Consider the following 57,132-nt stretch of genomic DNA (forward strand, 5'->3'; position numbering starts at 1 on the left):
CGAGACAGAAGTTAACAAGCAATTTGTCGCTAGCTACCGCCAACGCTACGGACATGATGCCCTGCCTAGTGCAGATGCAGAGGCTTCCTACAACACCGTTCACTTACTTGCACTTGCCTTGGCTGGCGCCGATTCCGTTGATATCGACCGGGTGAAAAAAGCGCTGCATGGAACGTCCTTCCAAGCACCTCAGGGAAAGATCTATGTCGATCCTGAGAGCAATCACAGTTATTTGACCGTCCGGTTAGGAATCTCCCGCGAAGATGCGACGTTTAAGGTGATTTCAGAAGCAAGCGCTCCCGTCCGCCCGGATCCTTATCTCGTTTGGGCTGAAGCATGTGGTGAAAGCTCTGCTCAGACGGAAACGCCCATTGCTCAAAACAATATTGGCTTGAGGATCGTGCGATGACGGTTACCACACGACGCAATTTCAGGGGCCATCGTGCATTGATTGTATGTGCCGCCGAAAGAGATCGAGAAGTGCTGACTCAGTTCCTTGTGGAGCTTGGCGTCACTCCAGTCGTTCATGAAAACCAGGATGAGGCTGGGTCAGATAGTTCGTTTGACCTGGTGTTCTTCGACGATGAGTTGGGACGTCAGTTTGGCGATATCACGCACAAGATAGATCGCGTGAAGGGGCCGGCGATTGCACTTATCGGTTCAGATGCCCCGGGCTCGGTTAATTGGTTCATCGAGCGCCGAGTGTCTGGCTATCTCACCAAACCACTACGTAAGGCTGGCATTCTCGCGAGCCTTATTATTGCTTACCAAACGTTTAATCAGTGCTATGAGACAGAGCAAAAACTCCATCGTTTGGAACAGCAGGTTCGAGCGCGCCAAGTCGTATGCACGGCGGCGATCAAGCTCATTGAGGATATGGGGATTTCGGTCAATGACGCCTTTGGCCTGTTGCGTTCGGCGAGCATGAACCGCCGCCTCTCTCTTGAGGATTTCGCGGCAATGATCGTCTCGGGTGAGATCGCGGTGGCGGCACTAAAGGAGGATGCCGACACCATCCATCGTCATAGGGAATCCCGGTTAAACCGATATTCATAGCGGATTCATTGAGGTTAATCGAAGCGGAATATGTAGGACAGGCTTCAAGAGCAAAAGGTCGTCTCTCATTTTATGAAGAGGCGACTAGGGAGTTGTGTTGCTGCAGGACGGCGAAGAAGTAAAAGTAAAACCACATCAGGGGTATACAAATGAAATACTCAACAATTCAGAGAACGGCAACCTTATCAACGTTATTAGCGGGCTCATTAGTGACCAGCGCTTCAGCGAATGATCCTATTCAGATCGGTGTGCTTGAAGATCAGTCCGGCAACTTTGCAGCGGTGACGCAGGCTAAGGTGAATGCCATTGAGTTAGCGGCTGAGGAAATAAATGAGGCTGGCGGTATCGCTGGTCGCGAGGTGGAACTTGTTATTTACGATACTCAGTCTGATGATCGTCGTTACCAGGAGTTGATGCGGCGGGTTCTTCAGCGTGATCAGGTAGATACCGTTTTTGCGGGTTTTGCTTCGTCATCACGAGAAGCGTATCGACCGATTGTTAACCAATTTGATGGGTTGGCGTTTTATAACAATCAGTATGAAGGCGGCGTGTGTGACGCCAACATGATCGTCACTGGCGCAGTCCCTGAACAGCAGTTCTCGACGCTGATTCCCTGGATGATGGAAAAGTACGGCCCTAACGTCTATACGATCGCAGCAGACTATAACTTTGGTCAGATTTCGGCGGAATGGGTGCGGCAGATTGTAGAAGAGGAAGGCGGTGAAATCGTGGGAGAGGAGTTCATTCCTCTGGATGTTTCCCAGTTCTCGCAAACCATCCAAAATATCCAGGGTGAGTCCCCGGACTTCGTCGTCACCCTGCTGGTCGGTTCCAATCAGGCGTCTTATTACGAGCAGGCTGCATCCGCCGATCTGGGGCTTCCTATGGCCTCATCAGTAAACGTTGGGCAGGGCTACGAGCATAAGCGCTTTGCGCCGCCAAGCCTTGAAAACATGTTTGTTACGACGAACTTTATCGAAGAAGTCGATAGTCCTGAAGCGAATGAGTTCGTTGAGAAGTTCTATGAGCGCTTCCCCGATACGCCCTATGTGAATCAAGAAGCAGCGAACTCTTATATCGCGATGTACCTTTATAAGCAGATGGTCGAGCGTGCCGACGGCTCAACCGATAAAGAAGACCTTCGCGACGTCATCGCCGAGGGCGATGTCTGCTTCGACGGCCCTTCGGGCAGGGTGTGTCTCGATCCCAAAAGCCAGCACATGTCTCACAATATCTTTCTGGCGCAAGTGGATGAGAACCACGAGATATCTTTCCCCGAAACTTGGGAAAATATCGAGCCTTACTGGCTGGGTGAAAACGGCTGCGACCTGACCCAGAACGACCCAAGTGCTCAGTACACTCCTTCTAGCCCTCCAAACGAGTAAATATCACGCATCGTACCGGCAGGGTGGTGAGATTCACCCTGCCTGGTCTTTGAGTTTCCATTAAGCAGGAAATCTCGCTGGCGTTTTCTGCCTAGGAGCTGGATATGGAATATATACATTTAGCGTTTACAGCGTTCTATCAGTTTGGGGATGCTTTTGCCTTCTTGGTGCTATCCGCCATGGGGTTGGCGGTGATTTTCGGGATGATGGGGATTATCAACCTAGCACACGGCGAATTTATCATGTGCGGCGCCTACGTAACGGTGGCAACGGCACGCCTAGGGGTCCCACTGCCTATCGCGATGCTATGTGGCAGCCTTGCCGCCGGGATTCTTGGCATTGTGCTTGAACGCACAATTATTCATCGCCTTTATCACCGTCCGTTGGACTCCATTGTTGCCACATGGGGGATTAGCCTAATCCTTACCCAGGGCACGCTGATCGTGCTTGGATCCAGTATGGCGGGTATCAGCACGCCGCTCGGCAGTTTTTCGGTAGGCGGCTACAGCTACTCTACCTATCGAATGGTGCTGCTAGGTGTCGCAGTGCTACTGCTTATTGGCTTGTATGTGCTGTTTCATCATACGACATTCGGTATCCACTCACGGGCAACAATTCAAGCACCGCACATGGCGAAAGCCGCGGGAATCGACACCGGGCGTATGTACTCCCTCACCTTTGGTCTCGGCGCAGCCCTGGCGGGCTTAGCCGGAGCGCTTTATGCCCCCACGATCTCTATTGTCCCGACGCTGGGCGCCAACTTCCTGGTTGAAAGCTTCGTGACGGTGGTTGTTGGTGGGGCTGATGTGTTCTTGGGCACGGCGCCAGCGGCAGCCACGCTCGCGGTTATCAAGGCCTTTTTGACTGGGTGGCAAGGGCAGCTTATGGGCCAAGTGGGGTTATTAATCACAGTAATGGTGGTCATCCGTATTCTCCCACAAGGCCTGTCAGGCTGGTTACTCAAGGGGCGTACATAAATGGCTATGTTACAACGGGAAGGTTTGAAAGCGTCTCGTCAGGACGGTCGAATGCCCGGCTGGTTGCGCCTTATCAATGGCCCGCAAACGCTGGGTCGTGGCCCACTATTTTGGATTGTCTTTGTCTTAACGATTGGGGCGGCAGTTGTATATCCCGCTTTCGCGGATGCCTGGAGTGTAGGTAATACGGCCTATTTCTTTTGTTGGGTGTTTATGGCACTGGGACTGTCGCTCATCTGGGGATACGCTGGGTCGCTCAGTTTCGGTCAGACTGCTTTCTTCGGACTTGCCGGGTACACGTATGGTGTCGTCACTATCAACTTTGGCGCAGCTTACGGTTTGACCATCGTCGGCGTGCTTCTAGGCGTTGGGATGTCCTGCTTGGGAGCGGCTGTACTTGGCTACATCCTTTTTTATGGGCGGATTAGCGGCGTATTCCTCGGCATTGTCACGCTGTCGACCACACTGGTATTTGCCACCTTTATGGCACAGACGGCTGGGTCCCAGTGGGCAATCGGCGACGCCCGGCTGGGTGGCGACAATGGCATGACCGGTATGCCGCCGCTGACAATCCCCTGGGCTGGGGGCGATGTCGCGCTGTATTCGGGCGTGCCACTTTATTACCTCCTTTTGGCCATGCTGGTGGTTTGCTATCTGGGCTTGCGGGTTCTCGTCAATTCGAGATTCGGCAATGTGCTAGTCGCAATTCGTGAGAATCCACACCGCGCTGAAATGCTTGGCTACGACATACGCCGCTATCAGTTAATTGCCTTTGTTATTGGCAGCGGTTTAGCGGGTCTATCAGGTGTGCTCTATACCGCTTGGGGACAGTACATCAGCCCATCCAATATGGATTTAGCGGCCGCTGCATTACCCATTATTTGGGTAGCAGTGGGCGGGCGTAAAGACCTCACCGCAACGCTGGTGGGTACCTTGGTAGTGCTTGCCATCTTCCAGAACCTGACTATTTACGGTAGCTACTACGCCTTTGTCATTATGGGGTTGCTGCTGGTCGTCGTCGTGGTCTTTTTACCGGAAGGGTTGATCCCGGGGCTGGTCAAGTTCTTTGGTCGCCTTCGTAAGCGTAAGGAGGGCATGTCGTGACCATATTGCGAACTGAGAAATTATATAAGCATTTCGACGGCGTAAAAGTTGCTCAGGATGTGAACTTCTCAATGGAGCATGGTGAGATCCGATGCCTGATAGGTCCGAATGGCGCTGGGAAGAGCACGTTTTTCAAGCTTGTACTCGGTGAGCATCAACCAAGCTCAGGTGAAATCTACTTTTCAGATCAAAAAATTACCAAGCTTCGTTCCTTCGAGCGCGTGAAGCAGGGAATTGCCGTCAAGTTCCAGGTGCCGGGTATCTTCTCCGAACTCTCCGTTTGGCAAAACATGCAAATCGCGGTTCAGAACCACCTGCATGGTGATTCCATGACATCGGCTATCGATAAAGCTCTCGCCTTTGTAAGGCTTACCGATAAAGCCGGAGAACTTGCTGGTGAACTCTCTCACGGGGAACAGCAGTGGCTTGAGATCGGTATGGCGGTGAGCACGGAGCCGCGTTTACTACTGCTTGATGAACCGACAGCTGGCATGACCCCAGAAGAAACGGCGCGCACGGGCGAGATGATCCAGGAGCTCAATCGCAAAGGTATGTCGATCTTAGCGGTTGAACACGACATGGAATTTGTGCGCCAGATTGCCCACAAGGTCACTGTACTGAACTTCGGTGAAATCTTTGCGGAAGGCACGATCAACGAGATTGAGGCTAACGAAGAGGTTGCACGTATTTACCTGGGGACAGCCGATGACGACGAATAGTACAAACCTGTTGACCGTGGAGGGCGTCATTTCTGGCTACGGTACCACCTCAGTGCTGCAAGAGGTCAGCTTGAGTGTTGGTCGTGGTGAGGTGGTAGCCGTCATCGGTCGAAATGGCGTCGGCAAGACGACATTAATGAAAACGCTGATTGGTCTTATAAAGAATCGACAAGGCATTATCCGTTTCGATGGTAAGGATATTAGCGCGCTCGAATCTCACGAACGTGCGCGTTTAGGCATTGGTTATATCCCGCAAGGTCGTGAGGTCTTCTCGCGCATGACCGTCTGGGAAAATCTCAAGGTCGGCGAAATGCTCCAACAGCCTGGCGAGGGTGTTGACTATGAGCGGGTGTATGAATTCTTCCCCATCTTGAAAGAGCGGGCTAATCAACGAGCGGGCACCTTCAGCGGCGGGCAGCAGCAACAGCTTGCGATCGGCCGAGCAATGGTGGGTAAGCCGAAGCTTATGTTACTCGACGAACCCTCGGAAGGTATTCAGCCCAACATCGTAAAGGACATTTCACGCAACATTCTTAAGCTCAATCGCGAGCTGGGCGTAACCATTCTCCTCGTAGAGCAGAACCTGGACATGATCATGACCATGGCGCAACGCTGCTACGTCATGGATAAGGGGAAAATTACCCATGAGCTTGCGAAGGAGCAACTCCGTGATCGTGACGCCATGCGTCGAATTCTGGCTGTATAAGCAGAATGAGATCCATCAACACCATTTAACCATGACTCAAACTCCGGTCTGCAGTTGCTGGAGCAATGACTGAAAGCACTTAAAAAGGAGTAGAACAATGAACTGGTTTGATCATTCCATCATGGCGCGTCGCGCTGTTGCCAAAGGTAAGCCGGGTACTACACACCAACTAACTGAGGCGGCTCAAGGTCAGTATCACTATACGCTTGGACCTAACCCCAAGCCCGTTCTGCACATCCAACCGGGCGATATCGTTAGTGCTGAAACCCATGATGCTTTCGAAGGAAAACTTCGCTCGGAAAGCGACAAGCCCAGCGAACTGCTTAATTTGCCTTATCTCAATCCGCAGAACGGACCGATCTACGTAGAGGGGGCGGAGAAGGGCGATTGCCTGGCGGTTTATATCCGAGACATGAAACCTCGTGGCCCCCAGCCCTGCGGTACAACAGCACTGATTACCGAATTTGGTGGACTAGTGGCGACCGGTGATACTGCGCTACTCAACGCACCGCTACCGGAGCGGGTAAAGAAGGTCGAGGTTGACGCGGAAACCGGCGTGAAGTGGAGCGATAAAATAACCCTTCCTTACCAGCCTTTTATTGGCACCATTGGGGTATCACCAGAGATTGAGTCGATTAGCTCGCTGGTTCCCGATTATTACGGCGGCAATATGGACTTACCTGATGTAGCACCGGGTGCGGTGATCTATCTGCCGGTGCATACCAAAGGTGCCTATCTTTATCTAGGTGACTGCCATGCGGCGCAGGGTGATGGTGAGTTGTGCGGCGTGGCGATCGAGCATCCTACCGTGACCACCGTTCAGGTCGACTTGATTAAAGATTGGACGTTCAAATGGCCGCGTTTGGAAAATGAACAGTTCTACATGACCATTGGTTCAGCGCGTCCCATGGAAGATGCCACCCGGATTGCCTACAGAGAGTTGGTACGCTGGCTAGCGGCAGAGTTCGATTTCGATGAAATAGATGCTTACATGCTTCTTACCCAGGCAGGACGAGTGCGGCTGGGTAATATGGTGGATCCAAAATATACATTAGGCGCTTCCATCCTCAAGTCCATCGTTGGGCAAGCACGCTAGCGAGCGGGGAGGACAATATGAAATACCTTGCCGCCACAGTGCAGTTTGAGCCTGAAATGTTTGCTAAAGAGCGAAATATTGATGCTCTAAAGCGGTTAGTGGAAGAGGCGGCTGCGTCTGGTGCGCGGCTAATCATAACGCCGGAGATGGGTCTTACCGGCTATTGCTGGTATGACAGAGAGGAGGTTGCACCCTACGTCGAACAAGTGCCAGGGCCCTCAACCCAAAGCTTCGCCGCTCTGGCGGCGAAGCTTGACTGCTATATCGTTATCGGGCTGCCAGAAGTTGATGCTGGCAATGGGCTTTACTACAACACGGCTGTATTAGTTGGCCCTGAGGGATATTTAGGAAAACATCGTAAAAGCCATCCTTATATCGCCGAGCCAAAGTGGGCGGCTTCAGGCGACACTGGCCATCAAGTGTTCGAGACGTCACTGGGCCGTATCGCGCTGCTCATCTGCATGGACATTCATTTTCTTGAAACTGCACGGTTGGTCGCGCTGCAGGGTGCCGAGGTCATTTGCCATCTGAGTAATTGGCTGGCTGAGCGAGCGCCAGCACCCTATTGGATCAGTCGTGCCAAAGAAAACGGCTGCTATCTTATTGAGAGCAATCGCTGGGGGGTGGAGCGCGGCGTTCAATTCAGTGGCGGTAGCTGCGTGATTGAGCCAGATGGACATATTCAGGCTAGCCGCGATGACGGTGATGGCATCGTGCTTGGTGAGATTGATACTGAACGAGTAACGGGACCGTTGACCAGTGAGCGTCGCCCAGACCTGTATCATGAGCTACTTCATCAAACACACGCTTGGAACCCGCTAGACTTTTTCAGGCTTTATGGCCATCAGCCACTGCCCAATGGAAAAGCAAGCACCATCGCCGTTGCTCAATTTTACCCATCGAATAATCTCGACGGTAACCTTTCCAAATGTACTGATTTGATTGCCCAAGCAGAGGGTGCCGAGCTGATTGTTTTTCCTGAGCTGGCGCTTACTGGGTTAGACACTGGCGGTATCAATCCCATCTCACAGCGTCATAGTGTTTTCGACACACTGCGTGGACTCGCTGAGGAGCGTCAACAGTACTATGTAGTAGGTTTCGCGGAACAGTCGGAGGAACATCTCTATAATGCTGCCGCTCTGGTAGGGGCGCAGGGCGTTATGGCGGTTTATCGTAAGATTCACTTAAACGAGGCAGACCGACAATGGGCGACGCCTGGCGAGCGCTGGGTAAGCTTCGATCTGCCGCTAGGGCGGCTAGGCTTATTGATTGGCCATGATGCTGATTTTCCCGAAGCGGGACGCATCCTGGCGCTGCGGGGATCCGATGTCATCGCTTGTCCTGCTGCCTTGCCAGGGCCATTTCACTGTGCCCATCCTGGTACTGAGATTCGTCAGCCGTCACCTATCCCCACCGGCCCAGACGATCACCATTGGCACCATTATCGTATACGCGGTGGCGAGAACAACTGCTATTTCGCTTTCGCCAACGTGCATATGCCCGATGCTGGATTACCGGGGCTAAGCGGTATATTCGGCCCGGATACGTTTCTTTTTCCTCGCCAAGAAGCATTGTTAACTAGCGCCACTGGCTGCGTTCAGCTTGCTATCGACACGAGCAACCTGGATTCGGCTTACCCAAACAGCGCTGTACGCCGCAAGGACCTAGTGGTGATGCGACTGCCACACCACTATCCGAAACTGTTGGAGCGATAGCTTGTATTTCCCTCGCTAAATGCCTTTTCAGGCAATCGTCCGTGTATAGGAGTAGTTGACTATGAGTGTGAAGCGACCCGGCATTGATACGTTGGCAGCCATTTCCGATTATTACGGCTTTGACCTTTCCTTTGAAGAACTGGGTGAGTTCCAGTCCGCCGTTGCTGGCTCAATGGCCATTTATGATCGCCTGGATGAACTGGCGGATGAATCATTACCAGTAAACTACCCGCGAGCAGACATGGGTTATCGGCCCGTCGGTGACGACAACCCACTCAATGGCTGGGCTTGGAAGTGTTCGGTGCCTGGGGCAGAAGAGGGGCCACTTGCGGGCCGAACGGTAGCGCTAAAGGATAACATCGCTCTGGCAGGCATCCCGATGATGAATGGTTCGCCGATCATGGAAGGTTTTGTGCCCCGGGAGGATGCCACAGTGGTCACCCGGCTTCTCGACGCTGGTGCGCACATCACCGGCAAGACAGCCGTTCCTGCGTTCTGTTTTGACGGTGGAGGCTGTACCGGCTATCCCGAACCCCAGCCGGTTAATCCCCATGACCGTGAGCGTCTAGCTGGCGCTTCTTCCAACGGCAGCGCCGTGGTGGTGACCAACGGTGAAGTAGATATGGCGCTGGGAGGTGATCAGGGCGGCTCTATTCGACTACCCGCCTCATGGAGCGGTTGCTACGGGATCAAAGGAACGCATGGCCTAGTGCCTTATACAGGTATTTTTCCCATTGAGCTTACTCTTGACCACGTAGGCCCGATGGCGCGCACCGCCGAAGATTGCGCCCGTATGTTGGAGGTACTTGCTGGCTCGGATGGGTTAGATCCACGCCAATACGACGTGCGTACCACGAAATACACCGAATCGCTAAGTTAAGATCTCACTGGCATACGCATTGGCATCCTACGTGAAGGGTTTGGCATTGCCGGGGTCAGTGAATCTGACGTGGACGCCGCCGTTAAAGAAGCCATCAGCGTGCTGGAAAAAGTGGGCGCTCGTGCCACGGAGGTATCGGTACCCATGCATAACGACGGGCTTGCGCTGTGGAGTGCGATTGCCTTTGAGGGCGCCACCGAACTTATGGTCAGGGGTGATGGTTATTGAATCGCCCCAGGTTTCGTAGACACCTCTAGGCCTTATACTAAAGGTATCCAGGAGGATCCATGAGCCATCCCCGTTACACTGAAGAATTCAAAATCGAAGCCGTTAAACAGGTGGTAGAGCGTGGCCATCGAGTTGCCGAGGTCGCTGAGCGTTTAGGCGTGTCAGGCCACAGCTTGTACCACTGGATCAAACGCTACGATAAGCCGGTAGAACAACGGCAAGAAGATGATGATCTCCAAGCTGAAAACCGTCGTTTGAAAGCTGAACTAAAACGCGTGTCAGAAGAGCGAGATATATTAAAAAAGGCCAACGCGTACTTCGCCAGGGAGTCCGACTGAGGTACGCGTTTATTCAAAAGCATGCGGGCCAATATCCGGTACGTCGCTTATGCCGCATGATGGCCGTGCACCCTAGCGGCTACTACGCATGGTGCAAAAAAGCACTGTCTAATCGAGACCGGGTTGATCAGCGCCTCTTGGGATTGATCAAGCATGCGTGGCTTGAAAGCGGCGGTGTTTATGGATATCGCAAGGTCTACCAGGATTTGCGTGAGGCTGGCGAAGCCTGCGGTAAGCACCGAGTGGCCCGCCTGATGCGTAGAGAAGGTTTACGCTCTCAGACCGGCTATCGACGACGCCCTGGCTGCTATGGCGGTGGAAAGCCGGCCATCGTATCACCCAACCATTTAGACCGTCAGTTTGAAGTAACAGCGCCCAATGTTGCTTGGGTGACGGATATTACGTACATCCGAACGTACGAAGGCTGGCTTTACTTAGCAGTGGTTATCGACCTGTTTTCTCGTCAAGTGGTTGGCTGGTCGATGAAGTCACGTATGACCACGGAGTTAGTGCTGGATGCTTTATTGTCGGCAGTTTGGCGACGCAAGCCACAAGGAACGGTGATGGTGCATTCGGATCAAGGAAGCCAGTTTAGCAGTGGAGACTGGCAAAGCTTTTTGAAAGCTAATCACCTGGTGGGCAGCATGAGCCGACGTGGTAACTGTCATGACAACGCCGTTGCTGAAAGCTTCTTTCAACTCTTCAAGCGAGAGCGGATCAAGCGACAGATTTATTCGACACGGGAAGCGGCTAGACGCGACGTGTTCAATTACATTGAAATGTTCTACAACCCAAAGCGCCGACACGGCACAAGTGATAACTTGTCACCGGTTGAGTATGAAAGGCGTTACTTTAAGAGCCTAACGGGTGTCTAGAATATCCGGGGCGATTCAGATTGGCTTGAGTTCGATTTGCCAGAAAATTTGCGGTTCGAGTAGCGTGAGCAGGGCGAGCTACTCTTGAAAACCCTACAATCGCTCTACGGTTACATATGGCGGACTTCCAGCTATCAGCACTGAAACCGAGGCTATACAGAACGACATAATAAAAAGAGGTGTGAATGGATTTCGTGAATGCCACTGCGTTGTTATGGCCAGCGGTACTATGGATACCCGCTATTTTTGTTTTTGTCGTCTTGATGAAACTAATGCTGGCTGGCCTGTCATCCAAAAGAACCGGCTCCATTTCTGACAGGAAAACGTCAAGGTCACAAGCGCTCTTGAAAAAAGGCGGAGCCTATCACAAGAAAGGCGCCTTAATGTCGCCCAGTGAGCAGGACGTATACAGGGTGCTGGTCAGTACCTATGGTGCGGAGTGTTACATTTTCGCTCAGGTTCGAGTGGTCGACGTCATAGAGCCCAATTCCAAAAAGTATCGGTCCAAAAGTAGCGCGTACCTGGCCTTATTCAGACAGATCTCTCAATGGCATTTCGACTATGTGATCTGCAGCAAGGAAGATTTCAGCATCCTGTATGTCATGGAGCTGGACGACCCAAGCCATGAACGGCCGGATCGGCAGAGAAGGGATAGAATCCTCGAGTCAGTATGCGCTGACGCGGGCGTCGAATTAAAAAGAATGTGGCTGGATTATCGTTCCCGAAAGATCAAGGTTCACAGCAGCCGCTAGCCCTATTTGATCCGAATGCTGATGTGATTCCTCGCCAACCAGATCATGCACTTCGAGCACCACGATACCGACAGTGCAGCTCATAAACCGCCCGAGCCAGCGCCTCATCCGGCCCGCTGACCGGCACCTTCGGCGCTACTTGCTCGATGGTCAGCGGCGCCACTGGCGGACTTTCGAGTTCCCACTCTTTGTGCCAAGCAGCAAGCTGTTTGGAAGAGCTGGCGTAGACGATGGGGCCAAGGCCGGCCCAGGCGTGGGCGGCGGCGCACATGGGGCAATGCTCGCCGGAGGTGAACACGGTGGCCCCATGTCGTTCGCGCTCGCTCAAGTGCTGCGCGGCCCAGCGGGCCAGTTCGAACTCCGGGTGCTGGGTGGCATCGCCACTGTTGATGCGATTTCGGGCCTCACGCAGTACAACGCCTTGCGCATCGGCGAGCACCGAGCCGAAGGGCTCGTCGCCGGCCTCCAAGGCCTGCTCGGCGAGGGCGACGGCGCGCTGGAGTAGCTGATAACGCTGGGTGGCATTCATGAAAAGCGCTCCTGTTTGAACGGGTCATTAGGCCAAGCGTAGCACCTGAGCATCGGCATGATGGGAAGGTGTCGATTTCGACCCGCGCGCCGGTATATTTCGACTATCTTTCATGTTCCACCGCGAGCCTTGCGGTGGCGGCTCCCCGGGTAGCTGGCCGCATGTGGCCAGGGCGTTCAGGGGCGTGTGGCGAACAGGACGTTTACCCCATCGATCAAAAGGAATCGAATATCTCATGACTCAGACACCTACTCCTGAAACCCTGATCCAGCGTAGCGTCGAGCTGGCGCTGGAGAACGTCGACGCGGGCGGCAAACCCTTTGCCTGCATCGTGGTGGATCGTGAATCCGGCGAGATCGTGCATGAGGCGACCAATCAGGTGTCGCAAAGCGGGGATCTCACCGCGCATGCCGAAATCACCGCCATCCGTGAGCTGGCCGCCAAGGGAAGAACCGACCTGAACGGGTGCGATGTCTACATTACCGCTTACCCGTGCCCGATGTGCCTTGGGGCGCTTTACTATGCGGCGCCGGAGCAGGTGTACTTTGCCGCCACGCGCGAACAGGAAGGCGAGCACTACGAGGATGGCGGCCGCTACATGACGCTCGCAACGTTCTATGACGAGTTCGCCAAACCCATCGCCCAGCAGAATTTGCCTTTTACGCAGATGAAAGTCGAGGATCCTACGGCGCCGTTTCGGCGCTGGACCCATCGCCATCAAAGCTGAGAAATCATGCAGTCGCTAAAAATTCAGTGGCGTGTTCGGCCAAACCTGAGCGGCAGGCGGGCACGTGCTTTAACGCGGGCGTTACGCTGCTGAATGGAGTGCTGGTGCTGGCTGCCGCCGGGCAGGTAAATGATGCGGGGCGGCTGGACGGAGGCGGACTGAATCGAGGCGCGGGCGCTGACCGGCGTTGCCTGAATGATGCTAAGGCCGTTGGGATTGACGGTTTCAGAACGCCCGTTCGCGCAGGGGCTGTCCTGAAAGGTGGTGTGGCCATCCCGCGCGGTGCATTTGAACAGCTCTGCGTGAACGGGTAGGGCAACAAGCGTCAGCGCGGATAGCAAAAGCGTTCTTTTCATTGTACATCGCCGCTAAGCAAACATTGGTCCGGCTAGAGTAGCAATAAAACGCCAAATCGCGCTAGCGACCTCGCTGGCGTATTGCCCACACTCCCAGCGCCAGCAGAAAACAGCCCGCCGCCGGCGCCAGTACGTCGAGTACCGAGTCCAGGTGCCAGCCCGTGACGACGCCTTCAAGCACACCCACCGGCTGGGTCTGGCCCCACTCCCAGCCGCGCGCCACGGCCAGTTTGTATTCGTGCTGAGCAATTTCGCGGCCCAGAAACACCGCCACGGCCAGCGCCCCGGACACCCACAGCGTGACGCGGGGCAGCAGGGCAAGCAGAAGCTGAATGCCAAGGCCGATCAGCACGTGTTCTAGGTGGCTCATGTTCATAAGACAACCGTTAATGGGCAGGCAGGTTCGAAACCTTGAGTGAAACGCGCACGGTGCGACACAGGACACAAGCTTGATGATCGGGTACGCAACTGGATGTGTGTGCTGATCGAGCGCTACCAAGTGTAAAAAAACCGGCTCCTGACGGAGCCGGTGAGCATGGCGGGCTAGAGCATCGAAGAGGTTAAAGCGCTTCGATCTTGGCCTTCTGCTCTTGCAGCAGCGTTTTAGCGGACTGGAACTCGGCGAGCTTGGCGCGCTCTTTGTCGATCACCGCGGCCGGCGCCTTGGCGGTGAAGCCTTCGTTGGAAAGCTTCTTCTCGACGCCGCCGATCAGCTTGTCCTGCTTCTCGATCTCCTTGTTCAGGCGCGCAAGCTCCGCGTCCTTGTCGATCAGGTCCGCCATCGGCACCAGCACTTCCATATCGCCGACCAGCTGGGTGGCGGAAAGCGGCGCCTCGGCGGGGTTGGCAAGCCAGGTGACGCTTTGAAGCTTGGCCAGTTTCGAGAGGAACAGGCGGTTGCTCTCGAGGCGCTCGGCGTCGGTCGGCTGTCCCTTGGTCAGCAGCACGTCCAGCGGCTTGCCCGGGGCGATGTTCATCTCGGCGCGGATGTTGCGCACGGCGATGATCACACCCTTGAGCCACTCGATGTCGCGCCCGGCCTGCTCGTCGATCTTATCTTCATTGGCTTGTGGCCAGGCTTGCGTCATGATCGAGGCGTCACCGCCCGGATGACGGCCGGCCAAAGGCGCCACGCGCTGCCAGATCTCCTCTGAAATATAGGGCATCATCGGGTGCGCCAGGCGCAGGATGGTTTCGAGCACGCGCACCAGGGTACGGCGGGTGCCGCGCTTGGACTCGGCGCTTGCGGCTTCGTCCCACAGCACCGGCTTGGAAAGCTCCAGGTACCAGTCGCAGTACTCGTTCCAGACGAACTCGTAAAGCGCCTGGGAGGCGTGGTCAAAACGGTACTCCTCCATCGCTTTGGTGACCTGGGCCTCGGTTTTCTGCAGCTCGGAGATGATCCAGCGATCGGCGAGCGAGAGCTCCACCGGCTCGTCCGCAGCGCCGCAATCCTCGCCTTCGGCGTTCATCAGCACATAGCGTGAGGCGTTCCACAGCTTGTTGCAGAAGTTGCGGTAGCCGTCCAGCCGGTTCATATCGAACTTGATGTCGCGCCCGGTGGTCGCTTGCGAGAGGAACGTGAAGCGCAGCGCATCGGTGCCGTGGGGCTCGATGCCGTCCTTGAACTCCTCTTTCGTCGCCCTGGCGATCGCCTTGGCTTTCTGCGGCTGCATCATGTTGCCGGTACGCTTTTCCAGCAGCGCGTCCAGGCTGATGCCGTCGATCAGATCGATCGGGTCGAGCACGTTGCCCTTGGACTTCGACATCTTCTGGCCCTGGCCGTCGCGCACCAGGCCATGCACGTAGACGGTCTTGAAGGGCACCTCACCGGTGAACTTGAGCGTCATCATGATCATCCGGGCGACCCAGAAGAAGATGATGTCGAAGCCCGTCACCAGCACGCTGGTGGGGTGGAAGGTCTCGAGCTCCGGGGTCTTCTCCGGCCAGCCCAGCGTGCCAAACGTCCAAAGGCCCGAGCTGAACCAGGTATCCAGCACGTCCTCGTCCTGGGTTAGAGTGACGTCTGCAGTTAGGCCGTGCTTCTCGCGGGCTTCCGCTTCGGAGCGCGCCACGTAAACGTTGCCCTGCTCGTCGTACCAGGCGGGAATGCGGTGGCCCCACCAGAGCTGGCGCGAGATGCACCAGTCCTGCAGATCGCGCATCCAGGCGAAGTACATGTTCTCGTAGTTCTTCGGCACGAACTGGATATCGCCGTTCTCTACCGCCTCGATCGCAGGCTTGGCCAGGCTTTCGACCGCCACGAACCACTGGTCGGTCAGAAGCGGCTCGATGACATCGCCCGAGCGGTCGCCAAAAGGCAGGGTGTTGTTGACGCTTTCCACCTCGACCAGCAGGCCAAGCGCGTCCATGTCGGCGACGATCTGCTTGCGCGCTTCGAAACGATCCAGGCCTGCGTATTTGGTGGGCAGGGTGGCGTCTTCGTCCGGCTGGGGCTGGCCCTTGAGGTCGAAGATCTCGGCGCGCTCGAGGATCGTGGCGTCCTTGGAGAAGACGTTGATCAAAAGATGGTTCTGGCGCTTGCCGACTTCGTAGTCGTTGAAGTCGTGGGCCGGGGTGATCTTGACGCAGCCCGAGCCTTTTTCCATGTCCGCGTGCTCATCGGCGACGATCGGAATGCGCCGGCCGACCAGCGGAAGCTCGATGAACTGGCCGACCAGTGAGGCGTAGCGCGCGTCGTCCGGGTTCACTGCCACGCCGGTATCGCCTAAAAGCGTTTCCGGGCGGGTGGTGGCGACGACGATATGATCCTTGCCGTCGGCGGTTTGCACGCCGTCGGCCAGTGGGTAGCGGAAATGCCAGAAGCTGCCCTGCTGCTCCTTGTTTTCGACTTCCAGGTCGGAAATCGCGGTGTGCAGCGTCGGGTCCCAGTTGACCAGCCGCTTGCCGCGATAAACCAGCTTCTCCTCGTGCAGGCGCACGAAGACTTCCTGCACCGCCTTGTAGAAGCCGTCATCCATGGTGAAGCGCTCGCGCGACCAGTCGACGCTGGCGCCCATGCGGCGCAGCTGACGGGTAATGTGGCCGCCGGATTCCGCCTTCCACTCCCAGATCTTGTCCGTGAACGCCTCGCGTCCGAGATCATGGCGCGTCTTGCCCTCTTCCGCGGCGACCTTACGCTCGACCAGCATCTGGGTCGCGATCCCCGCATGGTCGGTGCCCACCTGCCAGAGCGTATTGTTGCCCTGCATGCGCTTCCAGCGCGTCAGGGTATCCATGATGGTGTCCTGGAACGCGTGGCCCATGTGCAGGCTTCCGGTCACGTTGGGCGGCGGAATCATGATGGAGAAGGGCGCCCCCTGGCCTGACGGCGCGAAGCGGTTGTCCGCCTCCCAGCGCGCGTACCAGCGGGTTTCGATCTGTTCGGGTTGGTAGGTCTTTTCCATGGAGCGACTCACAAACGATGCGTCCCAAAGGGAGCGCATGAAATTCGGATGGGGCGAAAAAATGGCGACAAGTATAGCGCGATCGAGTACCGCGCGTCAGGTGAGCAGCGCATGACCGTGTTGTTACCAGGCGTTGTTTTACATCTCGGGGCCGTTTTTGACCTCGGCAAGCGTTTGCTCGATTCGCTCGATGCTGGGCAGGCCCGTTTGCAGCTCGGTGGGGAGCGATTCCAACAACTTGTATTCGGCAATGCCCATCGGCTGGGATTTATCGCTCAGCGCGTATTCGGCGACGACCTTGTTCTTACTCTTGCACAGCAGCAGGCCGATGGTCGGCGCATCCAGGTCGGTTTTTACCTGGCGGTCGACCGCGGTCAGGTAGAAGCCGAGCTGCCCCAAGTGTTCTGGTTTGAACTTGCCTGTCTTGAGCTCGATGACCACGTAGCAGCGAAGCTTCAAGTGATAGAACAGCAGATCGAGGAAGAACTCTTCTCCGCCAACATCGAGTAGCACCTGGCGACCGACGAAGGCAAAACCCGCGCCCAGCTCCAGCAGGAATTCGGTGACGTGGCGCACCAGCGCCTCTTCGACGTCGCGCTCCTGAGACTCGGCTGACAGACCGAGAAAGTCGAAGCGATACGGGTCTTTCAGCGATTCCCGGGCCAGGTCCGACTGTGGCTTGGGCAGGCTCGCCTCGAAGTTGGTCACCGCCGCTCCCTGGCGTTCCAGCAGGCGGGTTTCGATCTGCATGACCAGTACGTTGCGTGACCAGCCGTGCTGAATCGCCTCGTAGGCGTACCAACATCTGCTTTCCGGGTCGGATAGCTTTTCCAGTAGGGCCAGCTGATGATACCAGGGCAATTGTGCAAGCACCTCTTGCACAAACGCGGGCTCCGGCCAGGCCTCGGCGAAGGCACGCATGTATTTGAGGTTACGAGGTGAGAAACCTTTCATTTCCGGAAAAGCCGCCCGCAAATCGAAAGCCAGCCGCTCGATCACCTTTGCGCCCCAGCCTTGCTCCGCCTGGCGCTCGAGAATGTCGCGGCCGATTTGCCAGTAAAGCTGTATCAGCTCGCGATTGACCGCAAACGTCGCTCGCTGCTGTGACGCATGAATGCGCTGTTTCAGCTCGGCGAGCCAATCGTTGTAGCCATCGGGCGGGGTGATCAGGGAAACGGGCTTATCACTCATGGTGGTTCTCTCCGGTATCAGCCGATCTTGTGCGGCACTACCTCATGGCCAAGCTCCTTGTAGCGCTGCCAGCAGGCGCGTTTGGCGATGAGCACCTGCTGGTGCTGGTTGATGATCTCGGCAACTCTTGTAAAGCGCTCGATGCCCGCGGGGATATCCGGGTGCAGGTTCAAAAGCGCGGTCTCTTCGCGGGGCGAAGGCAGCTCATTGAAGCCGAGCGTGATGGGGACGCTGTCGGCCAGGTCGCTGCCTTCGATCGCGTGGGGCAGGTAGGCGTCATCACGGAAGGTCCACAGCGCCTCGTCGGCCTGTTCGGCAAGCGTTTGACCCTCGCAGTGCAGGTGCAGCCGGTAGCCCTTGCGGTGGATGGTCTCGGCCAGCTTGCAGGCAAAGGCGAGCCGCCCCTCCAGGGTGGTATCCTGAAGTATGTAGAAGTCGATTCGCGCCATGGGGCTTCTGCCTTGCAAGGGTCGTCGGTAGAAGTGAATCGCCGCCGCGCGAGGCGGCGGCGGGAAGGGCTACACCAGTTGGGTCAGCCAGCCGTGCTTGTCGTCGCTGCGGCCATACTGAATGTCCAGCAGCGCCTTGCGGATGCGCATGGCCACTTCACTACCGCCGTCGCCCTGAACGCGAATACGCTCCTGCTCGGTGACCAGCTCGCCCACCGGGGTGATGACCGCGGCGGTGCCGCAGGCGAACACTTCGGAGATCTCGCCGGATTTGGCACCGTCGCGCCACTCGTCGATGCTGATGGGGCGCTCCTCCGGCGTCAGGCCCATGTCTTTAGCAAGCGTGAGGACCGAGTCGCGGGTCACGCCTTCAAGGATGGTGTCGGTCAGGCGCGGGGTGACCAGGCGGCCATCCTTGTAGACGAAGAACAGGTTCATGCCGCCAAGCTCTTCGAGCCACTTGCTCTCGGCGGCGTCCAGAAATGCGACCTGGCCGCAGCCGTGGCTTTCGGCTTCCTTTTGCGCGGCAAGCGAGGCCGCGTAGTTGCCGCCGCACTTGGCAAAGCCGGTGCCGCCGGGGGCGGCGCGCTTGTAGGTAGACGACAGCCAGATCGAGACCGGGTTCACGCCGCCCTTGAAGTAGGAAGCCGCCGGCGAGGCGATGACGTAGTAGTCGACCTCGTGGCTCGGGCGCACGCCGAGAAACGCTTCCGAGGCGATCATGAACGGGCGCAGATAGAGGCTGCACTCGTCGGCGTCGCTTTGCGGCGTCGGCACCCAGGCGCTGTCCTGGGCGAGCAGCGCCTGAATCGAGCCGATGAAGTCCTCATCCGAGAGCTCGGGCAGGGCCAGGCGGCGGGCGCTACGGCGCAGGCGCTCGGCGTTTTTCTCCGGGCGGAAGGTCCAGACCGAGCCATCCGCGTGGCGGTAGGCCTTGATGCCCTCGAAGATTTCCTGGCCGTAGTGCAGCACCGCGGCGGCCGGGTCGAGAGTGAGCGGCCCGTAGGGGCGCACCTGGTGGCCGTGCCAGTCGGCGTCGACGGTCCAGCGGACGTGGGCCATGTGGTCGGTGAAGTGGCGGCCGAACCCCGGGTTTTGAAGAATGCTTTCGCGAATGTTCTCCGCCGTGGGCAGGTTGGACGGCAAAATTTCGAAACGATTGGCTGAACTGGCAGTGGGCACGGCGTGTGGTCTCCGCAAAATACCCCCGCAGGGGCTGACATTAAAAGAGGGAAGGCGCCCGGGCTTGCGGGCGCCTCATGGCATTCAGGTTTAACGGTTGTGGCCTTGAAAGGCAACCGCTAGGCGAGCGAGGCGGGTTATTTCACCCCGATTTCGATCTGGGCATCGGTTTCGCGATCCAGCAGGTACTGGGTCAAAAGCCCAACCGGACGGCCGGTGGCGCCTTTCTGTTTGCCCGAGTGCCAGGCGGTACCGGCGATATCCAGATGCGCCCAGGGGAAGTGCTCGGCAAAGCGGGAGAGAAAGCACGCCGCGGTGATCGTACCCGCCGGGCGCCCGCCGATGTTGGCTAGATCCGCGAAGTTGGAATCGAGCTGCTCCTGGTACTCGTCCCAGAGCGGCAGCTGCCAGGCGCGATCCCAGGCGCCGTCGCCAGCCTCCAGCACGTCGAGAGCCAGATCGTCGTCGTTGGATAAAAGCCCGGTGGCGTGGTGACCAAGGGCAACGATGGCGGCCCCGGTGAGCGTGGCGATATCGATGACGCTGGCAGGCGTGAAGCGCTCGGCGTAGGTGAGCGCGTCGCACAGCACAAGGCGGCCTTCGGCGTCGGTGTTGAGCACTTCCACCGTCAGGCCCTTGAGCGTTTTGACGATGTCGCCGGGCCTGGTCGCCGCGCCGTCGGGCATGTTCTCGGCGGCGGCGACGATGAACACCGCGTTGATCTTCGGCTTGATCTCAAGCACCGCCTTGACGGTGCCGAATACGCCGGCCGCGCCGCCCATGTCGAACTTCATCTCGTCCATGCCCTCGCCGGGCTTGAGCGAAATGCCGCCGGTATCGAAGGTAATGCCCTTGCCGATCAGCACGTGCGGCGCCTCGTCGGCATCTTCCGCGCCCTGGTAGCGCATCACGATCAGCCGCGAGGGCTCCACGCTTCCCCGGCCCACGGAAAGAAGCGCGCCGGCGCCGAGCGCCTCGAGCGCTTCTTCATCCAGAATCTCGACCGACAGTGCGCCTTTGGACGCTTGCCCCAGGGTTTCGGCCTGCTCGGCCAGGTAGCGCGGCGTGCAGACGTTGCCCGGGAGATTGCCCAGCGTGCGCGTGAAGTTGATGCCCTGGCCGATGGCCGTGCCGACTCGCGCGCCGTATTGGGCGCTTTCCACCTCGGCATTGTCGGTGACGATCAGGTGAAGGGCGGTCAGCGTCGCCTTCGGTGCCGGCTGGGATTTGAACTGATCGAAGCGGTAAAGCGCGCGTTCGGCGGCCTCTAGCGTCTTGCGTGCCTTCCAAGCGGTGTCGCGCTCGAGGACCACGTCGGTAAAGGCCACGCTCGCATCGTCGATGGGCAGCTTGACCAGTGCGGTCATGGCGGCGTCGAGGGCCTTGAGAAAGGCCGCTTCCTGGCACTTTTTGCGTGCGCCAAGGCCCACCAGCAGAAGCCGCTCGGCGCCCAGGCCCGGGGCAAAAGGAATCAACTGAACGTTACCCAGAGCCGCATCGAAGTCGCCGCGTTCGAGGAGTTGACCGATCAGCCGCTCGCTCGCGTCGTCGAGTTTCGCCACACACGGCAGTAACTCGCTATCTTTATAGACAGGCAGCACCAGGCAGGCCGTCTCGGCTTTGGCGGGATTGGCCGTTTGAACGGAAAATTCCATGACGTCTCCAACAAGACAAGCATCGAGGGATTCGCGATAATACCGCGATCGTATATCGCTATCGTACGCTGGATTAGTGTACCCAAGCCATGAGCGCATTGCATGGCAACCTTGCAGGACTGGCCGGAGAGCGCGTTGATTTTATTTCGGTACTTGACTCGTGAAGTGTTACTCACCATGTCGGCGGTCGCCGGCATCTTGCTGCTGGTCATCATGGGTAGCCGCTTTATTCGCTACTTCGCCGATGCCGCCGAAGGCGACTTCCCGGTTACCATTCTGGGCAGTTTGATGTTCTATCACCTGCCGGGGTTCATGGAGCTGATTCTGCCGCTGGCGTTCTTTCTCGGCATTCTGCTCGCCTACGGCCAGCTCTACATGAACAGCGAAATTACCGTGATGGTCGCCTGCGGCATGAGCCCCACGCGGCTTTTGCGCGTGACGCTCTTGCCGGCGTCGATCGTGGCCATTCTGGTCGGGCTTTGCAGCCTGTGGCTGACCCCGGCGGGCTCGCTTTTAACCGAGGCGACCATCGAAGAGCAGCAGAGCCGGCTGGACGTCTCGGTACTGGCGCCCGGGCGCTTTCAGTCCTTTGGCAGCGGGCGCACCGCCTATATCAGCGGCTTTAGCGATAACGGCAACCGGATGCAGGAGGTGCTGGTCCACGAGCAGGCCCAGGCCGAGGAGGGCACGCACAGCTACGTGACTCGGGCGCGCTCGGGATATCAGGAAACCAGCGTCGACACCGGCAGCCGCTTTCTGGTGCTGGAAGAGGGCGAGCGCTACGGCGTCACCCCCGGCTCGCGCGCAGCGGAGCGGCTGGTGTTCGATCGCTATACGCTGCGTCTGGGCCTGAGCCGCGATCGTCAGGAGCTCGACTCGCTGGAGTTCGCCACTACGCCGGAACTTTGGCGCGACCCTGACCCCCGCGCCCAAGCGCAGTTTCAGTGGCGGGCCGGGCTTCCGCTGATGGTGTTCGTGCTGGCGCTTCTGGCCCAGCCGCTTTCTCAGGTCAATCCACGCCAGGGGCGCTTTGCCAAGCTCCTTCCGGCGGTCTTTTTATACGTCGCCTATTTGAGCCTGCTGCTGGCCGCAGTAGACGCGATCGGAAGTCAAACGCTTGCCGCCGCGATCGGCGTGTGGCCCATTCACGGGCTGTTCTTGCTTCTGGGGGGCCTTTTGATCTGGCGCTCGCAACGTAAAGGAATGCGCTAATGTTCGGTGCCTTGAACCCTTTCGATCGACTGGATCGCTACATTGCCCGTAACGTGTTGGGCGCCATCATCATCGTGCAGTTCGTATTGTTGGGCCTCGATATCACGATCGCCTACATTGGTGATCTCGGTGACACCCAAGGCAACTATTCGGCGCTGGACGTCCTGGTCTATCTGGGCATGCGCCTGCCCTGGCGGTTTTATCAGTACGCGCCGGTGGCGGTGCTCATCGGCGCGCTGATTGGCCTGGGCACCATGGCCTCGAGCAACGAGCTGACCGTGATGCGCGCCGCCGGGCGTTCGCTGGGGCGCATTTTATGGGGCGTGATGAAGCCGGTGCTGGTAGTGGTCGCGGTGGTGCTTCTGGTGGCCGAGTTCGTCAGCCCCCGCACCGAACAGTTCGCCGAGGCTTGGCGACTGGAGCAGCGCCAGGGTGAGGGCACAATGCTGCAAAGCCGCAGCGGTTGGCAGTTCGAAGGCGACAGTGTCTACCGCTTTGGCGCGATTCGCGCAGACGACGTGGTGCTCGATTTGACCCGCTACCGCTTCGAGGATCGCCGCCTCGTCGAGGCCACCCGCGCCGCTCGCGCCAGCTGGGAGCAAGGGGCCTGGCAGCTCGAAGGCGTCAACACCACGCGTATTTTCGAGGACCGCACCGAATCCGAGTATGTTGATCAGATGCCGTGGGAGACGGATCTGACCCCGACCCAGCTCGAACGCCTTTTGCGCGACATCGAAAGCCAGGCGCCCAGCGAGCTGTGGGCCTACGCCAACTTCCTGCAAAGCCAGGGCCAGAGCGCCGAGCAGCCGCTGCTCTACTTCTGGCAGAAGGTACTGATGCCGCTCACCATGGGGTCACTGGTACTGATCGCCGCGTCCTTCGTGTTCGGCCCGCTGCGCACCGTCGCCGCCGGCACGCGGGTGTTCTACGGGGTCGTCACGGGGCTGGTGTTCAAGTACGTGCAGGATCTACTGGCGCCGGCCTCGAGCATTTTCGGCTTCTCGCCGGTGTGGGCGGTGCTGGTCCCGACGCTTGCCTGCGCCGTGGTTGGACTCTTCTTTCTACGCCGCAACGGCTAGCGCTCGAAAATCTGCACAGGCCGGGCCGTTTTGGAAGCGGTTCGGCTTTTTTTTTGCAATTTTTTTCTCCTGCCGGGGGGCTAACTTCCTGTATTGACGGTACTAAAAATGGCCCGGTTAAAAACCGCTACTAAAGAGCACTGGTTGGCACTTGATAACTCGTATGCGAATCATTTACATTCACTCCATGCTTTTATCGAGGTGATGCCATGTACGTATGTGTGTGCAAGGGAGTGACCGACCACCAGATTCGCCGGGAAGTCAGCGACGGGGCGCGCAGCTGGCGCGACGTGCGTGAGGCCACCGGTTGCGCGACCCAGTGCGGCAAGTGCGCCTGTCTTGGAAAATCGATTACCCGCGAAGCGCTTCAAATCGAGCGCGAACAGGCCGATATGGGTCTTGCTTACGCCGTATGACGCGAATCACTATTGTTTGATTTGCTTTTAGCAAACGTTTGATTTACTTGAATTTTTAAAGGCCTCGTCTATACTCTCACTCAACTGGGAGTACGCCCTTCGTGTCGCTGCTCCTTTACCAACGTAACTGCTTGATTGATCGAAAAACCTTTGACGACAAAAAAGCGGTTCAGCTAAATAAAGGTGATACATGAAAGGCGATCCCAAGGTCATCCAGCATCTCAATATCGCGCTCGGCAACGAACTGGTGGCGATCAATCAGTACTTCCTGCATGCCAAAATGTACAAGGACTGGGGCCTCAAGGCGCTGGCCAAGTGGGAGTACGATGAGTCCATCGAAGAGATGCAGCACGCCGACAAGATCATCGAGCGCATTCTGTTTTTGGAAGGCATCCCGAATCTGCAGGACCTGGGCAAGCTGCACATCGGTGAAAACGTCAAGGAAATGCTCGAGTGCGATCTCAAGATCGAACACGACGGCCGCAACGATTACATCGAAGCGATCACTTACTGCGAAAGCGTGAAGGACTACGTGACCCGCGATATGCTGCGCGACCTGCTGGCCGATGAAGAAGAGCACATCGACCACATCGAAACCGAGCTCAGCCTGATCGACAAGGTCGGCATCCAGAACTACATCCAGCGTCAGATGCACGTGGCCGGCGACCAGTCCTACGAGTAAGTCGCGGCCGCCGCTAAACATAAAAACCCCGAACCTGGTTCGGGGTTTTTTTGTGGCATCCTTTTTACTTGGATGAATCGACCTGTTCGATCTGAGCACCGGAGTTGGGCTTGGCGCCGCCAAGCGATGGCTCCTGACCCAGCGGCTCGGGTGTATTCTTGATGGAGTACTGGCTTCGGCCATCAAGCGATGGACCTTCGCCCCAGCGGCCCTTGGGTGCGTCCTTATCCAGCAGGGTGTTCAGGTAGTAGTAGGAGTGTTCGGTCGCTTCATGCTCTTCCGGCGTCGAGTTTGGAATCGGCAATTGCGCTTGCATGCCGCCAAGCTCCTCGATCACCGCCAGCCACTGCTGCTGGTGGTAAGTATCTCGAGCAATCAGAAACGACAGGAAGTCCTTCATGCCGTGGTCGTCGGTCCAGTTGTAAAGGCGTGTGGCGAGCACACGACCACCGGATTCGGCGGCGACGTTGGCCATCATGTCCGCGCCGATATTGCCGGTAGCGTAGACGTGGCTCATGTCGAAAGGCACACCGTTGGCATTGACCGGCATGGCGGAAAGCCCGGACGAAAGCAGATGGCGTGGGTTGGCGCCGCCCAGAATGGCGTTCATGACCGGGTCCTTGGCGGTTTCTTCCTGATAGGAAACCGGGGCGCCTTCCAGATTGAGCGCAACCGCATGACCCAGCATCTCGATGTGTGAAAGCTCTTCGGTGGCGGTGGACATCAACATGTCCCGAATGCGGTCATCACCGCGGGCGCCCATGGCCTGGAAAAAGTACTGCATGGCCACGCGAATCTCGCCTTCAATACCGCCGATCGCCTGTTGAAGCAGCATCGCGAACTGGGGGTTAGGTTTATCAACCTTGACCGGGTATTGCAGCTTAGAGGAATGATGAAACATGTTACTCTCCTTAGTAGTTTGCCAAGGGGGTCCTTGGTGATTACTCCTGATAAGTTGTTCAATAAAAACAAAATTTGATTTTTTATTAAAAACCCATGATTTGGAGTAACTGGCTTTGGCGTTTCGTCAGAATGAATACTTGTTACCTTTAATAACTTAGCATATAAATAAATATATAAGATAAATAAGCTGTTTTATTGGGTTAAAGTTTTTTATTCGATTTAAAATCAGTGGCTTATAAATATTTACTTTTTGATGTCTCTATGATTCATGCACATCTTCAAGTGTTCTTTTTTATTTATTTTATTAGTGATAAGTTTCAACGATGTAACGAAGAAAGTTAAGCAACGTTAATAGTTATCTATTAAATATATTGATTTAAGTTAAGTAAAGGCGAGGCTGGAGGGAAGTAAGCTGCGGGCCTGGAAAGAGAAGAGAAAGCTCTTCGAAAGACCCCTGAAAATAAAACCCGCCCGACGGAATCATCCGTCAGGCGGGTTCGGGTTCGTGTAAAGGTTAGCGGTTTTGCGCGGCGAAGGCGTCAGATCCCTCGAATGCGGCTACCGGCTCATCCACGGTGAACGTGGCGCGGCTCAGGCGGCGTACGCGCTTCATGAACAGCGCGATGCATACCAGCGTGCCGAGCGCGGCCACGACGTAGCTGATCTGCAGCGGCAGGCCAAAACCGATCGGCGCGAAGGCCAGGTACGTAAAGGTTGCCATGGTCATGAACACGGCAGGAATCGCCGTAATCAGGTAGGGCTTGCGCGACAGCACCAGGTACATGGTGCCCACCCATAGCGCGATGACCGCGGTAGTCTGGTTCGCCCAGGAGAAGTAGCGCCACAGCAGGGTGAAGTCCATGTGGGTCAGCGCATAGGAAATGACGAACAGCGGCAGGGCGATCATCAAACGCTTGGCGATCGGCTTTTGTCCGATCTTCAGATAGTCCGCGATGATCATGCGCGCGCTGCGAAACGCGGTGTCGCCGGAGGTGATCGGCAGTACGATGACGCCCAGGATGGCGAGCGTGCCGCCCACTGCACCCAGCATGACGGTAGAGACTTCGCTTACGACCGCGGCGGGACCGCCGGCGGCCAGCACGTCGGACAGCGACTGATCGCCGTAAAACAGGCTCATGGCGGCGGCAGCCCAGATCATGGCGATCACGCCTTCGGTGATCATCATGCCGTAGAAGATGCGACGGCCGCTGATTTCGTTCTCTGTGGTGCGCGAGATGATCGGCGTTTGGGTGGCGTGAAAGCCGGAGAGCGCGCCGCAGGAGATCGTCAGAAACAGCAGCGGGAAGATCGGCGCGCCGTCAGGGTGCATGTTCTGGAATGAAAGCTCGGGAATCGGCGCGCCGGTGACGACCAGGCCGATGCCGATACCGGCGGCGCTAAAGAGCAGCAGCGCGCCGAAGTAGGGGTAGATACGCCCGATCACCTTGTCGATCGGTAGCAGCGTGGCGATCAGGTAGTAGGCGAAGATCGCCATTGTAATACCGACCAGCGACAGTGAGGTCATGTTCGCCAGAAGCGTGGCCGGCGAGGTCACGAACACCGTGCCCACCAGCAGCAGCAGCAGCAGGGCAAAGCCGTTGACCACGTGCTTCATCGCCTTGCCAAGGAACTTGCCCGCCAGCTGCGGCAGGTGCGCGCCGTGGTTACGAATCGAGATCATGCCGGTCAGGTAGTCGTGTACGGCGCCGGCGAAGATGCAGCCGATCACGATCCAGACGAACGCCACGGGGCCGTACAAGGCGCCCAGAATCGGGCCGAAGATCGGGCCCACCCCGGCGATATTGAGTAGCTGAATGAGCGAGTTGCGCGTGGGGTTCATCGGCACGTAGTCGATGTTGTCGCGCATGCTAAAGGCCGGTGTCGGACGCTTTCGGTCGGCGACGAACACTCGATCCACGAACTTGCCGTAGGTGAAATACCCGACTATTAGCAGCAGTATCGAGGCGATGAAAGTGATCATTGGGGGTACCCGGTGGTGGTCGGTGGCGAGGGGTAGATCGCGCGGGCGCTCGACCCGCGTGTCCAAACCCGCTGAATGTATCTGGTCGTGCGTGGATACGCTCTACGACTTTAGTTTCCCTTCGGACAGATTGACCCTTTGAGTGCCCACAAAAAAACGGGCAGCCGTTGGGCTGCCCGTTTGTCATGCGCGCCAGGCGCGGGTCGCTTTCGATCAAAAAGCGGCTGGGGTGACGCCACACAGCATGCGCGCGCCGCCGCCGCCCAGATGCGGCTCGTCCTCATAGGTGTCGCCGCCTTCATGGATGATCAGCGCGCGGTCGGTCATGTCGTCCATGCTCAGGCGCGGCGCAAGTACCGGCAGATTGGCTTCGCCATCCTCGTTCACCGTGAGCACCGGCAAATCGCCCAGGTGGCCGTCACCATAGGGGCCCTGGTGGGTGTCGGTGCCTTCCGGGTCGTAGTGGCCGCCGGCGCTCTGGGCCGCGGTCATCTCGCCATCGTCATTTTCGGCGGGTTCGCAGCTTGGGTTCTGGTGCAGGTGGAAGCCGTACACGCCGGGCTCGAGCCCGGTAAGGGAGGGCGTGAGCATGACGCCGCCGAATTCGGAGCTTTCGATGGTCACCGTACCCGTGGCGTCCTGAACGCCTTCAGCGGTGACGTCGTGCATGTTCACTTCCAGCGTACCGCCTGAGTTACTGTCGGTGTCCGTATCGTTGGTCTGGGCCTGGACGGTCGTTGCCAGCAAAAGCGCGGCGGCGATACCGGTCAAGGGGGTCACTAAACGCATGTCGTCTCTCCTTTCCTGTTCCGTGGAAGCCCCGAAACGGGGTATATGAAAGGTAGCTTCTCAAGCGCGCGGACGCCAACGACGAGCACTAGTGACAACCGCCGGTGAAGCCGCGACAATGGCGCCACTTTTTTCGCGGGGAAGGCCATGGCGGCGCTACGCATTCTTTATCAGGACGCGCATCTGGTGGCGGTGCACAAGCCCGCCGGGCTTTTGGTGCACCGCTCCAAGCTCGCCCGGGGCGAAACCACCTTCCTGCTACAGACGCTGCGCGACCAGCTGGGCCAGCGGGTTTACCCGGTTCACCGGCTGGACCGGCCGACATCCGGTGTGATGGTCATGGCGCTCTCTTCCGACGCCGCCAGCAAGCTAAGCCTGGCGTTCAACGAGCGCGAGGTCGAAAAGCGCTATCTGGCGGTCGTGCGCGGCAAGGCGCCCTTCGAGGAGACGCTCGACTACCCGCTGCGCGAAGAGGACGGCAGCCGCCCCAAGGCCGAAATGCCCGCGCTCAAGGCGCGCACCGACATCCAGCGTCTCGACAGTGTGGAGCTTCCGGTGCAGGTGGACCGCTACCCGGTGGCGCGGTACTCGCTGGTGCAGGCCAGGCCGCACACTGGGCGGCGCCACCAGATTCGCCGGCACCTGTCGCGCCGGGGCTATCCCATCATTGGCGATGCCAAGCACGGCAAGAGCGTACACAACCGTTTTTTCGCCGATGAGCTCGGCGCGCCGGGGCTGTTGCTCGCCGCCACCCAGCTCTGTTTCGATCATCCTTGCCAGCCGCTGCGGCTGTGCATCGACTGCGCGCTGGAGCCGGCGATGGCGGCGCTGTTCGAGCGCCTTGGCTGGGCGGGGCACCTGCCGCGGGACCGCGTGCGCACCGCCCCCGCCACGCCCATCGCCGATACTCCGCCCTGACCCGTTCATTACAGAGAGCCCTGCATGTCCATTGACGCCTCCATCGCCCCTGCTTCGGACGACGCTTCTGACTACGATTTCCGTTTTGGCGGCATTCGCCGCCTTTACGGTCAGCGCGCGGCCGATGCCTTTCGCCGCGCCCACGTGGTCGTGGTGGGCGTTGGTGGGGTAGGCAGCTGGGCGGCGGAGGCGCTGGCGCGCTCCGGTATCGGCACGCTCACGCTGATCGATCTCGACGATGTGTGCGTTTCCAACGTCAATCGCCAGCTGCACGCCCTCGATGGCACCATCGGCCGGCCCAAGGTCGAGGTGCTGGCCGAGCGCTGTCGCTTGATCAACCCCAATATCGAGATTATCGCCGATACCGCGTTTGTGACGCCGACGAACCTGGCTGAACGCATTCCCGAGCGTGCCGATTACGTGGTGGATGCGATCGACAGCGTGATCGCCAAGGCCGCGCTGATTGCCTGGTGCAAGCGGCGAAAGCTTCCGATCATCGTCACCGGAGCGGCCGGCGGGCAGACCGACCCCACCCGTATTCAGGTCGCCGATCTCACCCGCACCGAACACGATCCGCTGCTCGCCAGGGTGCGCGCGCGCCTGCGCCGGGATTTCGGCTTCTCACGTAACCCCAAGCGGCGCTTCTCGGTGGCCTGCGTCTACTCTGACGAGCAGCTCGTCTACCCGGGCGCTGACGGCGAAGTCTGCCTGCAAAAGCCCGGCAGCGGCGACGCCACCCGACTGGATTGCGCCTCGGGATTTGGCGCCGCCACCTTCGTCACCGGCACCTTCGGCTTCGTGGCCGCCTCGAAAGTGCTCGAACGGCTGGCCAAAAACGCCCGTCTCGACGTCAACACACCACCCGGAGAGAACGCCCCATGAACTCGCCCGCTCCCGGCATCTACCGCCACTATAAAGGCGCACTTTACGAAGTACTCGGCACCGCGCAGCACAGCGAAACCGAGGAGCCGCTGGTGGTCTACCGGGCGCTTTACGGCGAGTACGGCCTGTGGGTGCGCCCACTCGAGATGTTTATCGAAACCGTTGAGGTGCAAGGCCAACAGCAGCCGCGCTTCGCGCTCGAAAAGGCGTTTTGATCCCCACGCGCTTGGCCACCATCCTTTGCCTAACAGGAGCCCGCATGAACACGTTCCAGCATTCACCCGCCGCTTTTGAGGGCCAGCCGGAGGTGGCGGGCTTTTACGACCCGCGCACCGGTAGCGTTCAATACATCGTCAGCGACCCGGCCACGAAGGCCTGCGCGATCATCGACCCGGTGCTGGATTTCGACGAGAAATCCGGCGCTACCGCCACCCACCATGCCGATGAGCTGCTCGATTACGTGGCCAAACATGCGCTTCACGTCGAGTGGATTCTGGATACCCACCCTCACGCGGATCACTTCTCCGCGGCGCAGTATCTGAAGGGAAAGACCGGCGCGCCGACCGCGATCGGCGAGCACGTCACGAAAGTGCAGGCGCTGTGGAAGAAGATCTATCACTGGCCGGAGATGCCCGCAGACGGGCGTCAGTGGGACCGGCTCTTTGCCGACGGCGATACGTTTCAAATCGGTGAGCTAACGGCGCGGGTCATGCACTCGCCGGGCCATACGCTGGCCTCGATCACCTACGTGGTGGGCGACGCGGCGTTCGTTCACGACACGCTTTTTCAGCCGGATTTCGGTACCGCCCGGGCGGATTTTCCCGGCGGCGACGCCCGCGCGCTGTGGTACTCCATTCAACAGATTCTGAGTCTGCCCGACGAGACTCGGCTGTTCACCGGTCACGACTATTGCCCGGGCGGCCGCGCCCCGGCCTGGCAAAGCAGCGTGGCCGAGCAGCGCGAGCATAACCCTCATTTGGCGGGTCAAGGCGAGGCGCAGTACGTCGCGTTTCGCCAACAGCGTGACAGCGAACTGCCCATGCCCAGGCTGATTCTCCACGCACTCCAGGTCAATACCTTGGGCGGGCGCCTGCCCGAGCCGGAAGCCAACGGCAAGCGCTATCTGAAAATTCCGCTCGACGCGCTGGGTGAGGGGAGCTGGAGCTAGCGCTTGCTCGACCTGCTACTGCGCGTGCAGCGTGATACGCGTAAGCTCCGACGGCTTGCCCAAACGTAGGGCGAAACCGGGCCAGAGCGCGGTGCCGCTGTTGAGGTAGAGCGTCATGCCGTCGAGTTCGTATTTGCCTGACACAAAGCCTTCATTGGCACGCGCCACGAGCCGGTCGAACCCCACCATCATGCCGCCGTGGGTGTGGCCGGAAAGCTGCAGATCGACGCCCCGGGCAGCCGTATTGCGCGCGTTGCGCGGCTGGTGGTCGAGCAGGATGACCGGGGCGCCTGCCGGCGCGCCTTCGAGCGCTTGGGTCACGTCCGGCCCCGTATAGCCGTGCCCGGCGGCAGACGCATCGTTGACCCCGGCCAGTACCAGCGCGGCGTCGCCGCGTTCGATCACCGTGTGTTCGTTGGCGAGTGCTTGCATACCGAGCGTCTGGTAGTGCGCCATCCACTCGTTGGCGCCAAAGTAGTACTCGTGATTGCCGGAACTGACGAATACGCCGTCGAGGGCTGAAAGCGAGGCAAGCGGGGCGACGTCGTCACGGCGCGCTTGCAAGGTGCCGTCGATCAGGTCGCCGGTGATCAGGATGACGTCCGCCCCGAGCGCGTTGGTTTTCTCGACCACGTCCTCCACCCAGCCCACCTGGAACAGCCGGCTGATGTGCAGGTCGGTCAGATGCACGATCTCATAGCCCTCGAACGCCTCTGGCAGCCCGTCGATGGCGATATCGACCTCCTTGAGCGGTGGCACCCGCGCCGCCTGGCTCACGGCGAAGGCGGCCACCCCCAGCGCCATCAGGCTGAGCGCGTAACGAAGCGCGCCGGGGATACCGAGACGGCGCCGTTTGATCAGCGCCAGCACCAGGGTGACCACATCGACCGCGAGCTGCATCAGTGCCAGAAAGAGCATCGCCCCAAACAGCGTATTGACGAGCAGCACCACCGCGCGCGGCACCTCCGGCGAGAACATGCTGCCAAAGGCGAGCTGGGTTAGAAGGTGATGTTGTGAGACGAGCAGCAACAGCGCCGAGAGCGTTATTTTGCTCCAGCGCGGCCACGGGAGCGGCGCCAGTACCCGGAGAATCACGATCAGGCAGGGCAGTGAAATCAGCAGATGAAACATGAGTGATTCTCGTGGTGGCGCGTTAGGGCGTGCCAGCAAACCACGAAATCAGCGCCTTGGCAAAAGCCTCGATGCCTGCCGCATCAACGCCCGCTATCAGGCCTCGTGTTCGGTGGCCTGTAAAAGCGCCGCCGCGCTTTGCCCGGCGACGGCGCCCAGCACGACGGCGCTCAATAGACCATTGCCCGAGAGATAGCCGCTATCGCCGGCGCCGGAAACGCCCCGCGCTGCGCCGCCGCCGGCGAACAGGTTGGGCAGCATCCGGCCTTGGGTATCCAGCACTCGTGCCTGGGTATTCACTTCGAGTCCGCCCTGGGTATGAAACAGCGCACCGGTCACGCGGACGGCGTAGTAAGGCGGTGACAGCAGGTTGGCGGGCTCGAAAACGCGGCCGAACGTGTCCGGTGTCTGCGTTCGGGCGTGGCGATGCATGTCGTCGACGGCCGTCTCCAGCGCGGCGAGCGGCAGGTCGAGGCAATTGGCCATGGCATCTAGCGTGTCGAAAGCGCGTATCGCGCCGGCCTCGAAGGCGTTACGGTAATCCTCGAATTCAAGCGCGTTTTCATGAATACGGCCGTCGAAAATATTCCAGGCAACGCCCTCGGGCTGGGCGAGGACGTTGGCGGCCTGCTCGGAGTAGCCGCCGTGTTCGTTGGAGAAGCGCTCACCCAGCACGTTGACCTGCATGCCGCCCTGCATCATCAGTGCCCAGCTGATCAAAATCTGGTGCGGGGTGGCAAGCGAACCGTGGCCCTGGCAGGCGGCGAGATCCTTCGTGCTTGCGCCCATCGCCTCGCCCCAGAGCAGCGCATCGCCCTGGTTGCCCTCGTGGCCGTAGTAGAGCGCCTCCTTGAGCGACGGGATATGGCGCTTGACCAACTCGGCATTGCCGCCGTAGCCGTTGCAGGCCAGGATCAGGGCATCGCAGCCGATACGCTCACGACTGCCGTCCGGGCGTGTGATCGTTACGCCGCGCACCCGTTGGGCCTCGTCCACGTGCAGGTCCTCGACCCGCGCTTGGGTGAGCATATCCACGCCGGCACGCTCGGCGGCGTTCAAAAGTGCGCCCATCAGCTCCTCGCCGGTGCGCCGAGGCGTGGCGTGCATACGCAGTCGCCGGTGGCCGGGGTAGAGAAAGCCTTCGACCAGCTCAAAAGGCACGCCGTGATCGTCGGCCAGCCACTCCACGGTCGGCCCCGATTGCTCGGCCAGCCGCTCGACGATCGCTTGATCGGCCTCGAAGCCGTTCTTGCGCTGAATGTCCTCGGCCATGAGGCTTGGGGAGTCCTCGACTTCCAGCGCCTTTTGAAAGCGCGTGCCAGCGGCGGGGATGAAGCCTTGTGACATCGCGGTGCTGCCACGAGGCAGCGCATCGCGCTCCAGCACCGCAAGCTCGATGCCCGCCTCACGCGCCTTGAGCGCCGCCACCAGCCCACAGGCGCCGGCACCGATGATCAAAAGCGGCAGGTGGGCATCGAATTCAGTGGTGTGGGTGTAGGGAACGATCGCCATTACGCCTGCTCCGCGTGAGTGAAGGCATCCAGAATCTCGCCCGCTGGCGCCTGCCACACCTCAGCGTGTCCGCTGATATGCGCAAGCACTTCTTCCAGGCAGGCGATGCGGTGGGGCTGGCCGACAAGCCAGGGGTGAAGGTTCAGGGCGAACAGGCGCCCGCCAGCGGTGCGCGACTCCTCCAGCAGAAAATCGAACGCATCCTTCACCTGCGCGACCCATGAGTCTTCCGAGTGGAGGTTCTGGCTCATGACGAACTGGTCCTCGATCTCGGTGGAAAGCCCCATCATGGTGAGCGGGCCCGAGGCGGTCTTCCAGGCGTAGGGCAGCTCATCGTTGACCCAGTCGGCGCAGTACTCGATGCCGTTTTCGGTCAAAAGATCCGGTGTGTTGAAGCTCTGGTGCTTCGCCGGGCTGAGCCAGCCGCGAATGCGTTGGCCGGTCACGCGGCGCAGGGTGTCCACCGAGCGCTTGACCAGCTCGGCCTCTTCCTCGACGGGCTGGCCACCGTAGTGCAGGTGATCCATGTTCCAGCCGTGGGCGATGAACTCGCCGCCGTGCTCTTGAAGGCGCTTGACCAGATAAGGCGTTTGCTCGGCGAGCTGGGCGTTGATCGCGTAGGTCGGCGTGATGGCGTATCGCTTCAAGGCCTCGAGCACCCGATAGATGCCCACCCGGTTGCCGTAATCGCGCAGCGAGAAGTGGCGCAGGTCCGGGTAGGGCATGGTCATGCCGTTGGGCACCTTGAACGGCTCGCCGCGCTGGTTGAGCGGGTAGAACTGCAGCGAAATATTGATCCATACCGCCAGCGTCTTGCCGCCGGGCCAGGTAATCGGGGGGCGTTCCCCGAGCATCGACCAGTCATAGCGGTCGTGGTCGTAGCCATGGCGGCGCAGCGGGTAGTCCAGGTAGTCGTCGTTGAGTGCCATGGTATCAACCCTCCCTTGGTGCGGTAGCGGCCTGCGCCTGAATACTGTCAAGCGCGGCATCGTAAGACTGCGCCCGGTAGTGCTCGGCGATTTCCCGGCCGGTGGTGACCCAGACGTCGGAGTGGCCGGTAATGTACTCCAGCGCCTCCTCGAAGGCCTTGATGCGGTGAGGGCAGCTCACCTGGTAGTTGTGGGTGGGAATGCACATCACCGTGCCGGACTCGGCGCCTTCCTGGTACAGGCGGTCGAAGTGACGCTTGAGCATGGTGGCGTACTGGCGCGGTTCGACCTTGTTCACGGCGTAAACGATGGTGTCGTTCATTTCCATGGAGTAGGGCACAGAAATGAAGCGCTTGCCGGAGCGCACGTTGACCGGCGTGGGCTGGTCGTCGTGGAAGAGATCGCAGGTATAGAGCCCGCCGCGCTCACCGAAGAGCTCCTCGCCCACTTCGGCGAACAGATCCAGCGTGCGCTCGGAGTGGGAAAGCGCCGGCGCCAGATACCCCGCGCAGGCTTGGCCGGTGTGGCGATGGATGGTCTCCATGCTGTCGCGGATCATGGCGCGCTCCTGGGCCTCGCTCAGACCGTAGGTGTAGCGCGTGTTGTAGATGCCGTGGCTGAAGAACTCCCAATCGCGCTCCTTGCACATCTGGATGATTTCCGGATGGTGCTCGCAAAGCGCCGTCGACAGCGAAACGGAGCCGCGAATGCCGTACTTGTCCAGAAGCGCCATCTGGCGCTGGTGGCCTACCCGGTTGCCGTAATCGCGAATGCTGAAGCCCGGAACCGCCGGGTGCGGGTGCGGCCAGGGCTTGCGGCTGGGGTTCTGGGGCGGGTCGAGCTCGTAATACTCGATATTGGGCGCGACCCAGAAGGCGACCTTCGCACCACCCGGCCACTCGATTTTCGGACGCTGGTCATAGGCCCAGTAGTCGTATACGCCAAGGGATTCCTTCATGGTTTGCTCCTCAGCCCTCGAGCCATGCCAGCACGTCGGCCACCGGCATGACGTCCGCGTATTTCAGGTGCAGGTCGGTCAGGTTGGCGTAGTGGTAGCTCTCGTGCTTGTCGGCCACGCACTCCATCGGCACGATGGTGCGATAGCCGCGGGATAGGCTCTCCACGGCGGTGGCGCGAATGCAGCCCGAGGTCGAGCCGCCGGTGATGATCACGGTATCCACCTGATGCCACACTAAAAGCGACTGCAGCGGGGTCTCGAAAAACGCCGACGGCATGCGCTTGGTGTAGATCACGTCACGCTCGTGGTCGATCTCGGCGCGCTCGTCGAATTCGGCGCGCTCAGAGCCGTACTTGATGTTCTGCAGCGAATCCGGGGTGTCGGTGCGCGTGCCCCACACGCCGGCATCCTCGGCGGAGTCGAGAAAGGCCACGTGGGTCCAGACCACCGGCCAGCCTTTCGCGCGAAAACCGCGGGCCAGTTGATTGGTGTACTCGAGCTGTTTCGGGTCGGTTTCGTAAGCGGTCTTGAAAAGATCCGTGCGGGTGTAGGCCTTTTGCGGGTCGACGTTGACGAGTACCGCTTTCTTGCCAAAGCCAAAAGGCACCCGCTGCGGGTTAGCCATGACGTCATGAAAAATCTCTTTGGCCGTCTTGTCCGTCGTCTGCATTGCTGTCTCCTGACATGGTTATTTTTAAAGCGTCGTTCTTGAAAAAGTCTTTCTTCTAGGCATTGTTTTTCGAAGGGGGCCGTGTCCAACTCTGTCTTGACTGACGCGGGCGCCCGGGGCCTGCCATTAGCGCTCTTCGTAACGCTCACCCAGTTCGAGCATTTTCTGAGTGCCCAGGTAGTCGTTGAGTTCTTTGAAATCGAGCATCTGATCGCGGAAAGCGTCGGTGGTGCCGTCTTCTCTGAGCGTGGCGAAGAAGCGGCTGGCCATGTGGGTGATCGCCCGCACCAGCGCGCCGGGGAAGATCACCAGCGAGAAGCCGAGCGCTTCCAGCGCCTGGGCGTTTTGCAGCGGCGTGTCGCCACCTTCGACCATGTTGGCCATGATCGGCACCTTGCCCTTGAACCGGGTCATGATCTTGTCGATATCCTCGTCGGTGCGGATGCCTTCGATGAACAGCATGTCCACGCCGGCTTCAAAATAGGACTGGGCGCGCTCGATAGCGCTGTCGGTACCTTCCACACCCAGCGCATCGGTACGCCCGATGATCAGCGTGTCCTCACTCTCCCGAGCATCCAGTGCCGCATGCAATTTACCGACCATTTCGCCCCTGGAGACCAGGGTCTTGCCCTTCAGGTGACCGCAGCGCTTGGGATAGGTCTGATCCTCGAGCTGAATGGCGTTGGCGCCGGCGCGCTCCAGAAGGCGCACGCTGCGCATTACGTTCATGGCGTTACCAAAGCCCGTATCGCAATCCACGATCACGGAAAGGTTCGTGCGCTCGCGAATGTGCGACATCGCGGTGCAGATTTCGGTAATGCTCAAAAGCCCGATATCCGGCCGCCCCAGCTGGGTATAGGCGAGACTGGCGCCGGAGAGATAGACCGTATCAAAGCCAGCCTGCTCGGCAAGCGAGGCGCCGAGTGCATCGAATACGCCGGGGGCGACCACGATGGAAGGATCCTGCAACAGGCGTGTGAGACTCGGTGGGGAAGTGGTTTTTTGTGTCATAAGGCTCTCTTCAGAGGGGGGAGTGCCCGGCAGGGGCAAGGTGGGGGCGCACAAGCGCCAGATCGTTCCAGACCTGCTGACGGATGATCAGGCCATCTTTCAGCTCGAAGCGGTCGATAAAGCGCACGCCCGTGGACGTCGTGTCATCCAGCCAGGTCACGTCGAGCACGCCGTGGCAGATGACGATGGACTCAAGCGGCGTGACGCAGTGATCCACGCCGTGAAGGGTCTTGCTCACGTGTCGGTAACGACTGCCTGCCCAGGCGATGACCTCCTCGAGGCTTGCCATCGTAGGCGCCCCGGGAAACTCCAGCGCAACGCGCTCGGCCAGAAACCGTTTGGCTTTCGCCAGGTCTCGCGCTTGCATGGCGGCGAGAAACGCGCGCACCTGCGTTTTATCGCTGCCACGCCGCTCGCTTGCGTTACTCTCCATGGCTGGCCTCTTGGCTGAGTTGCCGCTTTCTGCTTCGAAATGCTCGCGATGTGTGTTACTCAGTGCGTGGCAGAGCTGTGTCCTCGGCCGAACGTTTTGGTCACGGGTATACGAATCGATGAGTCGTTTAAATGTATTAAATTTGATACATTTTTATGTCTACAAAGCGGTGCGCGTCAAGTGCGCTGGAAAATTTTTTGACGACGTAGGGGAACAAGGATGAGCGAGGCACATACCTCGGCCGTGGGAGGGACGAAGTCGCATCGCATCTATCTGCTGCTCAAGGATGCCATTCTCAGCGGCCGTCTTCCCTCGGGCGGAAAGCTTCCGGGCGAGAACAGGCTGGCCGAGCAGCACGGCGTATCGCGAGTGACCGTGCGCCGCGCCATCAAGGCGCTGCAGGCGAGCGGCCTGGTCGAGCGCAAGGCCGGGGTGGGCACGGTGGTGCTCAAGCAGCCGCTGGAGGCCACGGTGATGACGGCGAACGTCTCGAATCTGATGCCCAACATGGTGAAGATGAGCCAGGCCTCCCAGGTGCGGCTGCTGGAGTTCGGCTATGCGCCGCCGCCGGAGACGATCGCCGAGCGGCTGGGCATGGCTCCGAACACCAAGGCACAGCGCTCGGTACGCGTGCGCATGGTGGACGGCAATCCGTTCTCCTACCTGATCACCCACGTGCCCGAGAAGATCGCCCTGCACTACAGCGAGGCGGACCTGGCCGATACACCGCTGTTCGTTTTGCTCGAGCGCAGCGGCGTCAACGTGGATCACGCCTCTCAATCCATTTCTGCAACGCTTGCAAGCCACGATCTTGCCCAGGCGCTGGAGGTATCGGTCGGCTCGCCACTGATTTCGCTGACGCGCGTGGTGTTCGATGAAAAAGGGCGGGGTGTCGAACATCTGGAGGCTTTCTATCGCCCCGACCGCTACCGTTTCCAGATCGATCTCGAGCGCAATGGCGACGACAGCTCACGCTATTGGGAACCCCGGGTGGGCGGTATGCCTACCGACTCGACGGTATGAAAAACTTTACGAACGCGTTTTGCATGTATTATTTTTAATACCAATTATAAATTCTAAAAAATACATTTGACCTGTGCTTAAGATTTGCGCTAGTTGTAGAAAACTAATTGTAGAAAAACTAACTGTAGAAAAACTAACTGAAGAAAAAGCTGTAGAGAAAAGCTGGCAGCCATATCCCCGTCGGCCAGAGCCAGGCTGAAAGCTGCCCAGGGCGTGATGACCGCCCCCACTAATAAAACGGTGCCACGCAGTGGCACAGGCCGAGACAGCGAACATCATGAGCACTCCCCAGACGCTATTCGACAAGGTGTGGTCCGCCCATGAGGTGTACCGCAGCGACAGTGGTCAAAGCCTTTTGTGGATCGACCGCCACTTCGTCCATGAAGGCTCCTTTCATGCCTTCAACAAGCTGGAAGAACGCCATCTGCCGGTCGCCAGGCCCGCCCTGACCTTTGGCATTGCCGATCACTACGCGCCGACGCTATCGCGCACTCTCGATGAAGTGAATGATCCCAGGATTCGGTCCATGATCGAACAGCTCACCGACAACACCGCCAAACACGATGTCACGCTTTTCGGGCTCGATGACCCACGCCAGGGCATCGTCCACGTCATGGGTCCAGAGCAGGGGCTGACCCAGCCCGGGCTTGTCATGGTTTGCGGCGATAGCCATACGGCGACCCACGGGGCGTTTGGCAGCATCGCCTTTGGCATTGGCGCCTCCGAAGTTGCGCATGTGCTGGCCACCCAAACGCTTTGGCAGACCAAACCCAAGGTAATGCGCATCACTTTGAAAGGGCAGCTCTCGCCCGGGGTAACGGCCAAGGATATCGCGCTGACCTGGATTTCACGATTGGGCGCCGACGGCGCACGCGGCTTTGCCATCGAGTATGCCGGCGAGGCGATCCGTTCACTTTCGATGGAGGCGCGTCTGACGCTTTGCAATCTGTCCATCGAGGGCGGCGGCCGGTGCGGCATGATCGCTCCGGATCAGACCACCTTCGACTATTTGAAAGGCCGGCCCTACAGTCCGAAAGGCGAGCTTTTTGACCGCGCCTGCGCGTACTGGTCCACGCTTTACAGCGATGCCGACGCCGTTTTCGATCAGGACGTTGCTATCGATGCCGCGGAGATTGCGCCTACCGTCACCTGGGGCGTCTCGCCGGAAGAGGCGCTACCCATCGATCACCGCCTGCCTTCGTTGGACGGCGACCAGGAGAGCGCCAGGGCGCGCCAGATTCGCGATAGTCTCGACTACATGGGGCTTTCGCCGGGCCAGAAACTCACCGATATCGCCATCGATCGGGTGTTCATCGGCTCCTGCACCAATGCCCGCATCGAAGACCTGCGCGCCGCCGCGGCCGTGCTGAACGGGCGTAAAAGCCGCGTGCCCGGTGTCGTGTCACCCGGGTCCACCCAGGTCAAGGCCCAGGCCGAAGAGGAGGGGCTCGATCGTATCTTCATCGACGCGGGGCTCGAGTGGCGCCATTCGGGCTGTTCGATGTGTGTGGGTATGAACGGCGACACGGTCCCCAGCGGTGAGCGCTGCGCCTCGACCACCAATCGTAACTTCAAGGGGCGCCAGGGCCCGGGGGCGCGTACCCATTTAATGTCCCCTGCCATGGTCGCCGCCGCCGCCCTCGAAGGGCGGCTGACCGATATCCGCACGCTGGCGCCAGGCGCCCACACCGACGGGGTGCCCTCATGAAACCCATCGAGATTTTAACCACGACGGGCATCGGCTTGCCCCACGCCAACGTGGACACCGACCAACTGATTCCCGCGCGTTTCATGAAAGAGCCGCGCAGCGTCGGCTACGGGCAGTTTCTTCTGTTCGACGTGCGCCGCGACGCCCACGGCGCACCCTCACCTGACTACCCCCTCAACCAGCCGGGTGCTGACGAGGCCGAAGTGCTGGTGAGCCGGCGCAACTTCGGGGCCGGTTCTTCGCGGGAGGCGGCGGTCTATGCGCTGGTCGACGGCGGTTTTCGCTGTGTGATCGCACCGAGTTTCGGCGATATCTTCGCCTCCAACGCGGTCAATAACGGCCTGCTGCCCGCGGTGGTCAGTGAGGAAGACGCCGAGCGTCTACTCAAGGCGCTTGGCGAGGTGGCGCCGGTCGAGGTGGATCTACGCGAGCAGCGCATTCGCGTTGGCGAGCTCGAGGTGGCCTTTACGATCAACGCGGTCTGGCGCACCAAGCTGCTCAACGGCTGGGACGATATCGACATGACCCGTCAACATGAAGGCGATATCGACACATTCGCCGCCACCTACGCCAAGCGATTTCCCTGGGCGCAGCCCTACCCGGGGGGCGCGCCTTTAATCGGTAAAGGGTAGCGGTGATTACAAGGGCGCTTTGCGACTCACCCTGATCGGGAAAGCGCCAAGCCCCCACGATTATTCAGTACCGGCATGTACGCTAACAGCCATTCCAATAAACAAACGTACCGGCAATCGACAGTCGTACCAATGATAATATCTACAGGAGACTCCCCATGAAAAAAGCCCCCTTGACGCTCGCCATAATGACCGCGCTCGCCTCCGTTCCGGCCTTCGCCGTCGATCAAATCAACGCCGTTCACGCCTTCCCGCCATCGTTGATCTACACCCAGAGCTTTCTGGAGTTCGTCGATAAAGTGAACGAACGCGGCGAAGGGGTCGTGCAGATCAATGTACGAGGCGGCCCCGAGGTCATTGGTCTCTCCGAGCAGCCGGAGGCGGTGCGCAACGGCGTGGTGGACATGGCCTATACCGCGGCGAGTTTCTACGCCGGTACCGTGCCCGAGCGCGATGCCATGGTTGCCTCGAATACCAACGCCATTTACGCCCGCGAAAACGGCGGGATCGATCTGCTCAACGAGATCCATCAGGAGAAGATGGGCACCTACTATCTGGGCTGGTTCGACAGCGGCGTGAGCTACAACCTCTACACCATCGACGAGCCGGGCCTCGATGAAAACGGTGACCTGGATATTTCGGGGCTTCGGCTTCGCAGCAACCCCGTGTATGACGCCTTCTTCCAGGATTATCTCGGCGCGCAGCCGATCAGCCTGCCCACCACCGATGTCTATTCAGCGCTCGAGCGCAGCGTCGTGAACGCCACGGGCTGGACGCAGATCGGCCTTAAAGATCTCAACTGGGACAAATTCCTGAACTACCGGATCGACCCGGCATTTTTCTCTACCGACATGGGTGTGATCGTCAATCTGAACAAGTGGAATCAGCTAAGCCCCGAGTCTCAGCAGATTCTTCAGGAAGTGGCGATCGAGCACGAGCGTGACAGCGCCGAGCAGTTGGCCGAGCGTGCCGTCGAGCAGCAGGCCGAGCTCGAAGAGGACGGGATGAACGTCGTCACGTTGGAAGGCGAGGCGGCCCAGCGTTACGCCGATGCCGCCCGCGAAGCGACCTGGGCGCGCATGAAAGGCCAGATGGAACGTCACCCGATGGGCCTTGAGCATTACGATGAGCTGATCGAGAAGTTCAACGATCTATAACGTCGCCGGCCCTTACCGTACTCAAGACGCCGGCTCTTGCCCCGGCGTCTTTCTGCAGGACGCCAACTGCTTCGGGGTTTCTATGCGCTATGCACAACGCGGCTATTTGCTGCTGCTCAACGGCATGGCACTGCTTGCCGCCATCATGCTGGTATGGCTGATGGTGGCGGTGGTGCTGTCGGTCGTGATTCGTAACCTGGGGTTACAGCCCTCGGCGTGGTTCTTTCTTTCCACCGAGTACGCCATGTTCTACCTGACGCTTTTGGGCGCGCCCTGGCTTGTGCGTCAGAAAGGGCACGTGCATATCGAGCTGCTCACATCGGTACTGCCGCTGCCCGTGCTCAATATTCTCAGCCGAGCGGTTGCGCTGGTCTGCGTGCTGGTGAGTGGGGTGCTCGCCTGGAAGGGGCTGGATCTATTTTTGCTCAATATCGAACGCAGCGACTATGACGTGCGCGCGTTTTTCGTACCCAAGTGGATACTCACCATCGTCTTTCCGGTCAGCTTTACCCTGATGGCGGTCGAGTTTGGCCGCTTCGTCATCGGCCCGGAGATTCTTCACAGCGGCGAAGCGGGGATCAAGGAATGATGGAATGGTATTTTGCGCTGGCGTTTCTACTCTCGCTGATTCTTTTCTTCATGGCGGTAGGCACGCCCATCGCGCTGGCATTTTTAGCCGCCAACGTCATCGGGGCCTGGCATTTCATGGGGGGGCAGGCGGGCATCGTACAGATGCTCAACAACGGTTTCGGGGCACTTTCGAGCTTTAACCTCGTACCGATTCCGCTGTTTCTCTTGATGGGCGAGCTGTTCTTTCGCACCGGGCTCGGTATGAAGATGTTCAACGCCGTGGATCGGCTAATGGGCAAAGTGCCCGGTCGGCTCTCCTACGTCACCGTGGTGGGCGGTACCGCCTTTTCCACGCTCAGCGGCTCCTCCATGGGGTCGACAGCGCTGATGGGCTCGCTTTTGGTGCCGGAAATGGAGCGCCGGGGCTACAAGAAGAAGATGGCGATCGGCCCCATTCTGGGTACCGGAGGCCTTGCGATCATCATTCCGCCCTCGGCGCTGGCGGTGCTTTTGGCAACGCTTGCCAAGATCGACATCGGCGCGCTGCTGGTCGCTGGCATTTTGCCGGGGCTGACGCTGGCCGGCTTTTACATGGCGACCATCTTCATCCAGACCCGGCGCGACCCGGAGGCGGCACCGGCCTACGAGCTCGAGCCGGTACCGCTAGGTGCCAAGCTAAAACTCATCGTGACCGACATTCTGCCCATGCTCAGCGTGATGGTGATCATCGTGGCGCTCATGCTGATCGGTTTCGCTACGCCCTCGGAGGCGGCGGCCTTCGGTGCGCTCGGGGTCATCATTCTGGGCTTTATCTTTCGCTGCATGACCTGGGCGGCGTTCACTCAGTCGGTGATCGGGGCGCTCAAGGTCACGCTGATGGCGTATCTGATCGTGTTCGGCTCGGCGACCTTCAGCCAGCTCCTGGGCTTCTCCGGCGCCTCCGGCGGACTGATTCAGTGGGCCACCAGCTTCGATCTATCGCCCATCCTGATGCTGATGGCAATGTTCGCCGTGCTCCTGGTGCTCGGCACCTTCATGGAGCAGATTTCGATCATGATGCTGACCGTGCCGATCTTCTTCCCGCTGGCCCAGGCGCTCGGGTTCGATTTGATCTGGTTCGGCGTGGTCGTGCTGCTAGCGCTGGAAATCAGCTTCTCAACGCCGCCGCTGGGGCTTTTGCTCTTCGTCATGAAGGGGGTCGCACCGCCGGGAACCACCATGCGGGAAATCTACTCCGCCGCCATTCCCTATATTCTCTGCTCGATGCTGCTGGTCGCGCTGCTGGTCATCTTCCCGAGCCTGGCCACCTGGTTGCCACGAATGCTGTGAGCGAAGCGAAATCCAAAAGAGAGGCGCCAGCCTCTCTTTTTTCATGGTGACGTCTTGATGGGTAAAGGTATTACGATGTTTCTTTCGCTATTCGCTCCTGCCAGCGATCCCAGGGCGGTACGTCGCCCAGTTCTTCGAACAGGTGCTCCAGAAAGGCACTGACCTTGGGCGCGGTCAGGCGTCGCTGGCCGTACAGGACGTGGATGTCGCGCCGGGCGGGGGCCACTTCGCCACGCCAGGATTTGAGTACGGGAATCAGCGCCTGGCGGGCGAGCTCGTCGGCAATTAGCCAGGTGGGAAACATCACCAGCCCCTGGCCCATCAATGCCGCCTGCAGCAGACTCTCGGCGCTGTTGCTGTAAAGCGAGCCTTCTACCTTGCAGATTAGGGGGCTACTGGCGCCTGGCTGGTCAAAGTACCAGCGCTGGCGTCCCATTTCGCCCTGGTAGAGCAGGCAGTCGTGCTGGCAAAGCGCCTCCGGGGTCTGCGGCGTTCCGTAACGCTCAAGGTAGGCAGGGGAGGCCGCCACCACGTAGTTCATGGGCGCCAGGCGCCTTGCCACCAGCGTGGTGTCCGAAAGCTCGCCGACCCGAAAGGTGATATCGATACTCTCTTTGACCGGGTCGGTAAGCTGGTCGGTCAGTACCAGCTCCGCCTTGATAGCGGGGTAGTGACGCTGAAAACGGTGGAGGATGGGTACGATCTGGCGCTGACCGAAGGATACCGGCGCGTTGATACGTAAAAGTCCCGACGGCTCGCTGCCCGACGCCTGAAGCGCTTCGGTCGCCAGGTCGAGCTGGTTGAGAATCTCACGAATATCCCGGTAATAGCGCTCGCCGGCCTCGGTCAGGGTCACCGCGCGCGTGTGACGGTAAAGAAGCTGCTGGCCCAGCGACTCCTCAAGCGCCGTGATCTGACGAGAAATGGACGAAACCGCCCGGTGAAAGTGGTGCGCGGTTACCGTGAAGCTGCCGGTCGCAGCAACACGTTCGAATACACGTAGAGCGTTGAGATCCATCGTATTGCACCTGATGCAATAAAGATTTGCGGTTTTTCCAATTGTAGCAACTGACGTCTCTTACCAGAATGAACGTCATCGCTCGCCGTGAAAAGGTCACAAGGCCTTGAGAAAAGTGGGCAGTCACGTTCATCGAAGGAGTCATCATGCGTAAAGGCAACGCGCTCGTGGTAGGCGCTACCGGCATTACCGGCGGCAATCTGGCAAGCTATCTCAACGCCAGCGGCTGGACCGTTTACGGGCTGTCGCGTCGTGCGACCGAGCAAAGCGGCGTCATTCCCGTCACCGCGGATCTGCTCGATCGCAAGGCGACCGAAAAGGCGCTGGCCGAGCTGCCCATCACCCACGTGTTTTACTGCACCTGGATCAAGCGGGACAGCGAAAAGGAGAACGTCAAGGCCAACGGCGCCATGATGCAGAATCTGCTCGACGCCTTGCAGGACAAGAACATTCAGCACGTCTCGCTGGTCACCGGCACCAAGCAGTACCTGGGCTCTTTCGAGAGCTATGGCAGCGGTAAGGTGGAGACGCCGTTTCGCGAGTCTGCGCCCCGGGTGCCCGGTGATAACTTCTACTACGCCCTGGAGGACACCCTGTTCGCTGCCGCCGAGCGCGACGGGTTCAGCTGGAACGTGCACCGTCCGCACACGGTGATTGGCTACGCGGTGGGTAATGCCATGAACATGGGCACGACGCTGGCCGTCTACGCCTCGATCTGCAAGGAAACCGGCCAGCCGTTCACTTTCCCTGGTTCGCAAATTCAGTGGAACGCGCTGACCGATTTGACCGACGCGCTGGTACTGGCCCGCCAGATGGAGTGGGCGGCCACGACACCGGGCGCGCACAACGAGGCGTTCAACACCGTCAACGGCGACATCTTTCGCTGGCGCCGCATGTGGCAGGAAATCGGCGAGTTCTTCGAACTGGAGGTGGCCGAATGCCCCGAAGCGCCCAAACCGCTGGAAGAGCAGATGAAAGATAGCGCCGGTGTCTGGCAACAGATCGCCGAGAAGCACGACTTGGCCGAGCCGGATGTCGACAAGCTCGCCTCTTGGTGGCACTCCGATGCCGACCTTGGCCGCGAGCAGGAGTGCGTCAACGACGTAACCAAGATGCGCGATTTCGGCTTCGACCACTTCCGCGAGACCCGCGCCGCGTTTTTCGATCTGTTTACTCGCTTGCGTGCTGAGCGTCTCATTCCTTAAGACGTGTTTAGTGAATAAAAAAGGGGGCCTAATGGCCCCCTTTTTTAATGCGTTCATCTCCGCTTTAAGCAAGGACGAATATTGTCGGCGCTGTGCAACGAACATTACACATCGACCAGCTTACTGCCTGATCGAAAGATTACTGCCACATGGTGTCGTATTGCTGCCAATAGCGATCCAGGTCGCGCTCCTGAGTGATGGTGTAAAGATCGTACCGGCGGCTCAAACGTGCGCCGCCATCGCGGGTGAGCGGTTGCCACCTAAGCGTCGTGCTATTGCGGCTGGAGAAGGTGAAAAACGCGTCCAGTGGAATGGTGAGGTAGAGGCCCTTGTCGAAACTGCCCTCGCCAAAATCATCGCCGGCATCGGTCAGGGTGCCCCAAGCGCCCACTCGGACGCCCGAGTCGAACTCGCGGGAAAGATCGAGCGTGGCGCCTATATCACCGGCCAGATAACGGCCAACGCTTAGTTTGGCCAGCACGTCTTCCACGCCGGTTTCCACATAGGCGTTAATGTGGCCTGTCCAAACGCTGTAGTCACGCATGTCGAATCGCTGGTCGAAGTCGCGTTGGCGCACCCAGTTGATGTCCGCGCCGAGCGCCCAGGGAGCGTCAAACTCGCGGTACAGCCACTCGGCACCGACGCCGGCGTACATCATTTCCAGTATGCCGCCATAGCCCATGGCGTATACGTTATCGCTCACCTTGGCCGTGCGCGTGTACTGCAGGTTCTCGATACCGAAGGGCGACTCCGACAGGTAATCCCCTACAAACGTACGCACTCTGGGCAGTCGAGAGTTGGCAATATATTCGTAGTTGCCCAGGTTATCCGCCACTGTCCAGGCCATACTGCCGGAGAACCAGCCATTGGGGTCGGTTTGATACTCGGCGCTGAGCTGGGCTTTGAGGCGGTAAAGATAACCGTCCGGGCCGCCGAAGTTTTGATCGAGCCGGGGCCCCAACTGCCAGTTGAAACGTTGGGCGGGCGCCTGATGCAGGGTCTCACCGGTGCCGTCTTCCAATCGGGCATGGGTATAAATACCGTATCGATAGGCGTACTCATGATCGGCCGAGGTCGCCGCCTCTACGAACTGCTCACGGTCATGAACGCTTTCGCGCAGCGGCAAGCCCCGCTCCTCCCAGTCAAAGCGGAACGTTTCGATCTCCTCATCGGCCTGGGCGTTCAGGATGCGGTTCGCACGCCCCTCGCTTTGGGCCAAAGAGCGAAAGCGCCCGGGCCTGGCGGTAACGGTCAGGCTATCGCCCTGTCGGGAGATGCGCTCCACCTGCATGCCGGCATTTTCGTTTAGTCGTTGGCTGGCCGCCGCCCAGCTTGCTTGCGGCGCGGCGTCCAGAGGCTGCAACGGCGGATCGTTTTTTAACTGATCAAGCCCGTTAAGATCGAGGTTGAACGTGATGCCCGCCATGGCCGTATTGCCGCGCTGCCACCCGGTATGCAGCTCCACGTTATCGCTAATGGCCAAGCGCGCCCCAACGTTGAAGCGACTATCCTGAACCTGATCATTGTCCTGGGGCTCATTGGAGTAATCGTTTCCTTCGTACTCGAGCTGAAGGATCAAGGGGTCCCAGGGCGTCTGATACTCCACTCCGCCGAAAACTGCCGCGGACCCTGCAAAGTACTGGCCGAAATTGAGCTCGCCGCCGCCTGAGCCGCTGTTGGCCGAACGGTTATCGAAGCGGTCCGCCAGCCATCCAAAGGGAGAATCGATATCGCTTGCGGTCCCCAGGTAGCCCCAGCCTAGCCCTGCGGTGAAATCGAAATTCCCCCAGCGTTTACTGGCGACCACATATTCGGCGCCAAACAGCGTGGTACCGCCTATATCGCGTGCGCCCACGGCCAGCTGTGGCCAGTAGCGGGTTTCTTCCAATAGTCTCAGTTTGGCATCGAAACCCTTATCCAGGTTGCGGTCATACAGCGGGCCTGGCCGATTCTCGACGGAGACGTAGCGAAAACCGCCTTCGAACCAGCGAGTGGGTTGAAGAAACACGTTATAGCGTCGATAGGGGGCGGTGCGGCTAGCGCTCACCGACATTTCACCCAGCGGGTTCATGCGCGCGGTGGGCGTTTGCATGATGCCCACACCGCCGAAATCGCTTTGACCATGGCCCAACTGGCCGGCCAGGCCATCGGCGGCGGCCACGTTGGGCAAAATGAAGGCGGACAGCGTTACGCATACCCATGCCATGGGCCTTGAGGTACATGGGTAACAGCGAAAGGGGCGAGCAGCCAGTAAGTGAATTAAGGAGCGTGCCATTGAGTACATTGATCGCCAGGGAGTTGAGCGGCCAACACGCCTGGCAGCCGCTGATTGATGATATCCGGTTCTTCCGTCGTGCCGGGAAAGGGAAGCGCACCCATCAGCCCTTGCCGACTGGGCAGCGCGATGAGTAAGCGGCTGCCGGGGGCAAGAGGTGTTGTCTCGTGGTTCCAGGCCGCAACGCCTCGTCGTAACACATTCCCTTGGGGCGTTATCAGAGACGCATGGTCAATGTTGTTGAACGTTTGTTCTGGCAACGCTTTTTTTACATCGTCGATCGTCATGTTAGGGCGCCAGGCGGTTCGACTAACCCCCTGAAGGCCCCAGACTTCTACCCAGTCAGGAGTATCGCAAACGCCCCAATAGGCCACGTTTTCCAGCAGCGGTGCCTCGCGTAGGTTGGTGCCCAATGCCAATAAATCCAGCCGCTGCGGGCTGCGCATCGCGCCATTTTCCAAACTGCGTAGTGCTTCCTGCCACTTCAAAAGCGCCTGAGCGTAAATCGTATTGCCTGTCACTTGGGCACTTATGACTAACGTGCCCAGCTCTTCGATCAAGTAGCGCCGCTGTTGTGGGTAGCGCTGCTGGTCGGGGAGCAGGAGAGCATAGGCATGGCTCCAACTGATGGGCGTCGCCTGTTGAGACAGTGTTTCCAGCCAGGCATCGGCCAACGTGCGCTCGCCCGCTTCGGTGGCGTGGCTCACACCCGCCATGCCTGACACCAGAGCGCCCATCAGTAGCGTCCTGATAACCAGGCGTTTAGCGTAAACAAAGTGCGCTCGAGTAGTGGCGCGGTCGATCATGATTCTCATGGTTCTCGCTTAAAGCAGCACGGGCAACTGGACGGGGCGGGGCGATTACTACCAGCGCCGTAGTGGCGGCTTAGCTGTCCCACCAGGGGCGAGCCACTTGCCATTTGATATCAGGGCCACCGGGCCAGGCTATTTCATCCACTTCCCACAGCCGTTGTGTGACGGGGTCTTTCCACCACTGAGCCCTGGTCGTTTGGCCGTTATCCCAGGTGTACGTGATGTCGCAAGGCTGAAGCAGCAGCTCGGTCAACAATAGCGCACGTGTTCGAGGTGCTTTACACGTCATATGCCCCTCAGCGCGATGAGCATGGCTGAGCCCATCGGTATCGACCCAATGGCGTTCTATCCAGAAGCGGGGTTGCGAACGCTGCCAGGGCAGTTCACTGGCCGCTGCCAGGGCGTCAGCAGCGGCTGAGTGGTCGAAGTAATAACGCGTGCTCAGTAAGTCTCCCTCTAGCGTGGACGCTGCATATAAACCACCGCTTTCCAGGCTCAAAAAGCCTCTTTGGGAGGGCCAGTGCGTTTGTGTGCCGGTTTGAGCGCCCAATACCAGCAGGCCGCGCTGAGTAGAGCTATCGAGCGCTAAAGAGGCAAACGGGATGCTGTCTGCCTGAGTAGCCGTTGCCAAGCCCTTGCTCGGATCCAGTGCCACGATGGCTTGGCCTATCGGAGAGCTTTCGAGCACGCTACAGCCTGCCATCGCTAATAAACTGATGGCGCCCGTCACCGTCTTGAGCGCTTGCAAACGGCTTTTTCTTTCGCCATTGACAACATGAGTGAAAAACAGGGAAGCAGGACGCATAAAAGCCGCTAAAAAGCGGCTTTTGTACATCTCGATGTCGCGATCAGCCTGGCGCGATTTTATGTGTTTCAAGCGTAGCCTCAACGCGTTCCGGTCGTACCCGTTGTACCGCTGGTGCCGCTCGTACCGCTGGCGCCGGATGACTCCGCGGCGATACCGGCAGCCACCTGGGATGGCGTGCTGGTGGTCAAGGTGGTCGCGCTAGTGCTTAACGCGCCAGATAAACCGCCCGGGGCGGCACCTCCTGCCGTGACGCCTGCGCTAGCCGGCATGGTGGTTGTGCCTTGACCTGCAGCGCTCGGGCTGGAGGAAATATTCATGGGAGCAGAGCCACCAGGCTCGACACCGCTCTCGATCGACGCCGCGCTATCAGACGTTGTTTGTGCCGAGGCTAGCGAAGCGATGCATACGCTTCCTGTGACCAATAAAATCAATGCTTTTCTTAACATTGCTCGATCTCCAGATAAAGTGAGTAGCTGCCATTTTGGCCTATAAGCATGCAGGTGTTGTGTTACTCATGCCAGCATCGCAAGCCTGATCCAGTCATGAGAAGCGGCGGCCACCGATTTGGGCTGAATGGTAACCTGTAAATATCCTGGAGAATAGATCAGAATTAACATTCAAGTCTTTTATTGATAAGCCTAAATAATGATTCATTTGTTTAAAAAAATGGGTCTTACCCGTTGGCTATTTCAATATGCTTGTTTTTGAATAAATGAATTTTTTATAGGCTGTACTTGAGTAAAATAATTTATGAGTTTTTAAATCAATGCGCAATGCGATTATTAATTGTTTAAAGTCGCGGTTGTATAGTTATTTTTAAATTAAAACAATGATTTATTTACTGATGGCGAGAGGTTGTCGTCAAAACCTATTTTGGGGCCGTCTTCAGATTAATCAAAAGGCTCCCATAAAACGTTTTCCATGCGTCATGCGTTATTAGGAGTGGCGTCATCGTGCCGGCTAGTCCTGCTGGTTTCATACGCAGGCCTATCGCACGCTTAAAGATATTGCGACTGGTTTAGCACAGCAGATTTAGGTAGCATTGCCGCTCATTTAATAGCGTGTTTCAAAGTATTCAAGGTATCTGCTGGCGCCAGCCGTGCAGGTGGATTTTTTTACATCGAGTAAAACGGATGTTTCAGCCTTATCTCGCCTCTCGCCCTTTGCGGCGGCTATCTCTTGCGGCAGCTTACCTGAGCGCTTTTGCCGGTGTGCTGACGCTTTCCGGTTGTGCACTGGCGCCGGGCGGGCACCTTGACGCAAATACGCAAGCCGCGCCCATCGATAACCTGATCGACGTTCAACCCATTACGCCGGGGCTTTTGGCGACCATGCCGCACGCAGGTAATCGCGCCACGCCCATGTCAGGCGAGCTTCGCCAGGCAATCGATGAATGGGAGTACCGTATCGGCGCCGGCGATGTGCTGAGTATCGTCGTATACGATCATCCTGAATTGACCATTCCCGCCGGCAGCGAACGCGGGGCGGAAGAGGGCGGTAATCGAGTGCGCAGCGACGGCACTATTTTTTACCCCTTTGCCGGTCGTGTTCAGGTCGCCGGATTGACCCTGGAAGAGGTGCGCGAACTGCTGACTCAACGCCTGAGCGGCGTTATTCAAACGCCTCAGGTGGACGTCAGCGTCGCTGCTTTTCGCTCGCAGAAGGTTCAAGTAAGCGGTGCCGTTGCAAGCCCAGGTAGCGTGCCCGTCACGACCGTGCCGCTCACCGTGATCGATGCCGTGAGCCAGACAGGGGGCGCTACCGAAGACGCCAACTGGCACGAGGTGTATCTGACTCGAAACGGCGTGGAGCAGCGTCTTTCTCTTTTCAGCCTGCTGCGTGAAGGTGATCAAACCCAAAACCGATTGCTGCGAGATGGCGACGTACTGCACATACCCAGCGCTGAGAGCCAAGCGGTTTCCGTCATGGGACAGGTGAATTCGCCTGGCAATGTTCGCTTGGGTAACGAGCGTTTATCCCTTTCTGATGTGCTAGCGCAAGCGGGCGGCGTCAATGAAGTCACCGCTGAACCCTCGGGCATCTTTGTCATTCGCGGTAATGAGCTGAACAGTGACCGTTTGGCGACCGTTTATCAGCTGGATATAAGCAACGCTGCTGCTTTCGTACTGGGAAGCAGGTTTGCGATGCAGCCCAATGATGTGGTGTACGTGACCACCGCACCGATTGCCCGCTGGAACCGTGTGATCAGTCAACTCCTGCCGTCCGTTCGCTTGCCGGGCTACGCCGCAGGCAGTATTTCTGACTCACGTAATCTGCAATAAACCCCTGATATAACGTCGCGATAACGACTCGGAGCAGGAAAGCCCCGCCATGTTTCAGCGCATTCTAGTGGTATGTGTCGGCAACATATGCCGCAGCCCCGTGGCGGAGGCCATGCTGCGCCAGCGCCTGCCGGGTAGGCAGTTTTCTTCTGCCGGTTTGGGCGCGCTGGTAGGCAGTCAAATCGATGCCCACGCTCGCGTTCTTGCCGAGAGGGACGGGCTCGAGGTTGATAACCACCAGGCTCGCCAGCTAACCCGTGAGATGCTCGATCGCGCCGACCTGATACTAGTCATGAGTGACCAGCAGCGTCTGGCTGTCGCAGAGCTTTCCCCAGCCGCGCTTGGCAAAACGATGCGGCTAGGACAGTGGCTTGAAAATGGTCGGGGCAAGGATATCCCTGACCCGTATCGAAAAAGTGCGGAAACATTTCAGCACGTTCATCAGCTAATGGATCAGGCCGTACAAGCCTGGGCCTTGAAGCTGGCGTAACGCCGCCCCTGAATAGCCAAAATGGATGTAGCCAAAGCATGAGTGATGTGACGGCCCAGCGCCCTGTTGGAAACGATAGTGATGAAATCGATTTAGGCCGCCTATTCGGTCTGCTGCTGGACAAAAAGTGGTGGATCGTGGGAATCACCGGGATATTTGCCGCTATTGGCGTTCTCGTGGCCTTGAGCGCAACGCCTGTTTACCAAGGGGATGCGCTGGTACAAGTCGAAAAGCGATCGTCGATCAACCCGCTGGAGGGGTTGGGCGACATGCTGGGGCCGGAGAGTGAGTCCTCGACGTCTGCCGAAGTGCAGATTTTGCAGTCGCGCATGGTGCTAGGCCAAGTGGTCGATCGCATCTCGCTCGATACCGTGGTAACACCTAATACGCTCCCCCTTATTGGCGGCTTTATTCAGCGCCGCGGTATCAATCGGCCTGACTTTATGCAGGGGCACGCAAGTGTATGGGGTAACGAGAGTATCGATGTCGGCCGACTCGAAGTGGACGATGCCTACCGTGGTATGCCCTTCACCCTGAAAGTAGAAAACGAGTCTGCCAGCGAGTACTCGTTATGGTTAAGCGGCGAGCGTTTGGGTAATGGCCGGGTAGGCGAATTTAGCAGCTTCCTTGAGGGCGGCGTACAGGTGAGCGTGGTAGAGCTCTCTGCTGCTCCGGGCGCTGAATTCATCTTGACCAAAGTGGTTCGCTCCAATGCTATTAACCACTTGAGAGGTAATCTGAGCGTAAGCGAGCAGGGTGGCGGTGGACGTGGCGGCAGTACCGGCATCTTCAAACTCACTTTGAAGGGTGAAAATAGGCAGGCTATTCGCCGCTCTCTTAATGCAGTTATAGAAACGTTTTTGACCCAAAACGTCGAGCGGCAATCCGCCGAGGCCGAACAGCGCTTGGCGTTTTTGGAAGAGCAGTCGCCGGAGCTGCGCGAGCAGCTCAACTCCGCTGAAAACCGTCTCAACGAATACCGGGTCAACGCCGAAAGCGTTGATCTTAACAGCGAGTCTCAGGCAGCGATCAACCGCTACATCGCGTTGGAGCAAAACCTCAACGAACTGGAGCTTCAGGAGGCGGAGCTGTCTCAGCGCTTCACTCCAAACCACCCGAGTTACCAAGCGCTTTTACGCCAAAAGCGACGCCTACAAAACGATTTGGATCAGTTGGACGAGCAGGTCAGCCAGCTTCCTGAAACCCAGCAGGAGATCGTTCGGCTAACGCGTGAAGTGGAAGTGACGCAAGCCATTTACGTTAACGTGTTGAACAAAACCCAGGAACTACAGATGACCCGCGCCGGGACCGTGGGCAACGTGCGTATCATCGATGACGCCCTCGTAGGCGGTGGCCCTATTGCGCCGAGAAAATCGCTCATCGTAATGGTCGCGACACTGCTTGGGGGAATGTTGGCCGTTGGGGGAGTGCTGGCGCTGGGACTCCTTCGCCGGGGAATAGAATCCGCCGAGCAGATCGAGCAAAGCGGATTGCCGGTATATGCAACGATCCCGCTATCGGAAGCGCAGCAGAAACTGGTACGTAAAGTAAAAGGTAAAAAAGATAAACGAAGCCATCAGGTCATCAGCGGCATTTTGGCCAAGCACGACCCTACCGATCTTTCCATAGAGGCGCTGCGCGGTCTTCGTACTAGCCTGCATTTCGCGATGATGGAAGCCAAAAATTCATGTTTGATGATCACCGGTTCGAGCCCCGGTATCGGTAAGAGTTTTATAGCGGTGAACCTGGCCGCCGTGTGCGCTCAGGCAGGGCAAAAGGTCCTCGTAATTGATGCGGACATGCGCAAGGGCCACATTCATCATGCATTTGGTGGGCAAAGCGCCGAAGGCCTTTCTGACGTACTTTCTGGTCGCAGTGGCTGGCAAACACAGGTGCGTGCAAGCCAGGTAGAGGGTCTGAGCTATATGTCTCGAGGCATCGCGCCGCCTAATCCCTCCGAGCTATTGATGAGCCAGCATTTCGCTCAGCTACTTAGTGAAGCCGAGCGGCAGTTTGATCTGGTGATCGTGGATACTCCGCCAGTACTGGCAGTGACCGACCCTGCCGTGGTGGGTAGTCATTGTGGTACGACCTTGTTATTGGCACGTTTTGAAATCAATACGTTGAAAGAGCTACAACACGCAGCTCGTCGACTGGAAGCGGCAGGCGTGGTGGTGAAAGGCGCCATTTTGAATGCCATGGAGAAAAAGGCGGCCAACAGTTACGGCTATGGCTACTACCAGTACAGCTATAAATCAGTCAACGAGTAAACCTGCGCTCGAACGGCCTGACTAGTTTGAAGGCTCGAGTCAGGCCGTTCGGGTATCAATAATGCGCCTGGTTATCGCGCTGAGAGCCATAACGAATACCGCGCCTTTAATGGGCCCGCGGTGGGAAAGCGTAGCCAGGCACAGGGTACGGTTGGAGACGCGGGGTTACATACGGGTGATTTTTGCGCAGTAGCCTATCAGGAATGTGTTTTTTTCAAGACGTTGAACAAGGCTACGAGATAGTAGGTCGCTCTCCCATCAACCGGGTGTGGAAGTTTCATGAGTATTATCGATGGTATGGCGCTATTAATTGATGAATAGTCTAGCTCTGGGCAAGCTGCGCGTACGCGCGAGTAAATTCAGCAAAAGTAGTTTCGTGCGCAACGTTGTTGCCGTGGCAACGGGCATCGCAGCGGCTCAGGCCATTTCGCTTGCTTTTATGCCGTTTCTTACTCGGCTGTACGGCCCCGAGGCGTTTGGTGCGCTCGCCGCATTCACGGCAGTGATCAATATCATTTCACCCATTGCCACGCTTGGCTATGCCAATGCGATCGTGATGCCGCAAACCGAGGAGGGGGCTACGGCGGTCGCTCGGCTGTCACTCGTTTGTGCTTCTATCATGGCCCCGGTCGCGCTTGTGATCGTTTTGCTTTTTCGCGCACCGATTGCCCACTCGCTGGGGCTGGAAGCAGCACCGTACTTGTTGTATCTGATACCCGTGGCTTTACTGTTAAGTGCACTATTATCAGTGGCGAACCAGTCCGCGATTCGAGAGGGGCTTTTCAAGCAAAAGGCGCGCTCCTACGTAGCCAGTACGTTTTTAATGAATCTGGGGAAATTGGCCGGTGGTCTTTTAGCCCCTCACGGCTTGCTGCTGATTATTATCATGATAGGGGGCAAGGCGCTTAACTTCACCATGTTGCTTTCCCGCGTCCCCAAAAAAGGCGCTTTCGAGGTGCGCCGCTGGTTCGGACGTGCAGGTATTCGCAAGGCCGCGATCGAACAGCGTGATTTTGTGCTCTATCGCATGCCGCAAAGCATGATTAATGCAGCGTCTCTCGGACTTCCGGTGCTCGTCCTGACTTCCTTGTTCAGCGCTTCCATTGCCGGGCAATACTCCATCACCACATTGGTTCTCGGCGCGCCGATCATGCTGCTTGGGCAATCCGTGCTGGAGGTTTTTTTCCCCCGCGTCACAGAAGCCGTTCGTCGAAATCCCGCGAACGCGTTGCCGTTGATACAGCGTGCCACGCTTGGGATGGCGTGCATCGGGATTGTTCCCTTTGGTGTCATCGCTTTATGGGGGGACATCTTGCTTCCCTGGTTCTTTGGCGATGAATGGCTGCGTGCTGGTGAATACTCGCGTTGGGTTGCCTTATGGATGGCTAGCGTTTTAGCGACCCGACCCGCGGTCTCTTCAATGCCGGTATTGCGCATGCAGGGAACACTTCTCATTTATGAAGTCGCTATTACTGCTGCTCGGGTACTGTCGCTTTTCATTGGCGCCAATCTCGGGAACGACCTCGTCGCAGTAGCGGTTTTTGCGCTCGTT

Annotated in this window: 55 protein-coding genes (2 of these 55 only partly in view); 33 read left to right on the plus strand and 22 right to left on the minus strand. The window is 58.6% G+C overall.

What is annotated here, in order from left to right; translation table 11 throughout:
• The 13 genes from RN346_RS02915 to RN346_RS02975 all read left to right on the plus strand — a co-directional run.
• Positions 1–409, plus strand: the 3' end of a protein-coding gene (locus RN346_RS02915) for a transporter substrate-binding domain-containing protein (RefSeq protein WP_311962058.1). Its footprint begins 770 nt before the window's first position; the window shows 409 of its 1,179 coding nt (coding positions 771–1,179); the start codon falls outside the window, past its left edge; its stop codon occupies positions 407–409.
• On the plus strand, positions 406–1,056 hold the full coding sequence (locus RN346_RS02920; RefSeq protein ID WP_311962059.1) for an ANTAR domain-containing protein: 651 nt from the start codon (positions 406–408) through the stop codon (positions 1,054–1,056). Before RN346_RS02915 ends, RN346_RS02920 begins: the two co-directional genes overlap by 4 nt.
• Positions 1,057–1,205: 149 nt before the next feature.
• A complete protein-coding gene (locus RN346_RS02925; protein ID WP_311962060.1) occupies positions 1,206–2,441 on the plus strand; it encodes an urea ABC transporter substrate-binding protein in 1,236 nt (411 codons plus the stop codon).
• A gap of 104 nt (positions 2,442–2,545) precedes the next feature.
• On the plus strand, positions 2,546–3,418 hold the full coding sequence (locus RN346_RS02930) for an ABC transporter permease subunit (protein ID WP_180091737.1): 873 nt from the start codon (positions 2,546–2,548) through the stop codon (positions 3,416–3,418).
• The gene (locus RN346_RS02935; protein ID WP_311962061.1) at positions 3,419–4,522 is read left to right on the plus strand and encodes an ABC transporter permease subunit; all 1,104 of its coding nucleotides are present in this window, start codon (positions 3,419–3,421) and stop codon (positions 4,520–4,522) included.
• Positions 4,519–5,241: an ABC transporter ATP-binding protein gene (locus RN346_RS02940; protein ID WP_180091736.1), complete on the plus strand. Its 723-nt coding sequence runs from the start codon at positions 4,519–4,521 to the stop codon at positions 5,239–5,241. The genes RN346_RS02935 and RN346_RS02940 overlap by 4 nt, the downstream gene beginning before the upstream one ends.
• A complete protein-coding gene (urtE, locus tag RN346_RS02945) occupies positions 5,228–5,947 on the plus strand; it encodes an urea ABC transporter ATP-binding subunit UrtE (RefSeq protein ID WP_311962062.1) in 720 nt (239 codons plus the stop codon). The genes RN346_RS02940 and urtE overlap by 14 nt, the downstream gene beginning before the upstream one ends.
• 97 nt (positions 5,948–6,044) lie before the next feature.
• A complete protein-coding gene (locus RN346_RS02950) occupies positions 6,045–7,043 on the plus strand; it encodes an acetamidase/formamidase family protein (protein WP_180091734.1) in 999 nt (332 codons plus the stop codon).
• 17 nt (positions 7,044–7,060) lie between these two features.
• Positions 7,061–8,758: a nitrilase-related carbon-nitrogen hydrolase gene (locus tag RN346_RS02955; RefSeq protein WP_311962063.1), complete on the plus strand. Its 1,698-nt coding sequence runs from the start codon at positions 7,061–7,063 to the stop codon at positions 8,756–8,758.
• A 61-nt stretch (positions 8,759–8,819) separates the two neighbouring features.
• Positions 8,820–9,638 carry an amidase family protein gene (locus RN346_RS02960; protein WP_311962064.1) on the plus strand — a complete coding sequence of 273 codons (819 nt, stop codon included), beginning with the start codon at positions 8,820–8,822 and terminating at the stop codon, positions 9,636–9,638.
• A gap of 69 nt (positions 9,639–9,707) precedes the next feature.
• Positions 9,708–9,866, plus strand: coding sequence for a hypothetical protein (locus RN346_RS02965; protein ID WP_311962065.1), 159 nt, complete (start codon positions 9,708–9,710; stop codon positions 9,864–9,866).
• 59 nt (positions 9,867–9,925) lie between these two features.
• Positions 9,926–11,079, plus strand: a protein-coding gene (locus tag RN346_RS02970) for an IS3 family transposase (RefSeq protein WP_311962066.1) whose coding sequence is annotated in 2 segments (ribosomal slippage) — positions 9,926–10,169 and positions 10,169–11,079 — 1,155 coding nt in all. Because the reading frame shifts where the segments join, the coding sequence is not laid out codon by codon here.
• A gap of 185 nt (positions 11,080–11,264) precedes the next feature.
• The gene (locus RN346_RS02975) at positions 11,265–11,831 is read left to right on the plus strand and encodes a DUF2726 domain-containing protein (RefSeq protein ID WP_311962067.1); all 567 of its coding nucleotides are present in this window, start codon (positions 11,265–11,267) and stop codon (positions 11,829–11,831) included.
• 43 nt (positions 11,832–11,874) lie between these two features.
• Here the strand turns inward: RN346_RS02975 and RN346_RS02980 are convergent, their stop codons facing one another.
• A complete protein-coding gene (locus RN346_RS02980) occupies positions 11,875–12,360 on the minus strand; it encodes a nucleoside deaminase (protein ID WP_311962068.1) in 486 nt (161 codons plus the stop codon).
• A gap of 235 nt (positions 12,361–12,595) precedes the next feature.
• On the opposite strand from RN346_RS02980, the gene RN346_RS02985 reads away from it, so the two are divergent.
• Positions 12,596–13,087, plus strand: a complete 492-nt coding sequence (locus tag RN346_RS02985; RefSeq protein ID WP_311960139.1) for a nucleoside deaminase — start codon at positions 12,596–12,598, stop codon at positions 13,085–13,087.
• Positions 13,088–13,110: 23 nt separating this feature from the next.
• Here RN346_RS02985 and RN346_RS02990 read toward each other — a convergent pair whose 3' ends face one another.
• The 7 genes from RN346_RS02990 to RN346_RS03020 all read right to left on the minus strand — a co-directional run bounded on the left by RN346_RS02990 (position 13,111) and on the right by RN346_RS03020 (position 21,327).
• Complete coding sequence (locus tag RN346_RS02990; protein WP_311960140.1) at positions 13,111–13,443, minus strand: DUF4124 domain-containing protein; 333 nt, start codon at positions 13,441–13,443, stop codon at positions 13,111–13,113.
• A 61-nt stretch (positions 13,444–13,504) separates the two neighbouring features.
• A complete protein-coding gene (locus RN346_RS02995) occupies positions 13,505–13,813 on the minus strand; it encodes a hypothetical protein (protein WP_311960141.1) in 309 nt (102 codons plus the stop codon).
• 190 nt (positions 13,814–14,003) lie between these two features.
• On the minus strand, positions 14,004–16,850 hold the full coding sequence (locus RN346_RS03000) for a valine--tRNA ligase (protein WP_311962069.1): 2,847 nt from the start codon (positions 16,848–16,850) through the stop codon (positions 14,004–14,006).
• A 138-nt stretch (positions 16,851–16,988) separates the two neighbouring features.
• On the minus strand, positions 16,989–18,041 hold the full coding sequence (locus tag RN346_RS03005) for a PDDEXK nuclease domain-containing protein (RefSeq protein ID WP_311962070.1): 1,053 nt from the start codon (positions 18,039–18,041) through the stop codon (positions 16,989–16,991).
• A gap of 17 nt (positions 18,042–18,058) precedes the next feature.
• The gene (locus RN346_RS03010; protein WP_311962071.1) at positions 18,059–18,490 is read right to left on the minus strand and encodes a DNA polymerase III subunit chi; all 432 of its coding nucleotides are present in this window, start codon (positions 18,488–18,490) and stop codon (positions 18,059–18,061) included.
• Positions 18,491–18,559: 69 nt separating this feature from the next.
• Entirely contained in the window at positions 18,560–19,672 is a 1,113-nt protein-coding gene (locus tag RN346_RS03015) for a branched-chain amino acid aminotransferase (RefSeq protein WP_263585051.1), read from the minus strand.
• Positions 19,673–19,809: 137 nt separating this feature from the next.
• On the minus strand, positions 19,810–21,327 hold the full coding sequence (locus RN346_RS03020; RefSeq protein WP_311962072.1) for a leucyl aminopeptidase: 1,518 nt from the start codon (positions 21,325–21,327) through the stop codon (positions 19,810–19,812).
• A gap of 135 nt (positions 21,328–21,462) precedes the next feature.
• On the opposite strand from RN346_RS03020, the gene lptF reads away from it, so the two are divergent.
• The 4 genes from lptF (at position 21,463) to bfr (ending at position 24,716) form a co-directional block, all read left to right on the plus strand.
• Positions 21,463–22,539: an LPS export ABC transporter permease LptF gene (lptF, locus tag RN346_RS03025; protein ID WP_263587346.1), complete on the plus strand. Its 1,077-nt coding sequence runs from the start codon at positions 21,463–21,465 to the stop codon at positions 22,537–22,539.
• Positions 22,539–23,618, plus strand: a complete 1,080-nt coding sequence (gene lptG / locus RN346_RS03030; RefSeq protein WP_311962073.1) for an LPS export ABC transporter permease LptG — start codon at positions 22,539–22,541, stop codon at positions 23,616–23,618. Before lptF ends, lptG begins: the two co-directional genes overlap by 1 nt.
• Positions 23,619–23,827: 209 nt before the next feature.
• Complete coding sequence (locus tag RN346_RS03035; protein ID WP_263585048.1) at positions 23,828–24,034, plus strand: (2Fe-2S)-binding protein; 207 nt, start codon at positions 23,828–23,830, stop codon at positions 24,032–24,034.
• Positions 24,035–24,224: 190 nt separating this feature from the next.
• Positions 24,225–24,716 carry a bacterioferritin gene (gene bfr, locus RN346_RS03040; protein WP_263585047.1) on the plus strand — a complete coding sequence of 164 codons (492 nt, stop codon included), beginning with the start codon at positions 24,225–24,227 and terminating at the stop codon, positions 24,714–24,716.
• A 64-nt stretch (positions 24,717–24,780) separates the two neighbouring features.
• Here bfr and RN346_RS03045 read toward each other — a convergent pair whose 3' ends face one another.
• The 3 genes from RN346_RS03045 to RN346_RS03055 form a co-directional block, all read right to left on the minus strand.
• Positions 24,781–25,617 carry a manganese catalase family protein gene (locus RN346_RS03045; protein WP_263585046.1) on the minus strand — a complete coding sequence of 279 codons (837 nt, stop codon included), beginning with the start codon at positions 25,615–25,617 and terminating at the stop codon, positions 24,781–24,783.
• 516 nt (positions 25,618–26,133) lie between these two features.
• Positions 26,134–27,600, minus strand: a complete 1,467-nt coding sequence (locus RN346_RS03050) for a carbon starvation protein A (protein ID WP_263585045.1) — start codon at positions 27,598–27,600, stop codon at positions 26,134–26,136.
• A gap of 213 nt (positions 27,601–27,813) precedes the next feature.
• Positions 27,814–28,389: a superoxide dismutase family protein gene (locus RN346_RS03055; protein WP_311962074.1), complete on the minus strand. Its 576-nt coding sequence runs from the start codon at positions 28,387–28,389 to the stop codon at positions 27,814–27,816.
• Positions 28,390–28,536: 147 nt separating this feature from the next.
• On the opposite strand from RN346_RS03055, the gene RN346_RS03060 reads away from it, so the two are divergent.
• Genes RN346_RS03060 through RN346_RS03075 form a run of 4 tightly spaced genes read left to right on the plus strand, consistent with a single transcriptional unit; the run spans position 28,537 to position 31,357 of the window.
• Positions 28,537–29,307 carry a pseudouridine synthase gene (locus RN346_RS03060; RefSeq protein WP_311962076.1) on the plus strand — a complete coding sequence of 257 codons (771 nt, stop codon included), beginning with the start codon at positions 28,537–28,539 and terminating at the stop codon, positions 29,305–29,307.
• Positions 29,308–29,331: 24 nt separating this feature from the next.
• Positions 29,332–30,189, plus strand: a complete 858-nt coding sequence (gene tcdA, locus RN346_RS03065; RefSeq protein ID WP_263585042.1) for a tRNA cyclic N6-threonylcarbamoyladenosine(37) synthase TcdA — start codon at positions 29,332–29,334, stop codon at positions 30,187–30,189.
• Positions 30,186–30,404, plus strand: a complete 219-nt coding sequence (locus tag RN346_RS03070) for a DUF1653 domain-containing protein (RefSeq protein WP_263585041.1) — start codon at positions 30,186–30,188, stop codon at positions 30,402–30,404. The genes tcdA and RN346_RS03070 overlap by 4 nt, the downstream gene beginning before the upstream one ends.
• A 44-nt stretch (positions 30,405–30,448) precedes the next feature.
• On the plus strand, positions 30,449–31,357 hold the full coding sequence (locus RN346_RS03075) for an MBL fold metallo-hydrolase (RefSeq protein WP_311962077.1): 909 nt from the start codon (positions 30,449–30,451) through the stop codon (positions 31,355–31,357).
• 15 nt (positions 31,358–31,372) lie between these two features.
• Here the strand turns inward: RN346_RS03075 and RN346_RS03080 are convergent, their stop codons facing one another.
• From RN346_RS03080 to RN346_RS03110, 7 genes are all read right to left on the minus strand, one after another.
• Positions 31,373–32,488, minus strand: coding sequence for a metallophosphoesterase (locus tag RN346_RS03080; protein WP_311962078.1), 1,116 nt, complete (start codon positions 32,486–32,488; stop codon positions 31,373–31,375).
• Between the two features lie 96 nt (positions 32,489–32,584).
• Entirely contained in the window at positions 32,585–34,000 is a 1,416-nt protein-coding gene (locus RN346_RS03085) for an FAD-dependent oxidoreductase (RefSeq protein WP_311962079.1), read from the minus strand.
• The gene (locus RN346_RS03090) at positions 34,000–34,929 is read right to left on the minus strand and encodes a polysaccharide deacetylase family protein (protein ID WP_311962080.1); all 930 of its coding nucleotides are present in this window, start codon (positions 34,927–34,929) and stop codon (positions 34,000–34,002) included. The genes RN346_RS03085 and RN346_RS03090 overlap by 1 nt, the downstream gene beginning before the upstream one ends.
• 4 nt (positions 34,930–34,933) lie before the next feature.
• Entirely contained in the window at positions 34,934–35,887 is a 954-nt protein-coding gene (locus tag RN346_RS03095) for a polysaccharide deacetylase family protein (protein ID WP_311962081.1), read from the minus strand.
• A 10-nt stretch (positions 35,888–35,897) separates the two neighbouring features.
• Positions 35,898–36,557, minus strand: a complete 660-nt coding sequence (locus RN346_RS03100; protein ID WP_263585035.1) for an isochorismatase family protein — start codon at positions 36,555–36,557, stop codon at positions 35,898–35,900.
• Between the two features lie 126 nt (positions 36,558–36,683).
• Positions 36,684–37,568 (minus strand): oxaloacetate decarboxylase, encoded by an 885-nt coding sequence (locus RN346_RS03105; RefSeq protein WP_311962082.1) that lies wholly within the window; start codon positions 37,566–37,568, stop codon positions 36,684–36,686.
• 10 nt (positions 37,569–37,578) lie between these two features.
• Positions 37,579–38,001, minus strand: coding sequence for a nuclear transport factor 2 family protein (locus RN346_RS03110; RefSeq protein WP_263585033.1), 423 nt, complete (start codon positions 37,999–38,001; stop codon positions 37,579–37,581).
• Between the two features lie 219 nt (positions 38,002–38,220).
• Between RN346_RS03110 and RN346_RS03115 the strand changes: the two genes are divergently transcribed.
• The 6 genes from RN346_RS03115 (at position 38,221) to RN346_RS03140 (ending at position 44,420) form a co-directional block, all read left to right on the plus strand.
• Complete coding sequence (locus tag RN346_RS03115; RefSeq protein ID WP_311960157.1) at positions 38,221–39,024, plus strand: GntR family transcriptional regulator; 804 nt, start codon at positions 38,221–38,223, stop codon at positions 39,022–39,024.
• Positions 39,025–39,301: 277 nt separating this feature from the next.
• Entirely contained in the window at positions 39,302–40,732 is a 1,431-nt protein-coding gene (gene leuC / locus RN346_RS03120) for a 3-isopropylmalate dehydratase large subunit (protein WP_311962083.1), read from the plus strand.
• On the plus strand, positions 40,729–41,364 hold the full coding sequence (leuD, locus tag RN346_RS03125) for a 3-isopropylmalate dehydratase small subunit (protein ID WP_311962084.1): 636 nt from the start codon (positions 40,729–40,731) through the stop codon (positions 41,362–41,364). Before leuC ends, leuD begins: the two co-directional genes overlap by 4 nt.
• A gap of 158 nt (positions 41,365–41,522) precedes the next feature.
• The gene (gene dctP, locus RN346_RS03130; protein ID WP_263585029.1) at positions 41,523–42,521 is read left to right on the plus strand and encodes a TRAP transporter substrate-binding protein DctP; all 999 of its coding nucleotides are present in this window, start codon (positions 41,523–41,525) and stop codon (positions 42,519–42,521) included.
• A gap of 82 nt (positions 42,522–42,603) precedes the next feature.
• On the plus strand, positions 42,604–43,110 hold the full coding sequence (locus RN346_RS03135; protein WP_263585028.1) for a TRAP transporter small permease: 507 nt from the start codon (positions 42,604–42,606) through the stop codon (positions 43,108–43,110).
• Complete coding sequence (locus RN346_RS03140) at positions 43,107–44,420, plus strand: TRAP transporter large permease (protein WP_263585027.1); 1,314 nt, start codon at positions 43,107–43,109, stop codon at positions 44,418–44,420. The genes RN346_RS03135 and RN346_RS03140 overlap by 4 nt, the downstream gene beginning before the upstream one ends.
• A gap of 70 nt (positions 44,421–44,490) precedes the next feature.
• On the opposite strand, the gene RN346_RS03145 is transcribed toward RN346_RS03140, so the two are convergent.
• A complete protein-coding gene (locus RN346_RS03145) occupies positions 44,491–45,438 on the minus strand; it encodes a LysR family transcriptional regulator (RefSeq protein WP_311962085.1) in 948 nt (315 codons plus the stop codon).
• Between the two features lie 146 nt (positions 45,439–45,584).
• On the opposite strand from RN346_RS03145, the gene RN346_RS03150 reads away from it, so the two are divergent.
• On the plus strand, positions 45,585–46,643 hold the full coding sequence (locus RN346_RS03150; protein WP_311962086.1) for an SDR family oxidoreductase: 1,059 nt from the start codon (positions 45,585–45,587) through the stop codon (positions 46,641–46,643).
• 139 nt (positions 46,644–46,782) lie between these two features.
• Here RN346_RS03150 and RN346_RS03155 read toward each other — a convergent pair whose 3' ends face one another.
• From RN346_RS03155 to RN346_RS03165, 3 genes are all read right to left on the minus strand, one after another.
• Positions 46,783–48,849, minus strand: a complete 2,067-nt coding sequence (locus RN346_RS03155) for a YjbH domain-containing protein (RefSeq protein WP_311962087.1) — start codon at positions 48,847–48,849, stop codon at positions 46,783–46,785.
• Positions 48,850–48,902: 53 nt separating this feature from the next.
• Complete coding sequence (locus RN346_RS03160) at positions 48,903–49,724, minus strand: capsule biosynthesis GfcC family protein (protein ID WP_263585023.1); 822 nt, start codon at positions 49,722–49,724, stop codon at positions 48,903–48,905.
• Between the two features lie 79 nt (positions 49,725–49,803).
• Complete coding sequence (locus RN346_RS03165) at positions 49,804–50,607, minus strand: hypothetical protein (protein WP_311962088.1); 804 nt, start codon at positions 50,605–50,607, stop codon at positions 49,804–49,806.
• Between the two features lie 1,142 nt (positions 50,608–51,749).
• Between RN346_RS03165 and RN346_RS03170 the strand changes: the two genes are divergently transcribed.
• From RN346_RS03170 to RN346_RS03185, 4 genes are all read left to right on the plus strand, one after another.
• Positions 51,750–52,820 (plus strand): polysaccharide export protein, encoded by a 1,071-nt coding sequence (locus tag RN346_RS03170; protein ID WP_311962089.1) that lies wholly within the window; start codon positions 51,750–51,752, stop codon positions 52,818–52,820.
• Between the two features lie 49 nt (positions 52,821–52,869).
• Entirely contained in the window at positions 52,870–53,310 is a 441-nt protein-coding gene (locus tag RN346_RS03175) for a low molecular weight protein-tyrosine-phosphatase (RefSeq protein ID WP_263585019.1), read from the plus strand.
• A gap of 38 nt (positions 53,311–53,348) precedes the next feature.
• Complete coding sequence (locus RN346_RS03180; RefSeq protein ID WP_263585018.1) at positions 53,349–55,580, plus strand: polysaccharide biosynthesis tyrosine autokinase; 2,232 nt, start codon at positions 53,349–53,351, stop codon at positions 55,578–55,580.
• A gap of 313 nt (positions 55,581–55,893) precedes the next feature.
• Positions 55,894–57,132 carry the 5' portion of a lipopolysaccharide biosynthesis protein gene (locus tag RN346_RS03185; RefSeq protein ID WP_263585017.1) on the plus strand. 90 nt of this gene lie beyond the right edge of the window, so 1,239 of the gene's 1,329 nt are visible here — the first part of the coding sequence; it begins with the start codon at positions 55,894–55,896; the stop codon falls past the right edge of the window.

It is taken from the genome of Halomonas sp. PAMB 3232, from assembly GCF_031954225.1.
Classification (GTDB): domain Bacteria; phylum Pseudomonadota; class Gammaproteobacteria; order Pseudomonadales; family Halomonadaceae; genus Vreelandella.

Excerpts from the sequence above, each read along its gene's own strand:
- RN346_RS02920 (WP_311962059.1), top strand. The coding sequence starts at position 406 with ATGACGGTTACCACACGACGCAATTTCAGGGGCCATCGTGCATTGATT.
- RN346_RS02925 (WP_311962060.1), top strand. The coding sequence starts at position 1,206 with ATGAAATACTCAACAATTCAGAGAACGGCAACCTTATCAACGTTATTA.
- RN346_RS02930 (WP_180091737.1), top strand. The coding sequence starts at position 2,546 with ATGGAATATATACATTTAGCGTTTACAGCGTTCTATCAGTTTGGGGAT.
- RN346_RS02935 (WP_311962061.1), top strand. The coding sequence starts at position 3,419 with ATGGCTATGTTACAACGGGAAGGTTTGAAAGCGTCTCGTCAGGACGGT.
- urtE (WP_311962062.1), top strand. The coding sequence starts at position 5,228 with ATGACGACGAATAGTACAAACCTGTTGACCGTGGAGGGCGTCATTTCT.
- RN346_RS02950 (WP_180091734.1), top strand. The coding sequence starts at position 6,045 with ATGAACTGGTTTGATCATTCCATCATGGCGCGTCGCGCTGTTGCCAAA.
- RN346_RS02955 (WP_311962063.1), top strand. The coding sequence starts at position 7,061 with ATGAAATACCTTGCCGCCACAGTGCAGTTTGAGCCTGAAATGTTTGCT.
- RN346_RS02960 (WP_311962064.1), top strand. The coding sequence starts at position 8,820 with ATGAGTGTGAAGCGACCCGGCATTGATACGTTGGCAGCCATTTCCGAT.
- RN346_RS02975 (WP_311962067.1), top strand. The coding sequence starts at position 11,265 with ATGGATTTCGTGAATGCCACTGCGTTGTTATGGCCAGCGGTACTATGG.
- RN346_RS02980 (WP_311962068.1), bottom strand. The coding sequence starts at position 12,360 with ATGAATGCCACCCAGCGTTATCAGCTACTCCAGCGCGCCGTCGCCCTC.
- RN346_RS02985 (WP_311960139.1), top strand. The coding sequence starts at position 12,596 with ATGACTCAGACACCTACTCCTGAAACCCTGATCCAGCGTAGCGTCGAG.
- RN346_RS02990 (WP_311960140.1), bottom strand. The coding sequence starts at position 13,443 with ATGAAAAGAACGCTTTTGCTATCCGCGCTGACGCTTGTTGCCCTACCC.
- RN346_RS02995 (WP_311960141.1), bottom strand. The coding sequence starts at position 13,813 with ATGAGCCACCTAGAACACGTGCTGATCGGCCTTGGCATTCAGCTTCTG.
- RN346_RS03000 (WP_311962069.1), bottom strand. The coding sequence starts at position 16,850 with ATGGAAAAGACCTACCAACCCGAACAGATCGAAACCCGCTGGTACGCG.
- RN346_RS03005 (WP_311962070.1), bottom strand. The coding sequence starts at position 18,041 with ATGAGTGATAAGCCCGTTTCCCTGATCACCCCGCCCGATGGCTACAAC.
- RN346_RS03010 (WP_311962071.1), bottom strand. The coding sequence starts at position 18,490 with ATGGCGCGAATCGACTTCTACATACTTCAGGATACCACCCTGGAGGGG.
- RN346_RS03020 (WP_311962072.1), bottom strand. The coding sequence starts at position 21,327 with ATGGAATTTTCCGTTCAAACGGCCAATCCCGCCAAAGCCGAGACGGCC.
- lptG (WP_311962073.1), top strand. The coding sequence starts at position 22,539 with ATGTTCGGTGCCTTGAACCCTTTCGATCGACTGGATCGCTACATTGCC.
- RN346_RS03035 (WP_263585048.1), top strand. The coding sequence starts at position 23,828 with ATGTACGTATGTGTGTGCAAGGGAGTGACCGACCACCAGATTCGCCGG.
- bfr (WP_263585047.1), top strand. The coding sequence starts at position 24,225 with ATGAAAGGCGATCCCAAGGTCATCCAGCATCTCAATATCGCGCTCGGC.
- RN346_RS03045 (WP_263585046.1), bottom strand. The coding sequence starts at position 25,617 with ATGTTTCATCATTCCTCTAAGCTGCAATACCCGGTCAAGGTTGATAAA.
- RN346_RS03050 (WP_263585045.1), bottom strand. The coding sequence starts at position 27,600 with ATGATCACTTTCATCGCCTCGATACTGCTGCTAATAGTCGGGTATTTC.
- RN346_RS03055 (WP_311962074.1), bottom strand. The coding sequence starts at position 28,389 with ATGCGTTTAGTGACCCCCTTGACCGGTATCGCCGCCGCGCTTTTGCTG.
- RN346_RS03060 (WP_311962076.1), top strand. The coding sequence starts at position 28,537 with ATGGCGGCGCTACGCATTCTTTATCAGGACGCGCATCTGGTGGCGGTG.
- tcdA (WP_263585042.1), top strand. The coding sequence starts at position 29,332 with ATGTCCATTGACGCCTCCATCGCCCCTGCTTCGGACGACGCTTCTGAC.
- RN346_RS03070 (WP_263585041.1), top strand. The coding sequence starts at position 30,186 with ATGAACTCGCCCGCTCCCGGCATCTACCGCCACTATAAAGGCGCACTT.
- RN346_RS03075 (WP_311962077.1), top strand. The coding sequence starts at position 30,449 with ATGAACACGTTCCAGCATTCACCCGCCGCTTTTGAGGGCCAGCCGGAG.
- RN346_RS03080 (WP_311962078.1), bottom strand. The coding sequence starts at position 32,488 with ATGTTTCATCTGCTGATTTCACTGCCCTGCCTGATCGTGATTCTCCGG.
- RN346_RS03085 (WP_311962079.1), bottom strand. The coding sequence starts at position 34,000 with ATGGCGATCGTTCCCTACACCCACACCACTGAATTCGATGCCCACCTG.
- RN346_RS03090 (WP_311962080.1), bottom strand. The coding sequence starts at position 34,929 with ATGGCACTCAACGACGACTACCTGGACTACCCGCTGCGCCGCCATGGC.
- RN346_RS03095 (WP_311962081.1), bottom strand. The coding sequence starts at position 35,887 with ATGAAGGAATCCCTTGGCGTATACGACTACTGGGCCTATGACCAGCGT.
- RN346_RS03100 (WP_263585035.1), bottom strand. The coding sequence starts at position 36,557 with ATGCAGACGACGGACAAGACGGCCAAAGAGATTTTTCATGACGTCATG.
- RN346_RS03105 (WP_311962082.1), bottom strand. The coding sequence starts at position 37,568 with ATGACACAAAAAACCACTTCCCCACCGAGTCTCACACGCCTGTTGCAG.
- RN346_RS03110 (WP_263585033.1), bottom strand. The coding sequence starts at position 38,001 with ATGGAGAGTAACGCAAGCGAGCGGCGTGGCAGCGATAAAACGCAGGTG.
- RN346_RS03115 (WP_311960157.1), top strand. The coding sequence starts at position 38,221 with ATGAGCGAGGCACATACCTCGGCCGTGGGAGGGACGAAGTCGCATCGC.
- leuC (WP_311962083.1), top strand. The coding sequence starts at position 39,302 with ATGAGCACTCCCCAGACGCTATTCGACAAGGTGTGGTCCGCCCATGAG.
- leuD (WP_311962084.1), top strand. The coding sequence starts at position 40,729 with ATGAAACCCATCGAGATTTTAACCACGACGGGCATCGGCTTGCCCCAC.
- dctP (WP_263585029.1), top strand. The coding sequence starts at position 41,523 with ATGAAAAAAGCCCCCTTGACGCTCGCCATAATGACCGCGCTCGCCTCC.
- RN346_RS03135 (WP_263585028.1), top strand. The coding sequence starts at position 42,604 with ATGCGCTATGCACAACGCGGCTATTTGCTGCTGCTCAACGGCATGGCA.
- RN346_RS03140 (WP_263585027.1), top strand. The coding sequence starts at position 43,107 with ATGATGGAATGGTATTTTGCGCTGGCGTTTCTACTCTCGCTGATTCTT.
- RN346_RS03145 (WP_311962085.1), bottom strand. The coding sequence starts at position 45,438 with ATGGATCTCAACGCTCTACGTGTATTCGAACGTGTTGCTGCGACCGGC.
- RN346_RS03150 (WP_311962086.1), top strand. The coding sequence starts at position 45,585 with ATGCGTAAAGGCAACGCGCTCGTGGTAGGCGCTACCGGCATTACCGGC.
- RN346_RS03155 (WP_311962087.1), bottom strand. The coding sequence starts at position 48,849 with ATGGCATGGGTATGCGTAACGCTGTCCGCCTTCATTTTGCCCAACGTG.
- RN346_RS03160 (WP_263585023.1), bottom strand. The coding sequence starts at position 49,724 with ATGATCGACCGCGCCACTACTCGAGCGCACTTTGTTTACGCTAAACGC.
- RN346_RS03175 (WP_263585019.1), top strand. The coding sequence starts at position 52,870 with ATGTTTCAGCGCATTCTAGTGGTATGTGTCGGCAACATATGCCGCAGC.
- RN346_RS03180 (WP_263585018.1), top strand. The coding sequence starts at position 53,349 with ATGAGTGATGTGACGGCCCAGCGCCCTGTTGGAAACGATAGTGATGAA.